The sequence below is a fragment of the Streptomyces sp. NPDC036815 genome, from assembly GCF_055609205.1.
On the sequence record NZ_JBVJPW010000030.1, the window covers coordinates 1 to 56,802 of the forward strand.

Consider the following 56,802-nt stretch of genomic DNA (forward strand, 5'->3'; position numbering starts at 1 on the left):
AGGAGCGAGGCGAGGAGGGCGGGGGCGGCGGAGGAGGGGCGCGGGGTGTCGGCCCGGTTCCGGACGGGGGGAGCGGAGGGAGCTGAGGGAGGGGGGACGGGTCCGGGGCGTGGATGCGGCGGCGGCGCCGGCGCTTGAGGAGGGCCCACGGCCCCCGAGGCCCCGTAGGCATCGCCGCAGTGACCTCCGTACCGCCCTCCGAAGCCGCTTGAGCCGCCGCCCGAGCCACCGGCAGGAACCCCTCGCGCCGCGAGACGTCGGGCCGCTCCTCCTCCGGCCACAGCCCCAGCGCAGCGCACAACGTGGGCAGAACCGCCATCGCCGCCGTCGCATACCCCTCGGCAGAGGGGTGGTACCGGTCGGGACCGAACAGCTCCCGCGGATTCGCCGCGAACTCGGGACCGAGCAGGTCGCCGAGGGACACCGTCCGTCCGCCCTGCTCCACCGCACCGATCGTCTGCGCCGCGGCCAGCTGCCGCGAGACGCGGCGGGCCATCCACCGCAGCGGCTGGTAGACGTTCTCGACCGTGCCCAGGTCGGGGCAGGTGCCGACGACCACCTCCGCCCCGGCCGTACGGAGCCTGCGGACCGCCGCGGAGAGGTGGCGTACGGAGCGGGTGGGCGGCATCCGGTGCGTCACGTCGTTCGCGCCGATCATGATGACGCAGACGTCCGGCACCCAGGACGGGTCCGAGAGGATCAGCGTCACCTGCCGGTCCAGGTCGTCCGACTGGGCGCCGGGCAGCGCCACGTTCCGCAGGTCGACGGGTTGCTCGGCCACCGCGGCGAGACCGGAGGCGAGCAGCGCGGCCGGGGTCTGCCGGGCCCGGTGCACGCCCTGGCCCGCGGCCGTGGAGTCGCCGAGCATCGCGAACCGCACCGCCGAGCAGCCGATGGCGCGGTCGGCGAAGGCCCCGCCGTAGCGGCCGTCGGCGCGCGGTGGATCCGCGTGGCCGCCGTTGCCCACGTTCCGTTTAGCCAGCTGCACCTCGGCGAGCACCACGCCCACCGTGGCGGCCCCGAGCAGCCCGATGCCTCCTCCGCCGTACGCCGCGCCCGCGGCGATCCGCCGTGCCACCCTCGCCCTCGACATGCCCTGCAGCCACCTCCTCGTGCCGTACCGCTGCATACGGCCGTACATCCACTCATTGCCCCGTAAGCACGGTCGGCCAATCGCAAGCAGAGGTGAACGGATGAGTCGGCCCCTTAGGCTGACCGCACCAATTCGTCGCACTACATCGCAGCCCGGAGACAACGGTGCAATTCCACGACTCGATGATCAGCCTCGTCGGCAACACCCCGCTGGTGAGGCTCAACAACGTGACCGCGGGCATCCAGGCGACCGTCCTGGCCAAGGTCGAGTACTTCAACCCCGGCGGTTCCGTGAAGGACCGCATCGCGCTGCGCATGATCGAGGCGGCGGAGCAGAGCGGGGAGCTGAAGCCCGGCGGCACCATCGTCGAGCCCACCTCCGGCAACACCGGGGTCGGCCTCGCCATCGTGGCCCAGCAGAAGGGCTACAAGTGCATCTTCGTCTGCCCCGACAAGGTGTCCCTCGACAAGATCAATGTGCTGCGCGCGTACGGCGCCGACGTGGTGGTCTGCCCGACCGCCGTCGACCCCGAGCACCCGGATTCGTACTACAACGTCTCCGACCGGCTTGTCCGCGAGACGCCCGGCGCCTGGAAGCCCGACCAGTACAGCAACCCCAACAACCCGCTCTCCCACTACCACTCCACGGGCCCCGAGCTCTGGGAGCAGACGGCCGGGAAGATCACCCATTTCGTGGCGGGCATCGGGACCGGCGGCACGATCTCCGGTACGGGCGGATACCTGAAGGAGGTCTCGCAGGGGAAGGTCACCGTCGTCGGTGCCGACCCCGAGGGATCCGTGTACTCCGGCGGGTCCGGGCGGCCCTACCTGGTCGAGGGCGTCGGTGAGGACTTCTGGCCGACCGCGTACGACAGGAACGTGACGGACGAGATCATCGCGGTGTCCGACAAGGACTCCTTCCAGATGACCCGGCGCCTGGCCAAGGAGGAGGGGCTGCTCGTCGGCGGGTCCTGCGGCATGGCCGTCGTGGCGGCGCTGCGGGTCGCCGAGCGGCTCGGCCCCGACGACGTCGTGGTGGTGCTCCTTCCCGACTCCGGGCGCGGCTACATGAGCAAGATCTTCAGCGACGAGTGGATGAACGACTACGGCTTCCTGGAGCAGGCGGGCGACGCGCCGCGCGTCGGCGACGTGCTGAGCCGCAAGGAGGGCGGCGAGCTGCCCTCGCTGGTGCACATGCACCCCGAGGAGACGGTCGGCGAGGCCATCGACGTGCTCCGTGAGTACGGGGTCTCGCAGATGCCGATCGTGAAGCCGGGCGCGGGGCACCCGGACGTGATGGCCGCGGAGGTCATCGGCTCGGTCGTCGAACGCGAGCTCCTCGACGCGCTGTTCACGCAGCGGGCCTCGCTCTCCGATCCGCTGGAGAAGCACATGTCGGACCCGCTGCCGCAGGTCGGCTCCGGGGAGCCGGTGGCGGACCTGATGTCGGTGCTCGGCGGGGCCGACGCCGCGATCGTCCTGGTCGAGGGCAAGCCGACCGGCGTCGTGAGCCGGCAGGACCTGCTGGCGTTCCTGGCGGCTCAGCCGGGGCAGTGAGGCGGGGCCCGGCCGGGTCTTCGCGGAAGTGGTACGCGGGCGTCATGTTCGCGCAGCACGCGCTTAACACGGGCAGGGCACAGTGTTCTGTGTCGGCGTCAGGAACTTCGGAGCGGCTCCCGGAAATCCACGGACGCCTGGACGTGGCCTGGCCCTGACCGAGCGCACGTCCGCCGCGGAGGCCGTCGTCGTCCCGGCCCCTGGGGGTTTCCCCCGGGGGCGCGGCGGTCTCCGCGGCGACCGGCCGAACGGATTCCCTGCGGGCCGGTGGGGGTTTCTCGCGCAGTTCCCCGCGCCCCTTAAGGGTTCCTCCTCGTCGTTTCCCAGTGCGGGCCCGTCGTGGCTGGTCGCGCAGTTCCCCGCGCCCCTGAAAAGACCGCGCAGTTCCCCGCGCCCCTGAGGGCTCCCTCGCCGTTTTCCCGTGCGGCTCCGTCGTGGCTGGTCGCGCAGTTCCCCGCGCCCCTGAAAAGACCGCGCAGTTCCCCGCGCCCCTTGGGCGGGGCCTTCGGGTGGGCGGCGAGGAGGGTTACCCAGGGGCGCGGGGAACTGCGCGACCAGCCCCCACCGGGCCGCAGCCGGGGCGGAACCCAGCCCGCTCAGGGCCCCGCGACCCGAGCCGCCGTCCAACTGCCGAGCAGCGCCAGCCTCTCCGCACTCTCCGATCCCGGCTCCGGCGTATAGACGACCAGAAGCTGCTCGGGATCGCCGGGCAGGGCCAGCGTCTCGTAGGGGAGGACCAGGTCGCCCGCGACGGGGTGGGTCATCCGCTTCACGCCGTGGGTCTTCTCCTTGACCTGGTGGTCCGCCCACAGCCGGCGGAAGTCCTCGCTCTTGACGGACAGCTCGCCGACCAGCGAGCAGAGCGCCGTGTCCGAGGGGTACCGCGCCGCGTCCAGGCGCAGATACGCGACGGTCTCCGCGGCCACCGCCTCCCACTCCGGATAGCACGCCCTGCCGGGGCCGTCGAGGAAGACCTGGCGGGGAATGTTGCGCTCGGCGGGAGTGAGGCGGGAGAAGCCGTTGAGGGCGTCGCCGAGCGCGTTCCAGGCCAGGACGTCCATGCGGCGGCCGAAGACGAACGCGGGCGCCCGGTCGATGGTGTCGAGCAGGAGCTGGAGCCCGGGCCGGACCCGCTGAGCGGCGACGGCGGCGCCCCGGCGGGGCCGGGACCGCGGACGGGCCACCGTACGCAGGTAGGCGTGCTCGGTCTCGTCAAGGCGCAGCACCCGCGCGATCGCGTCGAGCACGGCGTCGGACACCGAGGGCCCGCGGCCCTGTTCGAGGCGGATGTAGTAGTCCACGCTCACGCCCGCCAGCTGGGCGACCTCCTCGCGCCGCAGACCGGGCACGCGGCGGCGGCCGTGCGCGGTGAGGCCCACGTCCGCGGGCTGGATGCGGGCGCGCCGTGAGCGCAGGAAGTCTCCGAGGTCACCGTCCATGCGTTCGATCCTAGGGCGGCGGCCGGAGTTGAGCCTGGTACTGCCGGACCCAGGAAAAGCACAGCCCTGGGTAGCGGCCCGCCCGGTGCGCAGAGTGGTTCTCGCCGCCGGGGACCCCCGGACACGGCAAGGACCGCAAGGGAGTTCAGAGATGTCGTACGAGAAGCTGCAGGACCGTACCGCCCTCGTCACCGGCGCCGCCAGCGGCATCGGCGAGGCCACGGCCCGGCTGCTCGCCGCGCGGGGCGCGCGGGTCGTCCTCCTCGCCCGGCGCACGGAGCGCCTCGACGAGCTGGCCGCGAAGATCGAGGCGGACGGCGGCCGGGCGCTCGCCGTCACCGCCGACATCACCGACCAGGCCTCGGTGGACGCCGCCGCGGAGCGCGTGCACGCGGCGTACGGACGCGTGGACCTGGTGGTGAACTCGGCGGGCGTGATGCTCCCCAACCCGGTCACCGACGCCCGCACCGACGAGTGGCAGCGAATGCTGGACACGAACGTGGCGGGCGCGCTGCGGATCATCGGCGCCTTCACGCCGGACCTGGTCGGGGCGGCCGCCGCGGGCGACGCGGCGGACCTGGTCAACATCTCCTCGATCGGCGCGCACATCGCGTTCACCAACTACGCGGTGTACGGGGCGACGAAGGCGGCGCTGACCTACCTGTCGGAGTCGCTGCGCACCGAACTCGGCCCGCGCGACGTGCGCGTCACCAACATCGAGCCGGGCTTCACGGACACCGAGCTGCGCGGCCACGTCGACAACGACGAGCTCAGCGAGCAGCTGGAAGGCATGTTCGGCGCGGTCGGATCGCTGGCCCCGGACGACGTCGCCGACCTCATCGCGTACGCGACGAGCCGGCCGCGCCACGTCAACCTGCGCCAGCTGATCGTGCTGCCCACGCGCCAGGCGTGAGCCCCCGGCCCGCGGAACGGGCTCAGGCGTCGTCCCACTCCGAGGTGCGCTCGCGGCGCCTGCGCCCGAACTGCGCGCCGCGCACCGAGTGCACCGCGTTCACGCCGAAGATGCCGGCCCAGGACACGAAGAGCCCGGTCAGGCCGGCGTTGACCACGGCGATCGCGGAGAGCGGGATGGCGAGGACCAGCGAGACCACGCCGAATCCGAAGCGCTCGCCCCACGAGTCGACGCCGCTGCCGGGGGAGCGGGCCCCGCGGGCGACGATCATCTGCTGCTCGGCCAGATGGCGCCGCATGCGGCGGTCGACCGTGCCGTCCAGGCGCTGCTCGATCTTCCCCAGGAACGAGTCGACCAAGGCGGAGTCGTACTCTTCGCCGAGCTCTCTGCGGGCGTGCAGAGTGGCGTCGAGTTCCTTCTTGAGTTCGGCGTCTCGGGCTTCCATACCTGGTTACGTTACGGCGCACAGGCCTCGCTCGCGGTGGGGCTAACCCCCCTTTCCGTGCGGGGCCCCTCCCCAGGGACGGGCGGGTTCCGCCTGGCCAGCGCCCAGTACAGCACCGCGGGCACCACGAGCCCCACGATCCACGAGATGTCGGCGCCGCCCAGCGGCTCGACCAGTGGGCCCGTGTAGAAGTGCGTGACGAGGAAGGGCAGCTGGGCGAGGAGCCCGACGCCGTACACCGTGAGTGCGTCCCAGCGCCAGGCGCCGTAACGGCCGTGCGGGTCGAAGAGGGCGGGGATGTCGTACCGCTCGCGCGAGATCAGGTAGTAGTCGACCAGGTTGATGGCCGACCACGGCGTGAAGAAGGTCAGCAGGAACAGCAGGAAGTCCTTGAAGGACGCCAGGAAGCTGTCCTTGCCGAGCAGGGCGACCGCCGTGCCCGCCACCATGATCACCGCGATGTACGCGGCCCGCCCGCGGGGCCCGAGGACGCGGCTGCCGCGGAATCCGCTGATGCTGGTGACCATCGACATGAAACCGCCGTACGTGTTGAGCACGTTGATGGTCAGCTTGCCGAGCGCGATCACGAAGTACAGGAGGGAGGCGACCAGGCCGGTGCCGCCGAGGCCGACGACGTAGCCGACCTGGTCGTCGAGGAAGGCGCCCCCGGCGCTCGCCGCCACCAGGACCCCGAACGTCATCGACCACTGCGAGCCGAGCGCCGAGCCCGACAGCGTCCACCAGAAGGTGGCCTTCGCCGAGGTCGTGCGCGGCAGGTAGCGCGAGTAGTCCGCCACGTAGGGGCCGAAGGCCAGCTGCCAGGAGGCGGAGAGGGAGACGGCGAGCAGGAACATCGGCAGGTCGAAGTGGGCGTCGGAGAGGAGTGAGGACAGGTCCACGCGGTCCAGGAGCCGGATGCCGAGGTAGACGAAGGCGAGCGCGCAGATCACGCTCGCCACCCGGCCGAGCGCGTGGATGACGCGGTAGCCGACCGCCGCCATGACCGCCGTGACCACGGCGAAGATCACGATGCCGGTGGTGTCGTTCGTGTGCGTCAGCTCGGCGGTGGCCTGTCCGGCGAGCACGCTGCCGCTCGCGAAGAACCCGACGTACATGAGGATGACGAGGAGCAGCGGGACGACCGCGCCCTTCACCCCGAACTGGGCCCGGGACTGGATCATCTGCGGCAGCCCCAGCTTCGGTCCCTGCGCCGAGTGCAGGGCCATCACCGCGCCGCCGAGCAGATTGCCGAGGACCAGGCCCGCCAGGGACCACACCACGTCGCCGCCGAACACGACGGCGAGTGCCCCCGTGACGACCGCGGTGATCTGCAGATTGGCGCCGAGCCAGAGCGTGAACTGGCTGAACGCGGTGCCGTGCCGTTCGTCGTCGGGGACGACGTCGATGGAGCGCCGCTCCACGAGATCCTCTGCTGCCATGATCCGCTGAACCCCCTGCTTCTACGGGCGAGTTGGTGCGTGTCTTCGGTGTGCGTTCTCTCGGTGCGCGATCCCTCGGGTGGCTACTTCTTGGCGATGCCGTGCTGCTCCGCCCAGTCCCGCGCGACGTCCTCCGGGTCCTTCTTGTCCTTGTCCACCAGGCGGTTGAGCTCGGTGAGCTGCTCGGTCGTCAGGAGGGCGCCCAGGCGGGCGAGGGCCTTGCGCACGGTCGAGTCGGCCTTGCGGTCGGCGACGAGCGGGACGATGTGCTGGCCGGGGACGAGGTTCTTGGGGTCGGTGAGGACGACCCAGTGCTCGGCGGCGATGTCGGTGTCGGTGGTGAAGAGGTTCGCGACGTCGACGTCGCCCTTGCGCAGGGCGCCCTTGACCAGCGGCCCGGAGGAGTCGAGCGACTTGAACTCCTTGAACTCCACGCCGTACACGTCCTTCAGACCGACCGCGCCGACCGTGCGCTTCTTCACCTCGGGGGCGGCGCCGATGACGAGCCTGCCGTTGTGCTTCGCCAGGTCGGCGAGGGACTTGAGGCCGTACCTCTTCGCGGTCTCGCGGGTGACGACGAACGCGTCGGAGTCCTCGGCCCGCCCGTACGGGAGGATCTGCAGCCCGCGCGGCAGGCGCACGGCCAGGGCGTTCTGCATCTCGCCCTCCTCCGTGGCCTTCGCCCGGGGGTCGAGATAGTGCAGCAGCGCTCCCTGGTACTCGGGCAGCAGGTCGATGTCGCCGCCCTTGAGGGCGGGGATGAGGATCTCGCGGGTGCCGAGGTTGGGGCGGACGTTCGTCTTCACGCCCGCCGCTTCGAGCGCGGCGGCGTAGAGGTGGCCGAGGACCTGGTTCTCGGTGAAGTTGGCGGTGCCGATGGTGACGCCGCCCTTGCTGGATCCGCCGCCCGAGCCGCCGGAGCCGTCGCCGTTCAGCGAGGTGATGCCGCCGCCGCAGGCGGCGAGCGCGGGGACGGAGGCGGTGGCGAGGAGTCCGCCGAGGAGGTTCCTGCGGGACATGGGGGCCATCTGGTGTGCTCCTAGGCCGACTTGGCGGGGCGGTGGCGGAAGAGGGTGCGCTGCACGGCGGCGAGCGCGAGGTCGAGTACGACGGCGACGGCCGCCACGAGCACGGCACCGCCGAGCACCTGGACCAGGTCGCGCTGGGCGAGGCCGTCGAAGACGTACCGGCCGAGCCCGCCGAACGAGACGTACGCGGCGATGGTGGCCGTCGCGACGACCTGGATCAGCGCGAGCCGCAGCCCGGTCATGATCAGCGGCAGCGCGAGCGGCAACTCCACCTGGAACAGGACCTGGTGGGCCCGCATGCCCTGGCCGCGCGCGGCGTCCCGCACCTCGGGGTCGACGGCGGTCATGCCCGCGTACGTGTTGGTGACGATGGCCGGGACCGCGAGGGCGACGAGGGCGATGTAGACGGGCCACATGGAGAGCCCGCTGGCCAGGAAGACGAGGACGACGAGGCCGACCGTGGGCAGCGCGCGCCCGAAACTGGAGAGGTTGATCGCGACGAAGGCGCCGCGCCCGGTGTGCCCGATGAGCAGGCCGAGCGGCAGCGCGACGGCGGCCGCGACGAGGGTGGCGAGCAGCGAGTACTGCAGGTGCTCGGCGAGGCGGTGCGCGATGCCGTCCGGGCCCGTCCACTGCTCGCCGCTGACCAGCCAGGCGCCGAGGTCCTTGAAGAGTTCGAACATGTCAGGCACTCCTGCGGCGGCGGGTCCAGGGCGTCAGGACGTACTGGAGGGTGACGAGCAGGGCGTCCGCGACGAGCGCGAGGAGCAGCGTGAGGACGACGCCGACGATCACCGGGGTGGGGAAGTTGCGCTGGAAGCCGTCGGTGAAGAGCTGTCCGAGTCCGCCGTCGCCGATGTACGTGGCCACGGAGACCAGCGAGATCGACATGACCGTCGCGATCCGTACGCCCGCCATGATCACCGGCAGCGCGAGGGGCAGTTCGACGGTGAGCAGCGTGCGCAGCGGCCGGGTGCCCATGGCCTTCGCGGCTTCCTTGGTCTTCGCCGGGACGGAGTCGAGACCCTCGACGGTGTTCCGCAGGAGCACGACGAGGGTGTAGATCGTCAGGCCGATGACGGTGGTGGTGCGGGTGAGCCCGCTGACCGGCAGGAGCAGTACGAAGACGGCGATGGAGGGGATGGTGAACAGGACGTTGGAGAGCCCGAGGAGGAGCCCGCGCAGCGGCCGGACGCGGTGGGCGACGACGGCGAGCGGGAGGGATATCAGCAGGCCCAGGAGGACGGCGGAGAGGGCGGCGCGCAGGTGGGAGAGGGCGAGGGTGGTGAGGTCGTCGGTGTGGTCGGCTATCCACGACCAGTCGACGGTCATGCGGTGCGCTCGGCGGGGGCGGGGGCGGGGGCCGGGGTGCCGTCGTCCGGGTCGCCGGGGGCCTCCGTGGTCCGCGGTCCCGGCTGCGGCTTGCGGTCCCCTGGCGGGTGCGGGGCGTCCTGGGTTGCTCGCGCAGTTCCCCGCGCCCCTGAGTCGTCCGCCTCGCCCGGCACCGAGTCGGGAACTGCGCGACCAGCCCCCACCGGCCCGCGGGGACCTGTCTGCTCGGCCCCCACCGGCCCGCGGGCCGAACGGCCCCTCTCGTGGGCCGCGCCCGCCCCGTCGTGGATGTCCTCCCGGGACGAGACCCCGGTCAGGGCGCCCGCCGCGTCGACCCGGGCGACCAGACCGGCGGGGGAGGCGACGGACTGGTCGAGCGCCGCCAGCAGCGAGTCCGTGTCGCGCAGCGGGCGTACGGGGACGTCGGCGGCGGCACCGTCCTTGTGCCGCCACGACACCGGTGCCCCCGCCGGGTCCAGGCGGAGCGTCCAGGGTCCGCCCTCCGGTGCCGGTCCCTGCGGGACACCCGCCAGCGTCGTCAAGGACAACAGCTTCAGGCCCCGCTCCGCGCCCAGGAAGTCCGCGACGAAGTCGTCGGCGGGGCGGGCGAGGAGCTCCGCGGGCTCGGCGCACTGCACGAGGTGCCCGCCCGTGCGGAAGACGGCTATCCGGTCCCCGAGCCGCACCGCCTCGTCGATGTCGTGCGTGACGAAGACGATGGTCTTGTTCAACTCGCGCTGGAGCCGCAGGAGTTCGTCCTGGAGCTGGGTGCGGACCACCGGGTCGACCGCGCCGAACGGCTCGTCCATGAGGAGCACCGGCGGGTCGGCGGCGAGCGCGCGGGCCACGCCGACGCGCTGTTGCTGGCCGCCGGAGAGCTGGTGCGGGTAGCGCTTGCCCGCGTCCGGGGCGAGGCCGACCGTCTCCAGGAGCTCCGCGGCCCGTGCCCGCGCCTTCCTGCGGCCCCAGCCGAGCAGCAGCGGCACCGTGGCGACGTTGTCGAGGACCGTGCGGTGCGGGAAGAGACCGGCCTGCTGGATGACGTAGCCGATGGAGCGGCGCAGTTCCGCCGCGTCCTGTTCCAGGATGTCGCGGCCGCCGACCCGGATGGTCCCCGAGGTCGGATCGACCATGCGGTTGATCATGCGGAGGGTCGTCGTCTTGCCGCAACCGGAAGATCCGACGAGGACGGTCACGCCGCCTTCCGGCATGTCCAGGGTGAGGTCGTGGACCGCTGTCGTGCCGTTCGGGAAGCGCTTGTGGACCGTGTCGAACTGGATCAAGTGGAGTCCCTTGCCCGGCTGTATATCGTCATGCAGAGTTCTCGTTGTCTGAATAGGTTGTCAATGCTCCGGCGCAAATCGCTGGCACCAACTGGCCGGTAGGCAAGACAGGACGTCCGATTGGGGAAGGAATGCGAGTGAAGTCGTCTCGTATCGCGGACACGGCGACCGGAGACGGGGAAGCGGTCGTCATCCTCGACGGCCGGGGAATGATGGTCGCAGACGTCGTACGTCTGGCCGAATCCACCGCCCGGCCGGTGCCCGCGACCGACGGCATGAAGCGCGCCGAGGACTCCTGGAACGCCGCCCGCGAGATCGCCGCCCGGGGCCGCGTCTACGGCCGCTCCACCGGCGTCGGCGCCAACCGGAATGAAGACGTACCCACCGGGGCGGCCGCCGACCACGGCCTCCGGCTGCTCCGCTCGCACGCCGGGGCCATCGGCGCCGAACTGCCCGCACGGGAGGTGCGCGCGATGCTCGCCGTCCGCGCCAACCAGCTCCTCGCGGGCGGCGCGGGCCTGCGCCCGAGCGTCGTCACGGCGCTCTGCCGGGCCCTGGAGACCGGCGCCCACCCCACGGTCAACGAGTTCGGCTCCGTCGGCACCGGCGACATCGCCGCCCTCGCCCAGATGGGCCTCGCGCTCGCGGGTGAACACCCCTGGCAGGGCCCCGGCGAGCCGCCCGAGCCGCAGCCCCTCGACAACAACGACGCCCTCGCCCTGATCAGCAGCAACGCCCTCACTCTCGGCCAGTCCGCCCTCGCCCTGCACGAACTGCGCGGCCTCGTCGGCGCCACCCAGGTCGTCGCCGCGCTCTCCCTGATGGCGGTCGACGGCTCGTACGAGGCGTACGCCCTGCCCGTCCACGAGGCGCGCCGCCACCCCGGCTCGTACGCGGTCGCCGAGCTCATGCGGCGCCTCCTCGGCGCCCCCGACCGGCCCACCCCGCCGCTCGGCCGCATCCAGGACCCCTACGGCTTCCGCTGCGTACCGCAGGTCCACGGCCCCGCGCACGACGCGGCCGACGCCCTCGAAGGCGTTCTCGCCGTCGAGATCAACGCCGCCGCCGAGAACCCCCTGATCTGCCCCGAGGACCTCGCCGCCTACCACCACGGCGGTTTCTACCTCGCCCAACTCTCCCTGGCCCTCGACCACTTCAGGCTCGCCGTGACCCAGGCGGCGCGGCTCTCCACCTCCCGCCTCTCCACCCTGAACGAACCGGCCTTCACCCGCCTGCGCCCCTTCCTCGCGGACGGCGAACCGGCCTCGTCGGGCGTCATGATCCTCGAATACGCGGCCGGCGCCGCCCTCGGCGACCTGCGCGCCTTCTCCGCGCCCGCCTCCCTCGGCCACGCCGTGCTCTCCCGCGGCGTCGAGGAACAGGCCAGCTTCGCCTCGCTCGCCGCCCGCCAGACGCTGCGCGCCTGCGCGGCGTACCGCCTGGTGGTCGGGTGTGAACTGGTCGCCGCGACAAGGGCGTTGCGAGAACGCGACCTGCGCCTCGACCCCGGAACACCGATCGCGCGGGCCTTCGCGCTCGCCGACTCCGTGCTGCCCGCGGAGCTCGCCGACCGGCCGCTGACGGATGATGTGACGGCGGCGGCCGCACTGCTCGACCGGTTCACCCGGCTCTGGTCGGAACTCGGCGCCGGAACGACTGCGGGTACGGACATCCTGAGGGGGACGGCATGAGTGACAGCCCTGCCGCGCGACTGCAAGTGCTCTTCGAGGGCCACCGGCTCACACCCACCCAGCGGCGCATCGCGCACTGCATGGTGCGCAGGGCCGCCGACGCGCCCTTCCTCTCCAGCGTGGAGCTCGCCGAACTCGCCGGGGTGAGCCAGCCCTCGGTCACCCGCTTCGCGGTCGCCCTCGGCTTCGACGGCTACCCGGCGCTGCGCAGGCACCTGCGGGACGTGGCCCCGGCCCGCACGTCGGGCGCCGGCACCGCCAACGAGTACCAGCAGGCCGTCGAGGCGGAGATCGCGAACCTCCGGCACCTGGCGGAGGTCCTCGCGGACCCGGCCCCGGTGGAGCGCGCGGGCCGCCTCCTCGCCGCCTCCCGCCCCCTGCCCGTCCTCGGCCTGCGGGCCGCCGCGTCCCAGGCGTACGGCTTCTCCTACTTCGCCGCGAAGGTCCACCCCGACGTGCGCCTCCTCGACGAGGGCGGCACGATGCTCGCCGACCGCGTCGACGCGGCGGTCCGCGCCGGTGCCACGACGCTCCTCTGCTTCGCGCTGCCCCGCCACCCCCGCGAGGTCGTCGACGCGCTCGCCCACGCGCAGGCGGCGGGCCTGACGGTCGTCACCGTCGCCGACTCCGCGTTCGCCCCGGTCGCCGCCCACTCCGACCTGCTGCTCCCCGCGGCGGTCGGCACCGGCCTCGCCTTCGACACGGCCTGCGCCCCGATGCTGCTCGGCCGCGTCCTCCTGGAAGCCATGTGCGACGGCCTCCCGGACGCGCAGGCCCGCCTGGAGGAGTTCGACGTGGGGGCGGCGGCGCGGGGGTTGTTCGTGGAGTAGGCCCCCTGGCGGGAGCCGCAGGGGGGCCCGCAGTGGGACCGTATGGGTGAACGCCCTCGTTCCGTGCCGGGGGCCGCTGCCGCGACGTACGCTCGGACCATGACCGCAGCAGAGGACTACGACCACCTTCGGCACGTGCTCGACGCGCTGCCACCGGCGAAGCTCCGGCACCTCCGCGTCATCGTGGACGCCGACCCGGAGATCGCGCCGTACGTGGAGGACGCCGCGGCGGAGCCCCCGGCCGGGAGCCTCTCCTTCGCCGGGATCGGCGATTCGGGCCGGTCGGATCTCTCGGAGCGCCACCGTGAGCTGGTTCAAGACGGAATCGAGCTCGATCGGTGAAGGAAATCCTGGTCGACACGGGTGTGCTGATCGCGATCGCCGACCGGCGGGACGCCCATCACGCCGAGTGCCGCGCGTTCGCCGAAGGCTTCCAGGGGCGCCTCAAGGTCGTGCCGACGGTGGTCACCGAGACCGCGTGGATGCTGGAGCGGTATCTCTCCCCCGAGGCGAGGCGGGTTTCCTGGACTCGGTGGCCGCCGGCCAGCTGGACCTGATCGCCCTGGAGCAGGGGGACCTGGCCCGTACGGCGGACCTGATCCGCACATACGCCGACTTCCCCCTCGGCACCGTGGACGCCTCCGTCATCGCCGTAGCGGAGCGCCTCCGTCTCGCCGAGGTCGCGACCCTCGACCACCGCCACTTCTCCGCCGTGCGGCCCGAGCACGTGAAGGCCTTCACCCTCCTGCCCTGAGCGCGCCTGTCCCGAGCGCTCCTGCCCTGAGCGCTCCTGCCCCTCTCAGTCCTCGTCCCGGGCCCCCAGGACCACCTTGTTGACCACCCACAGCCCGATGCCGATCGCGATCAGTACGCCCGCCCGGACGTAGACCTCGGCCGGGCGGTCCGCCAGCGGGCTGGCGAGGATCAGGGCGGTGATCGCGCCGAGCACGGGCAGCGCCGTCGGCGTACGGAAGTGCCGGTGGGCGACCGGGTCGCGGCGCAGGACGAGGACCGCCACGTTGACCACCGCGAACACGCACAGGAGCAGGAACGCCGTGGTGTCGCCGAGGCCCTCGATCTCGCCGGTCGAGACCAGACCGACGGCGAGCAGGGAGACGAAGACGATGCCGACGATCGGCGTGCGGCGGCGGGGCAGGACGCGGCCCATCGCGCGCGGCAGGATGCGCTCGTTGGCCATGCCGTAGCAGAGCCGCGAGGCCATCATGATGTTGATCAGCGCCGAGTTGGTGACCGCGAACAGGGCGATCAGCGCGAAGAGTTTGTGCGGGAAGTCGACACCACCCGCCTTGACGACTTCGAGGAGCGGGCCGCTCGACCCCTCCAGGGTCTCGCTGTCGACCAGGAGGGACGAGACCAGCGCCACCAGGACGTAGATCGTGCCGGTCACCGCGACGCCGATGAAGATCGCGCGCGGGAAGGTGCGGACCGGGTCCTTGGTCTCCTCGGCCATGTTCACCGAGTCCTCGAAGCCGACGAAGGCGAAGAAGCCGAGGGCGGTCGCGCCCAACACCCCGGTCATCAGGGCGTATCCGCTGCCGCCCGTCTCGAACTCGGTGAGGCGTGCGGGCTCGCCGTCCCCGGTCAGGACGGCGTAGGCGCCGATCGCGAGGATGATCAGGAGGCCGGTCAGCTCGACGACCGTGAGGACCACGTTGGCCTTCACCGACTCCGCGACGCCCCGCATGTTCAGCGCCGCGAGCAGCACGATGAAGGTGATCGCGATCAGGGTGGGCGGCAGCGAGTCGCCGGTCAGCTCGCCGAGGTAGTCACCGCTGAAGGCGCGGGCCGCCGCGCTCGCGGACGAGAGCCCGGAGCACATCACCATGAAGGCGATGATGAAGGTGAGGAACGGCGTCTTGAACGCCTTCTGGGTGTAGAGGGCGGCACCGGCCGCCTTCGGGTACTTGCCGACCAGTTCGACGTACGAGGCGGCCGTCAGGATCGCCACGACGAACCCGATCGCGAACGGCACCCAGAGCGCGCCGCCGACCTTGCCCGCGACCTTGCCGGTGGTGGCGTAGATGCCGGTGCCGAGAATGTCGCCGATCACGAAGAGGATCAGCAGTTTGGGGCCGATGGCGCGGTGCAGGGCGCCGTCACCTTCGGGCGCCGGTGCGGTGCTGGGTGTGCCGGTTGCCGTCACTTGAGCCTCCCCCGAGACCGGGAACACGTCTGGGGAAAGGATCTGCCCGTGCTGCACGTCACTATGCGCGAGTCGAGCAAGCGCGTTCCCTTGAGGGGGTGCGGGGAACTGCGCGGTCCGTGGAGGCGACGTCAGAGCTGCCGCAAGGCGTCCCGCTCCGCACCCCCGCCCGCCTCTGCCACGATCTCGTCGAGCGTCTGCGGCTCCCGCGCCACCGCGAACCGCACCGCCTCGGCGTCCACGGAGAACCCGTGGACGCCGGGCCGGGCGAGGCTGTTGTACGAGTAGTGGTGCGCGAAGTAGTAGGCGCCGGTGTCCAATGCCGCGATGTAGTCGCCCTGTTCGAGCAGCGGCAGCGGACGGTTCTCGGCGAGCAGGTCACCGGCGAAGCAGGCGGGACCCGCGACGTCCTGCCCGACGGCGGGCCCGCTCTTGGGCTGTCCCTTGGCGTCGTACGCACGGATCCGCAGCGGCCACGACGCGGGCAGGTAGACGGTGCGGGTGGCCACCTGCACCCCCGCGTGCGTCACGGCGATGGGCCTGCCGCCCGCGTGCTTCGCGTACTCCACGCGGGCGAGGACCGTCCCGTGCTTGGCGAGCAGCGAGCGGCCGAACTCGGTGACCAGGCCGTACCGCCCGTCGAGCAGCCCCGGCACCCGTGCCTTGAGGCGGCGTGCGTACTGCGCGTGGGTCGGCGTCTCCTCGTCCGAGCCGAAGTTGACGGGCAGGCCGCCGCCGATGTCGATCGTGTCGACCTGCCGCCGCCCGGCGCGTTCGTTGATCTCCTCGGCCAGTTCGTACGTCGCCGCGACGCCCCGCACCATCATCTCCAGGGGCATGCCCTGCGACCCGGAGTGCGCGTGCAGGCGGGTCAGCCACGGCCGGTCCAGGAAGGCCCCGACCACCCACTCCCTGGCGTCCTCGTCGCGCAGCGGCACCCCGAACTTGGAGGTGGGGGTCGCCGTCGACAGGGCGTCGATCGCGCCGCCGCCGATCTGCGGGTTCACGCGGATGCCGAGCGGGGAGCCGGTCCGCGCCGACCGCGTCATCGTGTCGAGGCGGGCCAGCTCCTGCGGGTTGTCGGCGTTCACGGCGATGCCGAGCGCCAGGGCCTCGCGCAGTTCGGCCGGGGTCTTGGCGGGCGAGTCCAGGACGGTCTCCGTCGGCGGCACTCCGGCGGCCCGCGCCAGGGCCAGCTCGCCGGGGCTCGCCACCTCGGCGCCGACGCCCGCCGAGCGCAGCAGCCGCAGGACCGCGACGAGCGGCGCCGCCTTCACCGCGAAGGCGTGCAGGACGGGGGTGCCCGGCGGGGTGACGGCGTCGAAGGCGGCGTGCAGGGCCGCGGCACTCGCCCGGATCCCGGCGACGTCGAGCAGGCCCGCGACGGGCGCGGCGGGTCCGACGACGCCCTGCTCGACGGCGGCGCGGACGGCCCGCTCGCGGCGCGCTGCCGCCTCGGCGCCCGCGGTGGCGGGGGCGGTGCCCGCGTGGAGGTGCTGTGTCCGGTCGTCGTCGTGGCCCATTGATTCAGCCAATCATCCGTGGCGGGCCACTGCTGGCGTACTCGTGCATTCGTTCGCTATTGACTAGCCCTATTCAGAACCCCAGGATGTGAATAACAAGGTCACAGTAACGAGGTCACAGCCACGAGGAGGCATCGCCATGTCAGGACCCCGCCCCGTACGGGCCCCGCGCGGTACGGAACTGAGTGCCCTGGGATGGCAGCAGGAAGCCGCCCTGCGCATGCTGCAGAACAACCTCGACCCCGAGGTCGCCGAGCACCCCGACAAGCTCGTCGTCTACGGCGGCACCGGCAAGGCGGCCCGCGACTGGCGCTCCTTCGACGCGATGGTGCGCACGCTCAAGACGCTCAAGCAGGACGAGACGATGCTCGTCCAGTCCGGCCGCCCCGTCGGCGTCATGCAGACGCACGAGTGGGCGCCGCGCGTCCTCATCGCCAACTCCAACCTGGTGGGCGACTGGGCGAACTGGGAGGAGTTCCGCCGCCTGGAGCAGCTCGGCCTCACCATGTACGGCCAGATGACGGCCGGTTCGTGGATCTACATCGGCACGCAGGGCATCCTCCAGGGCACGTACGAGACGTTCGCGGCGGTCGCGGCGAAGCGCTTCAACGGCACGCTCGCCGGGACCATCACCCTCACCGCGGGACTCGGCGGCATGGGTGGCGCCCAGCCGCTCGCCGTGACGATGAACGACGGCGTCGCGATCTGCATCGACGTCGACCCGCGCGCCATCGAGCGCCGCATCGAGCACAAGTACCTGGACGTGAAGGCCGACAGCCCGGCCCACGCCCTCCAGCTGGCCACCGAGGCCCGTGACGCCCGGCGCCCGCTCTCCATCGGCCTGCTCGGCAACGCGGCTCAGCTGCTGCCGCAGCTGCTCGCCGAGGGCGCCCCCATCGACATCGTGACCGACCAGACCTCGGCCCACGATCCGCTCTCGTACCTCCCGGTCGGCGTCGCCTTCGACGACATGCAGACGTACGCGTCGAAGGATCCGGCGGGCTTCACCACCCGCGCCCGTGAGTCCATGGCGCGGCACGTCGAGGCGATGGTCGGCTTCATGGACGCGGGCGCCGAGGTCTTCGACTACGGCAACTCGATCCGTGGCGAGGCCCAACTCGCGGGCTACGAGCGCGCGTTCGCGTTCCCCGGCTTCGTCCCGGCCTACATCCGCCCGCTCTTCTGCGAGGGCAAGGGCCCGTTCCGCTGGGCGGCGCTCTCCGGCGAGGCCTCCGACATCCACAAGACGGACAAGGCGCTCCTCGACCTCTTCCCCGAGAACGAGTCCCTGCACCGCTGGATCAAGATGGCGGGCGAGCGCGTCCACTTCCAGGGCCTGCCCGCGCGCATCTGCTGGCTCGGCCAGGGCGAGCGCGACAAGGCGGGCGACATGTTCAACGACATGGTCGGCGACGGCACCCTCGCCGCCCCCCTCGCCATCGGCCGCGACCACCTCGACTGCGGTTCGGTGGCCTCCCCGTACCGCGAGACCGAGGCCATGCTCGACGGCTCCGACGCCATCGCCGACTGGCCGCTCCTGAACGCCATGGTCAACGTCGCCTCGGGCGCCTCCTGGGTCTCCATCCACCACGGCGGCGGCGTCGGCATGGGCCGCTCCCTCCACGCCGGCCAGGTCTCGGTGGCGGACGGCACGGCGCTCGCGGGCGAGAAGATCCGCCGCGTCCTGACGAACGACCCGGGCATGGGTGTCATCCGGCACGTGGACGCGGGGTACGACATCGCGGAGCGGGTCGCCGACGAGCGCGCGGTGCGCGTCCCCATGCGGGAGGGCGAGTGACCCCGTCGTTCCAGGAGATGTGGCGCGACCTCGAGCCCATCGGCAGGGACGCCGGCACCCGCGGCTACCGCCGCTACGCCTGGACAGGCGCCGACGCCGACTGCCGCACCTGGTTCAAGGCGCAGGCGGAGTCCCGCGGCCTCACCTACGAACTGGACCGCAACGGCAACCAGTGGGCCTGGCACGGCGACCCGAGCCAAGGGGACGCCGTCGTCACCGGCTCCCACCTGGACTCCGTGCCCGACGGCGGCGCCTTCGACGGCCCCCTCGGCGTCGTCTCCTCCTTCGCCGCGCTCGACGAACTCCGCGCCAGGGGTGTGGAGTTCACCCGCCCCCTCGCCATCGTCAACTTCGGCGACGAGGAGGGCGCCCGCTTCGGACTGGCCTGCGTCGGCTCCCGGCTCACCGCGGGACAGCTCACCGTCGAGGCCGCGCACCGGCTGCGGGACGGCGACGGCGTGACGCTGCCCCAGGCGATGGAGGCGGCCGGGTACGACCCGTACGGGATCGGCCCCGACCCCGAGCGCCTCGCCCGCATCGGCGCGTTCGTGGAGCTGCACGTCGAGCAGGGCCGGGCCCTGGACCTGACCGGCGACGCGGTGGGCATCGCGTCCGCCATCTGGCCGCACGGGCGCTGGCGCTTCGACTTCCGGGGCGAGGCCAACCACGCGGGCACGACCCGGCTCGTCGACCGCCGCGACCCGATGCTGTCGTACGCGGAGACGGTCCTCGCCGCCCGCCGCGAGGCCGAACTCGCGGGCGCAGTGGCCACGTTCGGCAAGATCTCCGTCGAGCCGAACGGCGTCAACGCGATCCCGTCCCTCGTCCGCGGCTGGCTGGACTCGCGGGCGGCCGACCAGGCCACCCTCGACACGGTCGTGACGGGCATCGAGAAGGCGGCCCGGGAGTACGCCGACCGGCACGGCATCGACCTCGACGTCGTACGGGAGTCCTTCACGCCGGTGGTCGAGTTCGAGGACGCGCTCCGCGACGAGCTGGGCGCGATCCTGGGCGCGGGCACGGACCGGCCGCTCCCCGTCCTCGGCACCGGCGCCGGACACGACGCGGGTATTTTGTCCGGCTCGATCCCCACCGCCATGCTGTTCGTACGGAACCCCACGGGCGTCTCGCACTCCCCGGCCGAATTCGCCGCCGAGGACGACTGCCTGGCCGGGGTGACCGCACTGGCCGACGTACTGGAAGGGCTGGCGTGCAGGTGACGACCGAGCGGACGGACACGTACTGGCTGGAGCACGCCTGGCTCGGCACACATGTCGAGCCGGGCGTGGCGGTGGAGGTCACCGGCGACCGGATCACGGCGGTCCGTGACGGTGTCGGGGCCCCGCCGCCCGGCGCGCGGGTGCTGCGCGGCCTGACGCTCCCCGGCCTCGCCAACGCCCACAGTCACGCCTTCCACCGGGCCCTGCGCGGCACCGTCCAGGTCGGCTCCGGCACGTTCTGGACGTGGCGCGAGGTCATGTACGCGGTGGCCGACCGCCTGACGCCGGAGACGTACCACGCGCTGGCCCGCGCGGTGTACGCGGAGATGGCGCTGGCCGGCATCACGACGGTGGGGGAGTTCCACTACCTCCACCACGGGCCGGGCGGCATCCCGTACGCGGACCCCAACGCGATGGGCGAGGCGCTCATCCAGGCCGCGGCCGACGCGGGCGTGCGCATCACCCTCCTCGACACGGCGTACGTGGCATCCGGCCTGCTGAGCGAGGAGCGCGGCAAGGCGCCCGACCGCCACCAGCTGCGCTTCTCCGACGGCACGACGCAGGCGTGGGCGGAGCGGGCCGCGGCCCTCAAGGAGCGCCCGCACGCCCGGATCGGCGCGGCCATCCACTCCGTACGGGCGGTCCCGGCACGGCAGTTGGGCACGGTGGCGCAGTGGGCGGCGGACCGCCGGGCCCCCCTCCACGTCCACCTCTCCGAGCAGACGGCGGAGAACGACGCGTGCCGCGCGGTGCACGGCCGCACGCCGACGCGCCTGCTCGCCGACCACGGCGTGCTGGGTGAGCGCACGACCGGCGTCCACAACACGCACCTCACGGACGAGGACATCGCGCTGCTCGGCGGCTCCTCCACCGGCACGTGCATGTGCCCCACGACGGAACGCGACCTGGCGGACGGCATCGGCCCCGCGGTCGCCCTCCAGCGCGCGGGCAGCCCGCTCTCCCTGGGCAGCGACAGCCACGCGGTGATCGACATCCTGGAGGAGGCGCGCGCGATGGAGCTGAACGAACGCCTGCGTTCCCACACGCGCGGCCACTGGACGGCGGCGGCGCTGCTGCGCGCGGCGACGACGGACGGACACGCGGCGCTCGGCTGGCCGGACGCGGGCGTCATCGAGCCGGGCGCGCTCGCCGACCTCACCACGGTCGCCCTCGACTCGGTCCGCACGGCGGGCCCCGTGCCCCGCCTCGCCGCCGAGACGGCGGTGTTCGCGGCGACGGCGGCGGATGTCCGGCACACGGTGGTGGGGGGCCGGCATGTCGTACGGGACGGTGCGCACGAGCTGGTCCCCGACGTCCCGTCGGCGCTGACGGAGGCGATCGCGGCGCTGAAGGACTGAACCGTGCCCCGATCCGGCCCCTTCCCGCAAAACCACCAGCCCGTCCGGCGTTCGAGGACGAACTCGGCGGAGCCGGTGACCGACAGTGCGACGTGCTCGGCGGAGCCGAGGTTTCCGGGAAGGGGCGGGATCGGGGAGAGAACCGCCGGAGGCACGACGCCCGCCCCCACCGACCCGCGGAGGACCCCATGACCACCACCCTCATCACCAACATCGCCAGCCTCGTCACCAACGACCCCGCGCAGGGGGACGGCACCCCCATCGGCCTCCTCACGGATGCGGCCGTCGTCCTGGACGGCGAGAAGATCGCCTGGGTGGGCCCGGCCGCCAAGGCCCCCGCCGCGGACGAGACGCACGACGCGCACGGCCGTGCCGCGATCCCCGGCTTCGTGGACTCCCACAGCCACCTCGTCTTCGCGGGCGACCGCACCCAGGAGTTCAACGCCCGCATGTCGGGCCGCGCGTACTCGGCGGGCGGCATCCGTACGACGGTGGCGGCGACCCGCGCGGCCTCCGACGCCGCGCTCGAAGCGAACCTCACCCGCTACCTCGCGGAGGCCCTGCGCCAGGGCACCACCACGTTCGAGACGAAGTCGGGCTACGGCCTCACCACCGAGGACGAGGCGCGCGCCCTGCGCATCGCGGCGAAGCACACCGACGAGGTCACGTTCCTCGGCGCGCACATCGTCTCCCCGGACCACGCGGAGGACCCGGCGGCCTACGTCGACCTGGTCACCGGCGAGATGCTGGACGCCTGCGCGCCCCACGCCCGCTGGATCGACGTCTTCTGCGAGAAGGGCGCGTTCGACGGCGACCAGGCCCGCGCGATCCTGACGGCGGGCAAGGCGAAGGGCCTGCACCCCCGCATCCACGCGAACCAGCTGTCGTACGGTCCCGGAGTCCAACTGGCGGTGGAACTGGACGCGGCATCGGCGGACCACTGCACGCACCTCACGGACGCGGACGTCGACGCCCTCGCGAACAGCTCCACGGTGGCGACGCTCCTGCCCGGCGCGGAATTCTCCACCCGCGCGCAGTGGCCGAACGCCCGCCGCCTCCTGGACGCGGGCGCGACGGTGGCCCTCTCCACGGACTGCAACCCCGGCTCGTCCTTCACGTCGTCCGTCCCCTTCTGCATCGCCCTGGCCGTACGGGACATGGGCATGACCCCCGACGAGGCGATCTGGTCCGCCACGGCGGGCGGCGCGGCGGCCCTGCGCCGCACCGACGTCGGCGTGGTCCGCGAGGGCGCCCGCGCGGACCTGGCCCTCCTCGACGCCCCGAGCCACGTCCACCTGGCGTACCGGCCGGGGGTGCCGTTGGTCGGCGAGGTGTGGCGTGGAGGCGCGCGAGTTACAGCGGATGGGTGATTTCCCGCTGAGGGCCTCTCTCGTTGAGTGATCCGTTGAGCGATTGCCGGAGCGTTCCGCTCCGGCGCGAGAAGAGGAGAACTCTGTGCGTCGAACGAGTACGGTCCTGGCCCTCGCGGTGGCCGCCGGCGGACTCGGCCTGTCGGCCGCGACCGCCCAGGCCGCCCCCGCAGCCCCCCACCAGGGACCCCCCTTCCCCTACGCGTCCTGCCTCAAGGCGACCGCGGACAAGGGCGAGAGCCCGGCCCAGGGCAAGTGGCACTGCGACCAGCTGGTCCGAAAGGGCTGGGTCAAGCCGCCGACGCGCTGACGACCCGCCGCCGCGCTCGACGGCGGGGCGTGACGGCCGCGGGGTGTAGGGGTGCCGCGGTCGGGCAGGGGAATGACTGTGGGGCCCGCCCTTTTCAACAGGCGGGCCCCACGAGGCCGTTCATGCGCAGTGCTCGTACGCGGTGTGGCGCGGCGGCGCCTCACTCCTCGACCGTCAGCCCCTTGCGGAGCTTGACGAGGGTGCGCGAGAGCAGGCGGGAGACGTGCATCTGGGAGATGCCGAGCTCCTCACCGATCTCCGACTGCGTCATGTTGGCGACGAAGCGGAGGGAGAGGATCTTCCGGTCGCGCGGCGGGAGTTCGGCGATCAGCGGCTTCAGCGACTCGACGTACTCGATGCCTTCGAGGCCGTGGTCCTCGTAGCCGATGCGGTCCGCCAGCGCGCCTTCGGAGTCGTCCTCCTCGGGCTGCGCGTCCAGGGAGCTCGCCGTATAGGCGTTGGACGCGGCCATCCCTTCGACGACCTCGTCGTTGGAGATGCCCAGGCGCTCGGCGAGCTCGCCCACCGTGGGGGCGCGATCGAACTGCTGGGCGAGTTCGTCGCCCGCCTTGGCGAGGTCCAGCCGGAGTTCCTGGAGGCGGCGCGGTACGCGCACCGACCAGCTCGTGTCACGGAAGAAGCGCTTGATCTCGCCGACGATCGTCGGCATCGCGAAGGTGGGGAATTCCACACCGCGGCTGAGCTCGAAACGGTCGATCGCCTTGATGAGGCCGATCGTGCCGACCTGGATGATGTCCTCCATCGGCTCGCTGCGGGAGCGGAACCGGGAGGCCGCGAACTTCACCAGGGCGAGGTTGAGTTCGACCAGGGTGTTGCGGACATACGCGTATTCGTGGGTGCCTTCCTCGAGCGACTCGAAGCGCTCGAAGAGGGTCTTGGACAGGGCCCGCGCGTCCAGCGGCCCCACCTCGTCGTACGGCGGGATCTCCGGGAGCTCGGGAAGGGCGTTGAGCTCGTCCACGGGGTCCGAAGCCGGCAGGGGCTCGTGGGCAGGACCCGGGATCGCGGTTGCGGAGTGGTGCGGCGGGAGTGTCGACGACGCCTGGTCAGTATGCGATTCGTCGAGCCGGGGTGACATGGTGTCCTCCATCGTTCTCGGCATATGGCTGCCGATGCCAATACGTGCACTGCGGTGTGCGGCGCCTCCGAAGCCGTCCGTGTCGATTGCTGTCTCTACTACCCCTACCCGCTTCCGCGCGTCAGTCGCAAGTGCGTTCTGCGGCGAAATGTCCGAATTCGGGGGGATGTTCGGGTACCCCGGAGCGCAGGGAGGGCGTAATGTTCAGGGGCGTCATCAACAGCCACGACGGTCGGAAGAGAGTGACGATGGACCGCGGGACGGTCGGCAGCGCGCACAGGGGCCGGCTTCTGGTCGAAGTGCGAAAGACGGGTACGAGTGCCGTGGTCACCCCGGCGGGTGAGTTGGATCACCACACCGCCGATGTGTTGCGCGACCCACTCGAAAAGTGCCTGGAAGAGGGCTACGCACGACTGGTCGTCGACTGCTCGCGCCTGGAGTTCTGTGATTCCACCGGACTCAACGTGCTCCTCGGGGCCCGGCTCAAGGCCGAGGCCGCGGGCGGCGGTGTGCACCTGGCGGGGATGCTTCCGGTGGTGGCCAGGGTCTTCGAGATCACCGGCGCGGAGGCCGTCTTCACCCTCCACGAAACGCTCGCGGAGGCCCTCGGTGAATGAGTCCGTGAAGGCCACACGCGAAAGTTACGCGTCAGTTGTCTCTGCGTGATCAAGGCGTTACCAGCGTCACAGGGACCGGGGCGAACAAGTGGGTGTTCTCACGGTTCGTCCGGGCAGGAGAGACCTGGATCCGTCGACAACGGACCTCAAGTCAACAGTCAGAACGGCAAGCAGCCGATGTCCCCTACTCGCCCCGAGTTCTCTACGTGTCCAGAGTCCTCAGTCCTCTTGTCGGTGAGGTGAAGCGCTGATGAGCACCACCCGGCCTTGCTCGCCGGGCGACCGCGGCCCGGAGTCCGAGGCCGCAGTCGCGGACGCTCCTGCGGACCGGGTCTCCGGAACGCCTGCGGGGCGGCAGGTCCGCAGGCTGAGCCTGAACGGCGCGAGCGGCATCGTCCCGCTCGCCCGGGACTACACCCGCGAGGCGCTCCATGCCTGGGGCTGGCTGCCCGCGGAGGGCGCCGAAGGGCGCGCTGCCGCCGAGGACGTCCTCCTCGTCGTCTCCGAGCTCGTCACCAACGCCTGCCTGCACGCCGAGGGCCCCGACGAGCTCTGGCTCTCCAGCGACGGCAAGGTCCTGCGCATCGAGGTCACCGACCGCGGCACGGGCCAGCCCGCGCCGCGCACGCCGCACCGCGCGGGGCGGCCCGGCGGGCACGGCATGTTCATCGTCCAGCGGCTCTGCCTGGACTGGGGTGTCGTACGGACCCCCGGAGTCACGGGCAAGACGGTGTGGGCGGAGCTGGGCGCGCCCGCCTAGCGCGGAGCGCCACGCCGCTGTTACCCGCGGTTCGCACACGCGCCGGATCACTACGGATCCGGCGCGTCTTTTGTCTTCCCTCGACAAGGTCCCGGGCGTACCTTGAGCGCCCAATCTGATGTGCCGTCAGTAACACAGGTAACTCCGCACCGCGGCACGCCAAGACCGGCATGAGGGGACAACGAGGTGTCGCACACGAAGAAATCGGCCGCGCTCGCGCTTGCCGCCGCCCTGGCCGGCGGTTCAGCGGTGCTGATGGCCGCCCCCGCCGCGCAGGCCACCGTCCAGGACGTCAACTACCAGTGCAAGACGCCCATCGGGAACAAGAGTGCCGTCTCGCCGATCGACATCAAGAGCGTCAAGAGCGGCAGCGCGTACAAGCTGACCATGTCGTTCCAGAAGGGCGTCTCCTCCAGCCCCGTGGAGCTCGGCAAGGGCGCGATGAAGCCAAGTGCGGTGATCAAGGTGGGCGGGGCCGACAGCGGCACCGTGCCGGTATCCGGCGCACCGAACTCCGAGGCGATCCCCGCCAACACCCCCATCAAGATCAGTGACCTGTCGGGAACGTACACGCCCAAGAAGAGCGGCAAGGTCACCTTCACCGCCGGCGTGCTCACGATCAAGGCGCTCGGCACGACCACCACGTGCACGCCGTCCAACAATCCCAAGCCGTCCCTCGAACTGGACGTCAAGGGCTCCGGCGGCGGCTCCGACGCGGGCTCGGGCGGCACGTCGGGCGGCTCGGACGCGACCGGTGGTTCCGGAACCACGGGCGGCGGCTCGGACAGCACCCCGTCCGGCGGCGGGGAACTCCCGCAGACCGGTCCCGCGGACTCCGCCGTCGCGCTCGGCACCCTCGGCGGCACGGTGCTGCTCGCCGGTGCGGCCGGCACGCTCTGGCTGACCCGCAGGAACCAGGCGGCGCGCTCGCGGTAGGCCCGGCAGCACCCGCCGAAGGACCACGGGTTCGCGGTTCCGCGGGAGTACGAGGTCGGGAGTACGAGGTCGCGCGATCACGTGATGCGCGGGTCCGCGAGCCCGGGAGCCCGGGAGCCCGGGAGTCCGCGAGCCCGCGAGTCCGCGATCACGCGAGGAGATCAGGAGCCGCCGATGCCGCCCAAGCCGCCGACGTCCACGCCGCTCACGCAGCCCACGCCGCTCACGCCGCCCACGCGGCCCATGTCGTCCTCGGTGCGGGCCGCAGCCCGGGTCGTGCTGTGCGCCGCCGCCCTCGTGGTGGCGGCCGCGGCCCCCGCGCACGCGGACGGCGGCGGCTCCGGGCGGTGGTCCGTCGCGCCGTCGGCGGGCGGCGGCGCGCGGCCCGCGAAGGACGGGCGGCCCGCCTTCTACGCGGAGGGCGCCCCCGGCGCGGTGCTCCAGGACACCCTGTCCGTCATCAACCCCGGCCCGAAGACCCGCACGGTCTCCCTGCGGGGCGCGGACGCGGACAACACCGGCTCCGGCGCGGTCTCCGTCACCCCGGCCAAGGGCACGCCGAGGGGGACCGGGGCGTGGCTCACCTTCGCGAAGCGGCAGGTGAAGGTCCCGCCGCGGACCCGCGCCGAGGTGCCGTTCACCGTGACCGTGCCCACCGGCGCGCTGCCCGGCGACCACCCGGGCGCGATCGTCGCGAGCAGCGGCGGCCGCACGGTCGGCGTGCGCGTGCAGCTGCGGATCGGCGGGCCGACGCTCTCGGCGCTCACCGTCGAGCGCGTCAAGGTCGACGCCGGTGCGGGCCGCATCACGTACGACCTGGTCAACCGCGGCAACACCGTGCTGACGCCGAAGCTCGCGGTGCACGCGAAGGGCGTCTTCGGCACCCTTCTCGACCGCCCCGCCCGCCGGCTGCCGGTCGAGCTGCTGCCAGGGCGCCGGGTCTCCCTGACCGAACCGTGGCGGGACGCACCCGCGCTCGACGCGGTCGAGGTCGAGCTCACGGCCACGGCGGCGGGGGACGCCCGCGACAGCGCGAAGGCCTCGGCCCGCCTCGTGCCGTGGGGCGCGGTGGCGGGCGGGGGCGCGCTGCTGCTCGCCGCGGTGGGCGGGGCGGTCGCCCTCCTGCGCCTCCGCAGACGGAGACGGCACCCGGAGGAGTCGGAACCGGCGGGTGGGCAGGGGCAGGACGCGTACGACGCAAGGGAGTTGGCCCGAGCGGGGACGGGGGAGGAACGGTGAACGGGAAGAACAGGTCCGGCCCGGCGACGGCGACGGCGACGGCGACCGGTGCGGGGCGCGTGGTGCGGGGTGCGAGGCCCGTACTGGCCGTGCTGCCCGTACGGGTAGGGGATGCCCTGCTCGTACGCGTGCGGCGTGTCCTGCCCGTACGGGTACGGCGTGTCCTGCCCGTACGGGTACGGAGTGCCCTACCCGCGCGGGCCCTGCTTGCCGTCGCGGCCACGCTGTCCGTGCTCGGCTTCGCGCTTCTGTCGAACGTCCCCGCCGCCGCCCATGCCGCCGCCGACGACAAGCCCACCGTCAAGCTCTCGGCGTCCCAGGCGGGCAAGGGCGGATCCGTCACCGTCAAGGGTTCGGGATGGCGGCCCGAGGCCCTCCTGATGATGCTCGTCTGCGGCCGGTCGGAGCCCGGCAAGGGCGTCGTCGGCGGCACCAACTCCTGCGCCAACTCCGACGGCCGGGCCGTCACCACCGGCAAGGGCGGCGCCTTCAGCAGGAAGCTCCCCGTGGCGGAGCCGCCCGTGCCCTGCCCCTGCGTCGTCCACGTCGCCACGGTGACCGGTGAGAAGCAGCAGGTCGACGCGGTGCTCAAGGTCGCGGGCCACCCCGTGAAGGCGCTGCCCGAGCAGGCCGGCGGCGGCCGGCTCACCGTCCTCACGGACACCGGCCTCGAAGGCTCCAGCGGGGTCCTGACCTGGTTCGGCGCCCCGCCGCAGCGCAAGCTGGAATTCACCGTCGGCAACGTCGGCACCGCGCCCGTCAAGGACCCGGTCTTCCAACTCGGCACCTCTCACGGCGTGTTCGCCCCGCAGTGGGAGGAGCAGCAGTGGCGCGGCACGATCGCGCCCGGCAAGAAGGCGCGGATCAGACTGCCGGTGGAGCTCTCGGCGGGCGCGCACGGCGACTACCTGGTCTCGCTGAAGTTCGGCGGGAAGGTCCTGGCCGAGCAGCCGTGGGGCGTGGGCCGTCCCTGGGGCGTGACCGTCTTCTGGATCCTGCTCTGCGTCGTGGTGCCCGCGGCCGTCTTCCGCGTCGGCATGGTGATCGTCGACCGGCTCCGCCCGCACCGGCGCCGGGTCTCGCGCGCCGGGCGCCACCGGACCGGGCGCCTCGCCGAACTCGCGCGGCGCCTGCCCCGGTTGAGGCTCCCGCAGGGGGCGGTGGAGGCGGACCGGCGGGCGCGCGCCCCGCGCGCGTCCCATGCGGCCCCGACGGCGCGTACGAAGCCCCTAGGGGGACCCGGAGCGAGCGGCGGCCCCGGTGCCGTCGGCTCCGGTACGGGCGGTCCCGGCGCGGGGGAGCCGACGACCGCGTTGCCCTGGTTCACCCCCGACACAGACCCCGGCGCACCCGCGGGCCGGCTCTCCGCACCGTCCGACAACAGTCCGACGAAGGGAAACACGTGATCACGCATCGACGGAGAGCGGGCGCGGCCTCGGTCGCGCTCCTGCTGGGCGGAGCAGGCACCCTGCTGGCTGCAGGGCCCGCACGGGCCGCCGAAGTCGCCTACAAGACCGAATGCATCCCCCCGTCGATCTCCGGGCTGCCGCCCGTGCACGGCACGAGCAAGGTGGAGATCACCGCGCCGGCCACGGCGAAGGTCGGCGACGAGGTCGACGTCGTGTGGAAGACGACGCAGGCCGCGTCCAGCAACCCCGACGTCCTCGACCTGGACGCGGACACGGTGAAGCCGACCGGCACGGTCAAGCTGGCCGGTGGCCAGACCGGGGACCTCAAGGTGGAGGGCGAGCGCAAGAACCCGCCCATCAAGAAGAACAGTCCCATGATCCTTTCCGACATGAAGGGCAAGCTGAAACTGACCGCGGCGGGTGAGGTGACGCTCACGCCGGACGCGTACGACATCAACGTCAGCAAGCCGATCTCGACCGACACCAAGTGCAAGCCCGAGGAGCAGGTGAAGGCGGGCGCGACGATCAAGGTGACGGCGGGGGGCGGTAGTTCGGGCGGTACGGGGGGTACGGGGGGCGGCTCGACGGGTGGCTCCTCCGGAGGCTCGACGGCTGGATCTGCGGGTGGCTCTTCCGGCGGTGGCGACGGGCAGACCGACTTCCCCGGCAAGGAGGTCCGGACGCCGTACAAGTGCAAGACGCCGATCGGTGACAAGGACGCGACCTCGCCGGTGCAGATCAACGCCAAGAAGGACGGCGGGAGTTACGGCCTGACCGTGCAGTTCAAGAAGTCCGTGATGGACAGCCCGGCCGACATCCCCGCGGACTCCGTGAAGCCGTCGATGGAGGTCGTGCTGGGGGGCGCGGACAAGGGCACGGTGCATGTCGAGGGGCCGACCAACAAGGGGCCCATCAAGTCCGGTGACCCGATGACGATCCCCGACCTGACCGGGTCCTACAAGCCGGGCGCCGACGGCAAGTCGACGCTCTCGCCGGGGGTCCTCACGGTCAAGGCACTCGGCACGACCACGACGTGCACGCCGACCAAGAGCGACGTCTCCCTCGAACTGGACACGGCCGCGCAGCCCGGCGGAGCGTCCGGTTCCGGCGGCGGGTCGGGGTCGGGGTCGGGGTCGGGTGGCTCCACGTCCGCCGGTGGCTCGGGCTCGGCGTCCGGGGGCGGCCTGGCCGAGACCGGCGCGGAGCACGATGGCGCGCTGCGGGCGCTCGGGCTGGTCGCCGGCACGGTGATTCTCCTCGGGGGCGCGGTATTCACCTTCCTCCCCAGGCACAGAGGGGGCCTCCGCTAGCGGGGGCGTGTGCGGGGTTCGGCTGGTTGGCCGCTGCGGGGTGTGTGTGGCTGGTCGCGCCGTTCCTCGCGCCCCTTGGGGGGTGGGCGTGGTGTGCCCCGTTAGGGGCGCGGGGAACTGCGCGCGCAACCGAAGGCGGTCTGCACCCGTCGACGGGCTGTCGGGGCAGTTGGGTGTGCGGGGTTCGGCTGGTTGGCCGCTTTCAGGCCGTGTGTGGCTGGTCGCGCCGTTCCTCGCGCCCCTGGTGGGGGTGGGCGTGGTGTGCCCCGTTAGGGGCGCGGGGAACTGCGCGCGCAACCGAAGGTGGCCTGCGCTCGCCGTCGGGCCGTTGGGGCGGTTGGGTCTGCGGGGTTCGGCTGGTTGGCCGCTTCAGGCCGTGTGTGGCTGGTCGCGCCGTTCCTCGCGCCCCCTGCGCGGGCGGGTCGGAACCGCCCGCGCCCGGCGACGGGCCGCTCACCCGTGGGCGCGCAGCCACCGGAGGACGGAGCGGGACGTGCCCGGCGCCCTGAGGAGGGGGCCTCCGTGCGCGGAGCCGGGTTCCGTGTGGAGCGTGACGTCCGTGAGGCCCGCCCCCCGCTCCGCGCCCGCGAGCTCGACCGAGTGGGCCCGCGGCACGAAGTCCCGGGCCGAGTGGATGAGCAGCAGCGGCGCGTCGTCCGGGCCGGAGGCGTGGGACGTGACGCCCAGGTCGTCCCACCGGTGCAGGCACCCGCGCGCCCGCCCCGGCACGCACCCCGCAAGCCGCTCGGCGGCCCGCCGCAGCTCCCGCCGCTCGGCGGAGGCCCCCCGCTTCGCGCCGTCCTTCCAGGCGCGGTACGGGGACACCACGGGGGACAGCGCGACGACCCCCCGTACCCGCGCCCGCCCCGCCCCGTACGCCCCCGCCTGCAGGGCGAGGTGCCCGCCCGCCGACGACCCGAGCACCAGCGGCAGCGTGCCGCCCCGGCGCCGCACCCAGCTCAGCGCCGCCAGGACGTCGTCGCGCTGGGCGGGCCAGACCGCGTCCGACGTCAGCCGGTAGTCGGTGTCGTACACGGTGAAGCCGCGCGCCGCGAACCACCGGGCCCAGCCGCTCCAGTCGGTGTCCCTGGACCAGTAGCCGCCGTGCAGGACGACCAGCGAGGGGCCCGTGTCGCCGTACACGGTGATGTTCTGACGGGGGTGGCCCCCGTACCGGTACACCGTCCCGGAGGGCGGCTCGGGGGCCGCCTCGGCCGCGGCACTGGACGAGAGCAGCGCCCCGCAGAGGGCCAGGATGAGCAACGTACGGCGCATGGCCAGATGCTCCACGGCCGGGCGCCCCCGCATCCGCAGAAACGCTCGGCACCACCGCCGCGAGTGGTCAAACGTTCCTCTGTTCGCATGATCCGAGTAGTACGCAAAGGGCCGCCGGCTCCACAGGGAGCCGGCGGCCCTTTACCGCGCCGGGAAGGGAAAGGTCAGTTGACCGAACCCATCAGCGTCTTGACCTTCTTGCGGGACGTCCAGATTCCGAAGCCCGCGATGACCGCGAGGATCGCCTCGACGGCGACGGCGCCGGAATTGTTCAGGTCGACGCCGAGCTGCGGCGAGGTCAGCAGACCCGTCACGGAGTCGCCCGCGGTGACCGCGAGGAACCAGACACCCATCATCTGCGCGCTGTACTTCTCCGGGGCCATCTTCGTGGTGAGCGAGAGGCCGACCGGGGAGAGGCAGAGCTCGCCGACGGTCTGGATGAAGTAGATCGCGACCAGCCACATCGGGCTGACCCGGCCGCCGTTGTTGGCGGTGTCGATCAGCGGGATGAGGAAGACGGCGAAGGAGATGCCGATCAGCGTCAGGCTGGAGGCGAACTTGACGGCCGTGCTCGGCTCCTTGCCCCGCTTGTTCAGCCACAGCCACGCCGAGGCGACCACGGGGGCGAGCGCCATGATGAAGATCGGGTTCAGCGACTGGTACCAGGAGGTCGGGAAGTCGAACCCGAGCAGGTTGTTCGTCGTCGAGCCCTTGCCGAAGATCGACAGGGTCGAGCCGTTCTGGTCGTAGATCATCCAGAAGACGGCGGCGACCACGAAGAACCAGATGTAGCCCGACAGCTTGGACTGCTCCAGCTGCGAGAGGTCCTTGTCGCGCTTCATGCGGGCCAGGACGGCGATCGGGATGATCAGCCCGGCGATGATCAGCGGCATCAGCGCCCAGTCGGCGAAGTTGCCGGTGACGCCCATCAGCGTGTAGAGCGCGGCGGCGACGATCAGCCAGATCAGGCCGGTGCGCAGCGCGGAGCGGCGCTGCTCGGGCGTCGCGGGCTGCGAGACGACGCTGCTCTGCTCGCTCAGGTGGCGCGAGCCGAGCATGAACTGGGCGAGGCCCAGGGCCATGCCGACCGCGGCGAGCGCGAAGCCGAAGTGCCAGTTCACGTTCTCGCCGACCGTGCCGATGGACAGCGGGGCGAGGAAGGCGCCGAGGTTGATGCCGATGTAGAAGAGCGTGAAGCCACCGTCACGGCGCGGGTCCTGCGGACCGTTGTAGAGGTGGCCGACCATCACGGAGATGTTCGCCTTCAGCAGGCCGGAACCGAGCGCGACGAGCGCGAGGCCGACGAAGAAGGAGGCCGAGCTCGGCAGCGCGAGCGTGATGTGGCCGAGGATGACGACGGAGGCACCGATGATGACCGTCTTGCGCGGTCCCCAGAAGCGGTCGGCCATCCAGCCGCCGGGCATGGCGAGCAGGTAGACCATCGACATGTAGACGGAGTAGATCGCCGTCGCCGTCGTGGCGCTCATGTTCATGCCGCCGGGGGCGATCAGGTACAGCGGGAGCAGTGCCTTCATGCCGTAGAAGCTGTAGCGCTCCCACATTTCGGTCATGAAGAGTGTGGCCAGTCCGCGGGGGTGGCCGAAGAAGGTCTTCTCGGTGCCAGGGGTACTGGCGGAGTCCTTCGTCAGGCTGGACGCCATGGTCGATCCTCGTGGGTTCGGGACGCGCTGGCAGGAGCGTGTGCGCGCCCGGTGGGGGGCGGTCGGCACCGTTGTCGCGGCGTCCAACCCCACGCCCAGGGGAGATTCGCCCCCGTGAGAAGGGGGCGAGGGACGGCGACTCCGGGATCCACACCCTGGCGCATCCTCGCGCTCAGGGCCCGACCACAGGTCATTCCTTTCAAGGCTGGCCGGAGCCGGCCCGCACATAAAAGAGACCTAAGGCGCGCACAGCGGGCCAAAGGTCCTTGAGTAGTGCATCAGGCGTTGGGTCACCATACGACACCGCAGGGAGGCATATGGAAGGACTTGAGACATGGATCACAGGTGTCGCTGCAACCAACAGCACACATTCAAAGGTGTTTCACAGAATTGCGCCCCACAGGCGCAGGCACGGCTCTCCACTGTGCGATCGCCTCACGACCGTTGTCCAGTGCGGACTACCATCACTCCATGACCCGTGTACTGCTCGCCGAGGACGACGCGTCCATCTCGGAGCCGCTGGCCCGCGCCCTGCGCAGGGAGGGTTACGAGGTCGAAGTGCGTGAGGACGGCCCGACCGCTCTCGACGCCGGGCTGCAGGGTGGTGTCGATCTTGTCGTGCTCGATCTGGGGCTGCCCGGCATGGACGGCCTGGAGGTGGCCCGCCGACTGCGGGCCGACGGGCTCACGGTGCCGATCCTCATCCTGACCGCGCGCGCCGACGAGGTGGACACCGTCGTCGGCCTGGACGCGGGCGCCGACGACTACGTGACCAAGCCCTTCCGCCTCGCCGAGCTGCTCGCCCGGGTGCGGGCGCTGCTTCGGCGCGGCTCCACCGAGCCGAAGGAGGCGCCCGCGACGCACGGCGTACGGATCGACGTGGAGTCGCACCGGGCGTGGATGGGCGACGAGGAGCTGCAGCTCACCGCGAAGGAGTTCGACCTGCTGCGGGTCCTGGTCCGGGACGCGGGGCGGGTGGTCACCCGTGACCAGCTGATGCGGGAGGTCTGGGACACGACGTGGTGGTCGTCGACCAAGACCCTCGACATGCACATTTCCTGGCTGCGCAAGAAGCTGGGCGATGACGCGGCGAATCCTCGGTACATCGCGACGGTACGGGGTGTGGGTTTCCGCTTCGAAAAAAGCTGAGGCCCTCCCGGGGTGGGGCGGGGTCTCTGCGGGCCCGCACTCGCTGTCCTTGCCGCCGCAGGCAGTCGCGTCTGCGTGTGCGGGTGCGGGGGTCTTTGCGGGCCCGGTGGGGGCTGGTCGCGCCGTTCCTCGCGCCCCTTGGGCGGCGCCGCGGCCGGGCCCCGTAAGGGGCGCGGGGAACTGCGCGAGCAACCAAAAACCGACCCGCACTCGCCGTCCTTGCCGCCGCAGGCAGTCGCGTCTGCGTGTGGGGGTGTGGGGGTTTCTGCGGGCCGGTGGGGGCTGGTCGCGCCGTTCCTCGCGCCCCTTGGGCGGCGCCGCGGCCGGGCCCCGTCAGGGGCGCGGGGAACTGCGCGAGCGGCCCAAAGCAACCCGCACTCGACGCCCAAGCCGCCGCAGGCCCACCCCCCACCCGCCCCGCTACGCGGGACACTGTCCGCATGCGTCGCAGACTGATCAACAGCACCCTCGCCGTCGTCCTCGTGGTGATCGCCGTCTTCGGCGTCAGCCTCGTCATCGTCGAGACGAGGACGATCAGCAGCAGCGCCCAGGAGCGCGTCGACTCCGAGGCCCTGCGCCTCGCCAGCATCGTCGACAGCCGGCTGATCAGCGAGGAGAAGATCAGCGGCGAGATCCTGCGCGACCAGGTCGCCACCGACCGGTACGCCCGCATCGAGATCCCCGGCCGCGAGTCCATCGAGATCGGCACCCGCCCCTCCGGTGACGTCATCAGCGCGACCCGCCCCGGTGAACAGGGCGAGAAGGTCACCGTCCAGGAGCCGAAGGCCGCCGTCACCCGCGAGGTCGGCCGCACGCTGCTGATCATCGCCGCCGTCGCGCTGCTCGCCATCGTCGCCGCCGTGCTCCTCGCCGTACGCCAGGCCAACCGTCTCGCCTCCCCGCTCACCGACCTCGCCGAGACCGCGGAGCGCCTCGGCTCGGGCGACCCCCGCCCCCGCCACAAGCGCTACTCCGTGCCGGAGCTCGACCGGGTCGCCGACGTCCTCGACTCCTCGGCCGAGCGCATCGGACGGATGCTGACGGCCGAGCGCCGGCTGGCCGCCGACGCCTCGCACCAGCTGCGTACGCCGCTCACCGCGCTCTCCATGCGCCTGGAGGAGATCACGGTGACCGAGGACCTGGACACGGTGAAGGAGGAGGCGACGATCGCGCTGGCCCAGGTCGAGCGGCTGACCGACGTCGTGGAGCGGCTGCTCACCAACTCCCGTGACCCGCGCACCGGTTCGGCCGTCGCCTTCGATCTGGACGAGGTGATCAAGCAGCAACTGGAGGAGTGGCGCCCGGCCTACCGCAGCGCGGGCCGCGCCATCGTCAGTTCGGGCAAGCGGCACCTGGAGGCGGTGGGCACGCCGGGCGCGGTGGCGCAGGTGCTCGCCGCGCTGATCGAGAACTCCCTCATGCACGGTGGCGGCACGGTCGCACTGCGTACCCGCGTCACCGGCAACCAGGCGGTCATCGAGGTCACGGACGAGGGGCCCGGAGTCCCCGCGGACCTCGGCGCGCGGATCTTCGAGCGGACCATCAGCGGCCGCAACTCGACGGGCATCGGCCTCGCGGTGGCCCGGGATCTGGCCGAGGCGGACGGCGGCCGCCTCGAAATGCTGCAGACGAAGCCGCCCGTCTTCGGACTCTTCCTGTCGCGCACGCCGCTCGCGCGGGGCACGGACCCGGAAGCGGAGGACAAGCCGGTCCGCTAGCGGACCGGGGGGACGCGAGGTCAGCCCGCGCGCCGCACGACCGGCGGCTCGTCGCTCTCCGTCTCCTCCAGGAACGATTCCGCATGCGCGACGGTCGCGCGGGCGGGCAGCGCCTTGAACACCCAGGAGCGGTAGGACCAGAAGCGGAAGAGGGTCGCGATGCCCATGCCGAGGAACTTGAAGAAGTTCGCCTGCAGCTTGCCGTCCCAGCCGAACCAGTACGTCGCCGCGTAGAGCACGCCGTTCTCGATCACCAGGCCGACCACGCTGAACAGCAGGAACAGCGTGAGCTCCTTGGTGCGGCCGGTCTTGTCACGGTCCTTGTACGTGAAGTAACGGAACCCCACGTAGTTGAAGACGATCGCGACGACCGTGGCGATCACGCTCGCGCGCACCACGTGCAGGTCGGTCATGTGCCGCACGAGGTTGAAGACACCGAAGTTCACCAGAGTTCCGACCGCCCCCACGGCTCCGAACTTGGCCACCTCGCGCGCGAGGGTGTCCAGCCGCACCCGCAGTGCGCCCCGTTCCGTCATGGTGGTCGCCCCAGCCCCCGTCGATTCGTACCGGTGAGTTCGTCCCGGTTTCTACGTGCCGACGGATTGGTGATTCGGTCGTGTCGACCAAGCCATGCTAACCAGCGGCCATTCCCGGCGCGCGCGGGCGCCCGGACACCGTGGCCACGCTGTGACAGGAGGGGCCCCGAAGGCGCCGGTATCCGGCCGTTCCCGGGTGGCCGATACCGGCCGATACCCTGGGGGTGTGACGTTCCCGGTAGTCGGCATGGTCGGCGGCGGTCAGCTCGCCCGCATGACCCACGAGGCGGGCATCCCCCTCGGCCTGAAATTCAAGCTCCTCAGTGACACCCCGCAGGATTCCGCGGCCCAGGTCGTCGGCGAAGTCGTCATCGGCGACTATCGCGACCTGGACACGCTGCGTGACTTCGCGCGGGGCTGCGACGTGATCACTTTCGATCACGAACACGTACCCACCGAGCATCTACGGGCCCTGGAGGCGGACGGCATCCCCGTGCGCCCGGGGCCCGACGCGCTGGTGCACGCCCAGGACAAGGGCGTGATGCGCGAGAAGCTCACGGAGATCGGCGTGCCCTGCCCGCGCCATCGGATCGTGAAGGACCCGGCCGACGCGGCCGCCTTCGCGGCCGAGGGCGCCGCGGACGGCGGCGACGGCTTTCCCGTGATCCTCAAGACGGTGCGGGGCGGCTATGACGGGAAGGGGGTGTGGTTCGTACGTTCCGTCGAGGACGCCGAAGAGCCCTTCAGGGCCGGTGTGCCCGTGCTCGCCGAGGAGAAGGTCGACTTCGTGCGCGAACTGGCGGCGAACGTCGTCCGCTCGCCGCACGGCCAGGCCGTCGCCTATCCCGTCGTCGAGTCCCAGCAGGTCGACGGCGTCTGCGACACGGTGATCGCGCCCGCCCCCGGCCTCTCCGAGGAACTGGCGGGCGAGGCACAGGAGTTGGCGCTGCGCGTGGCCAAGGAGCTCGGCGTGGTCGGCCACCTGGCGGTCGAGCTCTTCGAGACGCCCGACGGCCGCATCCTCGTCAACGAACTGGCGATGCGCCCGCACAACTCCGGCCACTGGACGCAGGACGGCGCGATCACCTCGCAGTTCGCCAACCACGTCCGCGCCGTGCTCGACCTGCCGCTCGGCGACCCGCGCCCGCGCGCCAAGTGGACCGTGATGGCCAACGTGCTCGGCGGGGACTACCCCGACATGTACACCGCGTACCTGCACTGCATGGCCCGCGACCCGCAGCTCAAGATCCACATGTACGGCAAGGACGTGAAGCCCGGCCGCAAGGTCGGTCACGTGAACACCTACGGCGACGATCTGGACGAGGTCCTCGACCGCGCCCGCCACGCAGCCGGCTACCTCAGAGGAACGATCACCGAATGACCTCCCCCGTTATTGGCATCGTCATGGGGTCCGACTCGGACTGGCCCGTCATGGAGGCGGCCGCGCAGGCACTCGCCGAGTTCGAGATCCCCTTCGAGGTCGACGTCGTCTCCGCGCACCGCATGCCGCACGAGATGATCGCGTACGGCGAGCAGGCGGCGGACCGCGGCCTCAAGGCGATCATCGCGGGCGCGGGCGGCGCGGCCCACCTGCCCGGCATGCTGGCGTCGGTGACCCCGCTGCCGGTGATCGGCGTGCCCGTCCCGCTGAAGTACCTGGACGGCATGGACAGCCTGCTGTCCATCGTGCAGATGCCGGCGGGCGTCCCGGTGGCGACGGTCTCGGTCGGCGGCGCGCGCAACGCGGGGCTGCTCGCGGCCCGCATGCTCGCGGCTCACGACGGCGAACTCCTCGCCCGCATGCGGGAGTTCCAGCAGGAGCTGAACGACCAGGCGACGGAGAAGGGCAAGCGGCTGCGGGCCAAGGTCGAGAACGCGGGGTCCGGCTTCGGCTTCCGCCCGGGCTCCGGTTCCGCTCCCGGCTCAGGTCCGGGAAAGTGATCGCATGACTTCCAGTGATCGCACAGCGTCAGAGCCGTCTCTCGACCGGGCGCGCGCCCTCCTCGCCGACTTCCCGGTCGTCGACGGGCACAACGACCTGCCGTGGGCCCTCCGGGAGAAGGCGGGCTACGACCTGGGCAAGCTCGACATCGCGACGGACCAGCGCGGCAGTCTGCACACGGACATCGCCCGGCCGCGCGCGGGCGGCGTCGGCGCGCAGTTCTGGTCGGTGTACGTACGCACCGACCTGACCGGCGACGCGGCGGTCAGCGCCACGCTCGAACAGATCGACTGCGTCGAGCAGTTGCTCACCCGCTACCCCGCCGACCTGGCCCGCGCGCGGACCGCCGCGGAGATGGAGAAGGCCCGCGCCGAGGGGCGCATCGCCTCCCTGATGGGCGCCGAGGGCGGCCACTCCATCAACAACTCCCTGGCCACGCTGCGGGCGTTGCACACGCTCGGCGTCCGCTACATGACGCTCACGCACAACGACAACATCGCGTGGGCGGACTCGGCGACGGACGAGCCGGGCGTCGGCGGCCTCTCGGCCTTCGGCCACGAGGTCGTCCGCGAGATGAACCGCGTCGGCATGCTGGTCGACCTCTCCCACGTGGCGGCGACGACGATGCGGGCGGCCCTGGACACCTCGGTGGCCCCGGTGATCTTCTCGCACTCCTCGTCGCGGGCGGTCTGCGACCACCCGCGCAACATCCCGGACGACGTCCTGGAGCGGCTGCCCGCCAACGGCGGCGTGGCGATGGTGACCTTCGTACCGAAGTTCGTGCTCCAGGCGGCGGTCGACTGGACGGCGGCCGCCGACGAGAACATGCGGGCCAACGGCTTCCACCACCTCGACACCTCCGTGGCGGGCATGAAGGTCCACGCTGCCTTCGAGGAGTCGACGCCCCGCCCGGTCGCCACCGCCGCGACGGTCGCCGACCACCTCGACCACATGCGCGAGGTGGCGGGCGTCGACCACATCGGCATCGGCGGCGACTACGACGGCACGGCGTTCACGCCGGACGGCCTGGACGACGTGGCGGGCTACCCGAACCTGATCGCGGAGCTCCTCGACCGAGGCTGGTCCAAGCCCGACCTCGCGAAGCTGACGTGGCAGAACGCGGTACGGGTGCTCGGCGCGGCGGAGGACGTGGCGCGGGACGAACAGTCCCGCAGGGGCCCGTCGATCGCGACGCTGGAGCAGCTGGACGGCTGAGGCGGGGGCGCCCCGTAAGGGGCGCGGGGAACCGCGCGCTCAGCCACGAACCACCCGCGGGTGCGGCTGCCTCCGAAACGGTGCCCTCCCCCTGAAGCCAGGGAGAGGGCACCGTCACCGCTGAAGCGCCGCAGGCTACGGCAGGTTCCGCGCCATCACGATGCGCTGGACCTGGTTCGTGCCCTCGTAGATCTGCGTGATCTTCGCGTCGCGCATCATCCGCTCGACGGGGTAGTCACGGGTGTAGCCGTAGCCGCCGAGGAGCTGCACCGCGTCCGTGGTGACCTCCATCGCCACGTCCGAGGCGAAGCACTTGGCGGCGGCGCCCTGGAAGGTGAGGTCCTTGTCGCCGCGCTCGGACTTGGCCGCGGCGGCGTACGTCAGCTGGCGCGCGGCCTCGATCTTCATGGCCATGTCGGCGAGCATGAACTGGATGCCCTGGAAGTCGGCGATCGGCTTGCCGAACTGCTTGCGCTCCTTGACGTACCCCTTGGCGTAGTCGAGGGCGCCCTGCGCGATGCCGAGGGCCTGCGCCGCGATGGTGATGCGGGTGTGGTCCAGGGTCTGCATGGCGGTCGCGAAGCCCGTGCCCTCCTCGCCGATCATGCGGTCGGCGGGGATGCGGACGTTGTCGAGGTAGACCTCGCGGGTGGGGGAGCCCTTGATGCCGAGCTTGCGCTCCGGGGCGCCGAAGGAGACGCCCTCGTCGCCCTTCTCGACGACGAAGGCACTGATGCCCTTCGAGCGCTTCTCCGGGTCCGTCACGGCCATCACCGTGTAGTACTCCGAGACGCCCGCGTTGGTGATCCAGCGCTTGACGCCGTTGAGCACCCAGAAGTCGCCGTCGCGCACGGCCCTGGTCTTCATGCCCGCCGCGTCCGAACCGGCGTCCGGCTCGGAGAGGCAGTACGAGAACATGCCCTCGCCGCCCGCGAGCGGCGTCATGTACTTCTTCTTCAGCTCCTCGGAGCCGGAGAGGATGACGGGCAGCGAGCCGAGCTTGTTGACCGCGGGGATCAGCGAGGAGCTGGCGCAGACGCGCGCCACCTCCTCGATGACGATGACCGTGGCGAGGGCGTCGGCACCGGCGCCGCCGAAGGCCTCCGGAACGTGCACGGCGTGCACGTCGTTCGCGACCAGCGCGTCGTGGGCCTCCTGCGGGAAGCGGGCCTCCTCGTCCACCGCGGCGGCGAACGGGGCGATCTTCGCCTCGGCCAGCGAGCGGATCGCGTCACGGAGCATGTCGTGCTCCTCGGACGGGCGGTACAGGTCGAAATCAGCCGATCCGGCCAAGGTCTCTCACGCTCCAAGGACGCTAATTACCGTTAAGTAACCCAAATTTTAGTGGCGTCGCCGCCCGAGGGATACGTGAGCTTGCCGACAGCGGACACGTGACCTCGCCGACCGTGCGAAACGTGCCCCGTGAGCGGCCCCCGAGCGCCCGACTATGCTCGGTCGCGCACCGAAGCCCGCATACCTCTGGAGCACCGCATGGCCCTCAAGATCACCGTGATCGGCACCGGCTATCTCGGCGCCACGCACGCCGCGGCCATGGCCGAGCTCGGCTTCGAGGTCCTCGGGCTCGACGTCGTGCCCGAGAAGATCGAGATGCTCCAGCGGGGCGAGGTCCCCATGTACGAGCCCGGTCTCGAGGAGCTGCTCCGCAAGCACGTCGCGGGCATCGAGGGCTCCAGCGGACGGCTGCGCTTCACCATGGACTGGGCCGAGGTCGCGGACTTCGGCGACGTGCACTTCCTCTGCGTGAACACCCCGCAGAAGCACGGGGAGTACGCGTGCGACATGTCGTACGTCGACACCGCCCTCGAATCGCTCGCCAAGCACCTGAACAAGGCGTGCCTGGTCGTCGGCAAGTCCACCGTCCCGGTCGGCAGCGCGGACCGGCTCGCGGCCCGCCTCCTGGAGCTGGCCCCGGCGGGCGGCGAGGCCGAACTGGCCTGGAACCCGGAGTTCCTGCGCGAGGGCTTCGCCGTGCAGGACACGCTGCGCCCCGACCGGATCGTGGTCGGCGTCCGCAGCGAGCGCGCCGAGAAACTGCTGCGCGAGGTGTACGCGACGCCGCTCACGGAGGGCTCGCCGTTCGTCGTCACCGACTTCCCGACGGCGGAGCTGGTGAAGACCTCCGCCAACTCCTTCCTCGCCACGAAGATCTCCTTCATCAACGCCATGGCCGAGGTGTGCGAGGCGGCGGGCGGCGACGTCGTGAAGCTGGCGGAGGCCCTCGGCCACGACGACCGCATCGGCAGGAAGTTCCTGCGGGCCGGCATCGGCTTCGGCGGCGGCTGTCTGCCGAAGGACATCCGCGCGTTCATGGCGCGCGCCGGTGAACTCGGCGCCGACCAGGCCCTGACCTTCCTGCGCGAGATCGACTCGATCAACATGCGGCGGCGCGGGCAGATGGTCGAGATGGCGCGCGAGGCGCTGGGCGGCGGCTCGTTCCTCGGCAAGCGGGTCGCGGTCCTCGGGGCGACCTTCAAGCCGGACTCGGACGACGTGCGCGACTCCCCGGCGCTCAACGTCGCAGGCCAGATCCACCTCCAGGGCGGCCAGGTCACGGTGTACGACCCCAAGGGCATGGCGAACGCCCGCAAGCTCTTCCCCACCCTCGGCTACGCGGACACGGCGCTCGACGCGGTCCGGGGCGCGGACGTGGTGCTGCACCTCACCGAGTGGCGCGAGTTCCGCGACCTGGACCCGGCGGAGCTGGCCGCCGCCGCGGCGTCCCCCGTCATCCTGGACGGCCGCAACGCCCTGGACCCGGCCGCGTGGCGCGCCGCCGGCTGGACCTACCGGGCCATGGGCCGCCCGACCGCATAACTCTTCCGGAGGAGCCGCGGGAATCAACCGGCACCCGCCGGAGTTCCCCCAGTTCGGTCGTCCCTCCTGGAGGAAGCATGTCGCTCGCCCGGCTCCGCGCCGTCGTCCTGGACTGCCCCGATCCGCTCGCCCTGGCGGAGTTCTACGCGCGACTTGTCGGCGGCACCCCCGTCCCCGGCGACAACGGCTGGGTGGACCTGCGGGGCGACGGCGGCACGTTCCTCGCCTTCCAGCGGGCCCTGGGCCACCGGCCCCCGCGGTGGCCCGGTCCTGACGGGTCGCAGCAGATCCACCTGGACGTCACAGTGGAGGACATGGACGCCGCGGAGAAGGAGATCCTCGCGCTCGGCGCCACGGTGCTCGACAACGCCGACCGCGACCGTCCGTGGCGGGTTTACGCGGACCCTGCCGGGCACCCGTTCTGCCTCTGTGTCTGACGAGAAGGAGCGAGACATGGCTGACGCCCGTAACCCCACCGCCCCCCTGGCGAAGCTGCGCAACGTCGTCCTCGACTGCCCCGACCCCGTCGCCCTGGCGGAGTTCTACGCGCAGATCATCGGAGGCACCGTCGAGGAGGACGACGGCGACTGGGTGGACCTCGTGCTCCCCGGCCGCGTCAAAGTGTCCTTCCAGCGGGTGAGCGACCTGCGCCCGCCGGAGTGGCCGCGCTCCGACGTACACGGCCAGCAGCTCCACCTGGACCTCGACGCGGGCCGCACGACGGAGGAGATCGACGCGGCCGAGAAGAAGGTGATCGCCCTCGGCGCGCGTCCGCTGGACGTGGACGACGACGACGGCAAGCGCGACTTCCGCGTGTACGCGGACCCCGCGGGGCACCCCTTCTGTCTCTGCAAGATCCCCTGAGCGAGCGGGAGTCGGCCGCTCCCCGGGCCGGGGAGCGGCCGCTCAGCCGTCCAGACGCTCTATCCGCGCCGTCGACGCGGCCCGCCGGCCCCGCGCCGCCCGCGCCGCGAAGTCCGCGTCGCGCAGGGCGCGTTGGGCGTTGCCCCAGGTGAGCAGCGCCAAGTCGGCCTCGGGCCAGCCGCGTTCGACGAGCTCGGTGACCAGCCGCGGATAGCTCGCCGTGTCGGCCAGGCCCGCGGGATGCGTCTCGGCGGTGTCGTACGTGCCCGAGAGGCCGACGCACTCCGGCCCGGCGACCCGGCGTACGTGATCGAGGTGGTCGGCCACCTCGCGCACCGAGGCCCCCGTCCGGTCGGCGGCGAGCGGCACCAGGCAGAGCCCCTTGGCGGCGCCCACCTCGGCGAGCAGCGCGTCGTCGAGGTTCGCCGGATGGTCGCGCAGGGCGCGCGCCCCGGAGCGGGTGAAGATCACCGGGGCCTTGGAGACCGCGAGGACCCGCCGCGCCGTCGCCTCGGACGCGCCGGAGAGGTCCGCGAGGACCCCGAGCCGGTTCATCTCCCTGACGACCTCCTCGCCGAACGGGGTCAGCCCGCCCGGGCCCGCCCACGACGTCCCGGAGAGGGTGACCGCGCACAGGCCCAGGCTGTGCAGCGCGCGCAGCGTGCCGAGGGAGTCGCCGAGCGCCGCGCCGCAGGCGGGGCCGATCAGGGTGGCGACGCGGCCGCAGTTGCGCGCGTCGGCGGCCTCCGAGGCGTTGCGGGCGAGCCGCAGGGCCTCGGGGTGGGCGGCGACGACGTGCTGCACGAAGTCGATCTGTTCGAGCGTCGCGCCGACGGGCCGGTCGGCCTGCGGCCCCTCGGGCACGTGCACGGACCAGAACTGTGCGCCGACCCGGCCCCGGCGCAGCCGCGGCACGTCGCACTCCAGGCCGTTGTCGCCCGTCTCGAAGTCGTACCAGGGCAGTTCGCGCAGCGCCCAGGGCAACCCGCTGTAGCCGTCGGCCACGGGGTGCGCGGCGAGCAGCGCACGGGCGCGCTCGGCGGGGTCGACGGTCCGCACCGGTTCGCTCTCGCCCCGGCTCTCGCTCTCGCTCCCGTGCTCGTGCGCGGGCAGCGGGGCGGGCGCGGGGGCGGGTTCGGGCGGGGCGGGGGGCCGGTCGAGCTCCCCCGCCTCGGCGGTCGTGGGGAGGTCCTCCTGCAGGTCTGCCATGGCGGGTGCTCCGGACGTCGGCGGGCGGCAGTTCCCCTCACCGTGGCACGGAGCGGCCGCGGCTTCGCGGCGGGCGGAGCGTTCGGGGTACGGGGCGGTGCGGCGGGACGGACGAGGGCCCCGCCGACCAGGTCGGCGGGGCCCTCTCGCGTTCGGCGGGGGAGCGCTCAGTTGCTGCCTTCGACGGTGACCTTCTCGTCGTTGTTCAGCTGCTCGACCAGCTGCTTGACCTTGGCCTTGTCCCAGAGGAGGTTGCCGCCCGTCTGGCCCGCGATCGGCATGTTCATGGACTTGCCGTCGCCGCCGGTGATGCCCTTCATCGCCCAGAACATGGAGGCCACGTCGAAGAGGCCCATGTCCTTGTCGACGATCAGGGTGTCCAGGCCCGCGCCCATCGTGGGGTAGAGCTTGAAGGGGTTCATGACGGTGCCGGGCGTGGCCACCTGGTGGGCCAGGGCCGCGAGGAACTTCTGCTGGTTCTTCGTGCGGTCCAGGTCGCTGGAGAAGGCGTGCCGGGTGCGGACGAAGGCCAGCGCCTCCTGGCCGTCGAGCGTCTGCTTGCCCGCCTCGAAGTCGGCGCCCGACCACTTGTCCTTGAAGGCCTTGGGGATGTCCATCTCGACGCCGCCGACCGAGTCCACGATCTTGGCGAAGCCGCCGAAGCCGATCTCGGCGTAGTGGTCGATCTTGAGCCCGGTGTTGTACTCGACGGTGCGGACGAGCAGCTCGGGGCCGTCCTCCGCGTACGCGGCGTTCAGCTTCGTCTGGCGGCCCTGGTTCGGGTAGAGCTTGCCGGACTCGGCGCCCTTGAAGGAGGGGATCGTGACGTTCGAGTCGCGGGGCAGCGAGATCATCGTGTTCCCGCCGTCGTCGGCGACGTGCAGGATCATCATCGAGTCGGTGCGCTTGCCCTCGGCCGAGCCCGTGTGGAGCTTCTTCTTGTCCTCGGCGGTCATGCCCTCGCGGCTGTCGGAGCCGACGATCAGGTAGTTCGTGCCCGCGCCGCCCTCGGGCCGCTCGATGACCTTGGAGAGGTCGACCTCGCGCTTGAGCTTGGAGTCGGCCCAGAAGTACGTGATGACGGACGTCACCAGGAGCACGCTCACGAGCGTGATCGCACCCCACTTGATCCGCTTGCGCCAGTTCGGCGCGGGGCGCGCGGTGCGCGGCGGGCGTCCGGCGCCGCCCTGGCCGCCGTTGCCGCCGTTCGGCTGGCCGTAGACCTGGCCGGTGTTGTAGCCGCTGTCGTACGCGTTGCCGTGGTTCTGGCCGTACGGGTCCTGGCGCGGGGTCCGCGGCTCGAAGACGTCGTCGCGGGCGTCGCCGTACGGTCGGCCGTCCCCGTACCGCTCGTCGTACCCGTCGTCGTACGAGGGCTGCGGCGGGACCCCACCCGGCGGCGGACCGGCCGGACGGGAGGGCTGGCCGCGCTGGATGTGCCGCATCACGCGGGCTCCGTCGGGCTGGGAGTCACCGCGGCCGCCGCCGTAACCCCGGCCGCCGCCCTGATCGTCAGGCCAATCGCTCATGTGGCCCAGTGTGCCGCGTGGAGGCGTGCGCCTTACAGGGCGGTCGGTGATTCGGGTCAGGGCTGTTGCAGAGCTGATGCAAAGCGGCCGGGGAGGGGGCGGGCGGACGTCCGGCATAGGGTGGAGGGCATGACAGACCAGGCTCCCCGTCCGGAATCGGAGATTCCGGGCAAGCCGACTTCGGCGTCCCGCACCACACTCAGCCACATCATGACCCACAACGACACCAACCTTCTCGGCACGGTGCACGGTGGCGTGATCATGAAACTGGTGGACGACGCGGCGGGGGCCGTCGCCGGACGCCACTCCGGCGGGCCGGCGGTCACGGCCTCCATGGACGAGATGGTCTTCCTCGAGCCGGTCCGCGTGGGCGACCTGGTCCATGTCAAAGCCCAGGTCAACTGGACCGGGCGCAGCTCCATGGAGGTCGGGGTCCGGGTCCTCGCCGAGCGCTGGAACGAGTCGACGCCCGCGCAGCAGGTGGGGTCGGCGTATCTCGTCTTCGCGGCGGTCGACGCGGACGGGAAGCCGCGGACGGTGCCCCCGGTCGTCCCCGAGACCGACCGGGACCGTCGCCGCTACCAGGAGGCGCAGATCCGCCGCACGCACCGGTTGGCTCGGCGCCGGGCGATCAAGGAGTTGCGGGAGGCGCGGGTGGCGGAGGGGTTCGAGGACTGAGCCCCCGTGGGTGCGGGGCAGTTATCCGCGCAGCTGGGCTGGCGCGACCCGACTCCCACCCCGCGTTCCCCTCGCGGCCACTCGCGCAGTTCCCCGCGCCCCTGGGGGGCGGTGCCGTCGGTTGTTGGCCTGGCTGCGGGCGCGTGCTGGCTCGTCGCGCAGTTCCCCGCGCCCCTGAGGGGGTTTCTGCGGGTTCCACGTCTGCGGTTGCGTGGTGGTTGCTCGCGCAGTTCCTCGCGCCCCTTGGGGTGGTGGCGACGGTTGCCTGGCTGTGGGTGCGTCGTGGCTTGTCGCGCAGTTCCCCGCGCCCCTGACCCCCGGGGCCCCGCCACCCGCCACCCCAGGCCCCCCCGCAGACAAAGAGCCGACCGGCACCACCCCCCAGGGGCGCGAGGAACTGCGCGAACAACCGCGACGCACCCGCAACGAAAGAGCCGACCAGCACCACCCCCCCAAGGGGCGCGGGGAACTGCGCGAGCAACCACGGCCTACCCGCAGGCATAGAGCCGACCGGTACCACCACCCCCTAGGGGCGCGGGGAACTGCGCGGCAAGTCACGACGCACCCGCACAGGGAGAGAGAGTCTGACCGCCCCCCAGGGCGGGGTCAGGAGCAGACCACCTCGTCGCCCGTTACCGCGCCGAACTCACCCTGATGAACATCCTCCGCCCGAACCGCCCGCACCGCCCGGTAATCCGTCCCCGCAATCACCTTCAACGTCGCCCCCTGCCCCGGCACCGGCCGCAACTCCGCCCCCGGAAGCGCCGTGGCGAGCGCCTTCGCCGAGCGGTCCCAGCGCGGGTCGAACGCGACCACCGTCCGCACCGCCGGCCGCGCCGCCGCACCCGGCACGTCCGTCGGCGTGCGGGTCGTCTGGAACCCCGTCGCCGCCAGCGCCGCGTCGACCCGCTTCCCGAGCCCCGGCGTCCCCGTGCCGTTGTCCACCTGGACCCGGACCTGCTGCGGCGAGACGCCGACCAGCGTGCCCTTGGGCCGGGCGCGGTGGGCCGCGAGCGGCCGGTCCTCGCGGAGCGTCTCGAACAGCTTGCCGGACCTCACCGGGTCCCACTTCAGCGTCGAACCGATGCCCGGCACGATCTGCCCCTGCGGACTCAGCGGCACGGTGGTGAACTCCGACGACGAGGGGGAGAAGCCCCGCATCGCCCGCCCGAGATCCAGCATGTCGCCCGTGCCGAAGCCCTTGTCCGCCCGGACCGAGCCGAGCAGCGTCCGCGTCACGTCACGGAACTTGACCGGGTTGAGGAGCACCCCGCTGCCGGTGGCCTTCGCGATGAGCGCCGCCAGGAAACGCTGCTGACGCTGCATGCGCCCCAGGTCGGAGGCCCCGTCGATGTACCGCGAGCGGACGTACTGCAGCGCCGCGCCACCGTTCAACTGGTGCGTGCCCTCCGCCAGGTCGAGCCCGGTGTGGGAGTCCCGCAGCGGCCGCGCCGTGCAGATCTCCACCCCGCCGAGCACGTCGACGGTCTTCATGAAGCTGAGGAAGTCGACCTCCAGATAGTGGTCGATCTTGACCTTCGTCATGTGCTCGACGGTGCGCACCGTGAGGTTCGGCCCGCCCTCCGCGTACGCCGCGTTGATCTTGTTGGGATGCTCGCGGTGCTCCTTGAGCGTGTTCCGGTCGGTGTGCGCGGGCAGATCCGCGTAACTGTCCCGCGGCAGGCTGACGACGCTGGCGCGGTCCCGGTCCTCCGAGATGTGCACGATCATGATCGTGTCCGTGCAGTGGCAGGGTGCGCCGCCGAGGCGGTACTTCGCCTTCTCCTCCGGCGTGATCTTGTCGCGGCCGTCGGTGCCGACGAGCAGCACGTTCATGCCGTGGCCCGACTCGGGCCTGTTCTTCATGTCCTTGAAGGCGTCCACGCGCTTGATGCCCGTGTCGAGGCTGGTCACCACGGAGTGCCCGATGCCCGCCGCGGCCAGCACCGTCACGGAGAAGGTGGTGGCCACCCGCATCGCCCACCGAGGCCGCTTTCCCCGCCTGCCGGCCTTCCGTGGCGACGTTCGGGCCGGTGGGCGGGGGCGGCGCGGCGTGGGGGCGGGGGAGCGGGGCGGTGTGGGCACGTGCGGAACACCTCCGCGGAGAGCGGGCGGCCGGGGGCGGGGACGAGCCGGGAACCCGAGAAATGTAATGCCATACGAAATGCGGCCCGGGGTAGCGACCCGGACGGCGCGCGCCCGTGTCCCCCATTCGCGGTAACGTGACGCGTGATGAACGCGAAGTCCGAGGTGCAGCCTCCAGCCGTTTCCGTGATCATGCCCGTCCTCAACGAGGAGCGGCATCTGCGCGAGTCCGTGCACGCGATCCTGCAGCAGGAGTACGCGGGCGAGATGGAGGTCGTCGTCGCGCTCGGCCCCTCCACCGACCGCACGGACGAGATCGCCGCCGAGCTGGTCCGCGAGGATCCCCGGGTCCACACGGTGCCCAATCCCACGGGGCGCACGCCCGCGGCGCTGAACGCCGCGATCAAGGCGTCCCGTCACCCGATCGTGGTGCGCGTGGACGGCCACGGCATGCTCTCCCCGAACTACATCGCGACCGCGGTCCGCCTCCTCGGCGAGACCGGTGCGATGAACGTCGGCGGCATCATGCACGCCGAGGGCGAGAACGACTGGGAGCACGCGGTCGCCGCCGCCATGACGTCGAAGATCGGCGTGGGCAACGCCGCCTTCCACACCGGCGGCGAGGCCCAGCAGGCCGAGACGGTCTACCTCGGCGTCTTCCGCCGCGAGGCCCTGGAGCGGCAGGGCGGCTACAACGAGGAGTTCATCCGCGCCCAGGACTGGGAGCTGAACTTCCGCATCCGCGAGGCCGGCGGCCTGATCTGGTTCTCGCCCGAGCTGAAGGTCTCGTACCGCCCCCGCCCGAACGTGAAGGCGCTGGCCAAGCAGTACAAGGACTACGGGCGCTGGCGCCACGTCGTCGCGCGCTACCACGAGGGCTCCATCAACCTGCGCTACCTCGCGCCGCCGACCGCGGTCTGCGCGATCGCCGCGGGCATCGTCGTGGGCGCGGCGCTCACGCCGTGGGGCTTCGTCATCCCCGGCGGTTACCTCGCGGCCATAGCCGCCGGGTCCGTCCCCGCGGGCAAGGGTCTGCCCCTGAAGGCACGCCTGCAGATCCCGGTGGCACTCGCGACCATGCACATGTCGTGGGGCTGGGGCTTCCTCACCAGCCCGCGCTCGCTGGCCAGGAAGGTCATCGCCTCGCGTCGCCCGGCCGTGCTGGGGGAGACCGAGGCGCAGCAGGCCTGACGGCCCCGCCCCGTACGAACGACAGCGGCCCGGCCCCACCTCTCACCGGTGGGACCGGGCCGCTCTCGTACCCCTGGGCTACCAGCTGAAGCCCGGGTCCACCTTCATGCACGCCTTGTCGTCGGAGCCGCTGAGCGCGTCCGCGGAATCCGGCGTCCTGTCGTCCTTCTTCTTCGGCTTGGGCGGTGCGTCGCCCTCGCGCCAGTCGGCGCCCACGACCAGCGTCACCCCGGAGACGTCCGTCGACTTCTTCGCCGAGCTGAACGGCAGCCCCAGGGACTTGGCGACCCGCTGGGCGTCGCCCTCCAGGTCCTTGCTGGGATAGCGGATCACGGTCGTGGCCTCGGTGAGCGCGGCCGCCGTGTCCGGTGTCGCCTTCTTGAAGCCCTTGCCCGCGAGGAGCTGCGCCACCGTGCTCGCCCGGCCGCTGACCGGCGGCTCCATGTCGGTCCGCGTGCCGTTCTGGACCTGCACCGCGATCTCGCCGTCCGGGGCGGCCGGGTCGTCGGACTTCTTCTCCTTGGCCGGCTTCTTGTGCCCCTTGCCGTCCAGCGGGATGTCGTCGCGGACCAGGCGGAAGAGCTGCTCGGCGTCCCCGGGCTTGGGGACGACGCGCTCACCGGCGTACTCGAACGGCATGGTCGTCATCGTCGTGCGCGACGGCGAGACCTTCTTCAGCTCGTTGCCGAGGTCGTACAGCTTCATGAGGTCGCCGAGACCGTCGTCCACCTTCAGTGCCCTCGTCGCCTTGTCGGCGAGCTTGCGCAGCTGGTTCGGGCTGGTCAGGCCGGTGTTCTCGCGGAGCTTGCGGACCAGCGCGTTCATGTACATGTGCTGGGCCTTGGCGCGGCTGATGTCGGTGCCGCCCTCGAAGCCGTAGCGGGTGCGCAGCCACTGCAGGGCCTGCTTGCCCTTGACCTCGGTGGTGCCCTTCTTCAGCTTCAGGCCCGAGCCGTGCCCCTGGCTGTCGCGCGAGTGGATGTTCCTGTCCACGCAGACCGGTACGCCGCCGATGGCATCGGCCATGGAGACCACGCCCGAGAAGTCGACCATCATGAAGTGGTCGATGTGGATGTTGGTGAGCTTCTCCCAGGTGGCGACCGTGCAGCCGGGTCCGCCCCGGCCGAGCGACTCGTTCGTCATCATCTTCGGGCCGGTCTGCTGATAGACCTTGCCGTCGTCCGGGTCCGTGCACTTGGGGATCTGCAGCAGGGTGTCGCGCGGCATGCTCACGACCGACATGTTGGAGCGGTCGGCCGAGAGGTGCAGCAGCATCTGCACGTCGGCGAGGGGCGGCGAGCCGAACGTGTTCTTGGCGCCGCCGAGCTTCTGGTTCGCCTTGGAGTCGCGTGCGTCCGAGCCGATGAGGAGGATGTTCAGCGGGGTCTGTCCCGCGGCGTTGGGCGTGGGCTCGGGGGCCCGGTGCTCGCCGAGGTTCAGGTCGTCCGTCTGGATGTTGCCGTTGAGATGCCGGTAGTAGAGGTACCCGGCGCCGGCGGTGCCGAGTATCAGCACCGAGAGGATCGTCGCCGACCAGCGCAGGACGCGCCGCTTGCGCCGTGGCGGGCGTCCGCCGCCGCTCGCGCCGCGCCGGTGCCGGGCGTCGCCCTTCGGGGCGCCGTCGGTGCGCGGAGGGTCCTCGGGGCGTGCCTCGCCGTGTGCGCCGTTGTCCCAGCCGTGATCACTGGCGTGCGGAGCGCGTCGTCGCGCCCCCTCCTTACGCACGCTGTTCTGCCTCATCCCCAGCCCCTCCCCGCCCCTGTTCCTGAACTGCGGTCGCCCTGCGGCGCCTTGGCGCATTGTTAGATGCAGAACGACCGCTTCAGGTCACTCCGCACACATAACCTTGTCCGCTTCGACCTTCTTGATGTCCTTCGGTGCCTTCGACGAGGCATCAATGGGCACCCCCGCGCCCTTGAAGTCACCGCCGATCGTCAGCTTCATGGCCGGGAGGCCCTGCGCGTTCTTCTCGCTCTTGCCCGGCTTCATGGCGGAACCGGACAGGCCCATGAGGTCGGCGAGCCGACGGGCCTGGTCCGCCTGGTCGGGCGCGTACTCGAGCGTCGTCTTCTTGCTGACCGACGGCGCGTTGCCCAGTTGGCTGGACTTGAGCACGCCCGCATCGTTCTGCAGCCAGGTGAGAGTCGTCTGAGCGGCGCCGGTCTTGCCGCTGCCGTTGTAGATGTCGACGCGGACGTCGGAGGCGTCGGCCTTCGGCCCCTTGAGGCGGGCGGCCACCGCGGCCTTCTCCTTCTTCTGCTTCTTCTTCACCTCGGTCAGCGACTCGTCGGCGCGCATCATCGCGAAGAGCTGCTCCGCCTTGGTCGGGTCGGGCACGACCGTGATCGGCACCTTCTCGGCGGGGTTGTCGATCACCGGCACCGTGGCGAAGCTCAGGTTCTTCATGTCGAGCTTGCCGAGCTCCATGCCGAGGTCCTTGAGCTTCATTATGTCGGCGATCTTGGAGTCGACCGTGAGCGCCTCGGTGCCCGCCTCCGCGAGCTTGATCATCTTCTGCGGACTGGTGAGCGTGTCGCTGGACTTCAGCTTCCGCATCAGGGAGCTGAGGAACTGCTGCTGCAGTTCGATCCGGCTCAAGTCGCCGCCGTTGCCCACGGAGTGGCGGGTGCGAACGAAGGCCAGCGCGTCCTCGCCCTCGATCGTGTGCTTGCCCTTGGGCAGCTTCAGATGCGACTTGGGGTCGTCGATGTCCTTGGCGAGACAGACCTCCACGCCGCCGACCGCGCTGGAGAGCGTCTTGACCGCGTTGAAGTCGGCCACCATGAAGTGGTCGGGCGTGATGCCGGTGATGGCCTTGACCGTACGCATCGTGCAGCTCGGCGTGCGGTCGTACTGGCCGAGGCTCTCGTTGAAGCGGGCCTTCTGAGAGCTCTGGATGTCCTTGACGCTGCCGTCCTTCTGCTTGGTCGGGCAGGTGGGAATGTCGACGATCATGTCGCGCGGGATGCTCAACGCGGTCGCGTTCGTCCGGTCCTTGGAGACGTGCAGGAGGATCGTCGTGTCGGCGTGACCGACGCTGCCCTCGTCGCCGTACCCCTTGTTGCCGTCACCGCTGCGCTTGTCGGTGCCCATCACCAGGATGTTGATGGCCCGGTCCTTGCTGAAGCCGCCGGTGCCCGCGCCGTCATCGTCTATCGACGTGATGTTGTCGTTGAGGTGCTGGTAGTAGAGGTAGCCGCCGGTGCAGCCCGCCACGAGCAGGAAGGCGAGCGTGCCGCCCGTCCAGACCATGACCTTCTTGCCCTTGGTGCTGCCCTTGGCCTTGCGCGGCTTCTGCTTGCGCCGGCCCCCGGAGCCGGGCTCCGGCTCCTTGACGCGCCGCCGCCGCTGCCCCGGCACCTCGCGGCGCTCGTCGCGTTCCCCCTGCCGGGGGGGACCCTCGCGGTCCGGCGCGGTGCGGCCGCGGCTGCCCCTGCGCGGTGAGGAGCCACGGGGGCCGGGCACCGTCGACTGCTCTGCGGAGGGGCTCAGTCGCAGTTCGTAATCACCGGTGTCCGGGTTGAGTACCCATTGGTCTGCGGGGTCGATGTTCTCCGCCCGCCCACGGCCTTGCGCGTCCACGGTTGTTTGCGTCCTCCGTCGGGGCCACGCGGCGCCTTTCCCCCCTCTAAGAAGGCGCTCGGTCACTCGGTCCAGCGGTGCGCGGCCGACAAGGCCCTGCGCACCGGATCGCTCACACTATCCGCCCAGTTCAGCGTCGGACGACGCCGGTGACAAATTCCACTCCCCTACAACTGGGCAATCCGCCCTATTTCTTTGTGGGGCGCACCGTTCCCTTGGGGATCGCTTTACTCGCAGGTGGAGCCCGCCGCCGTGTTTCCCCGGAATGTGGGCGCGGGGGAGGGCGTCGGAGAAGGGTCGTCCGGCTTCTCGTCGCTCCACTCGCCGGAGTCCTCGTACTCCTCGTCGCCCGATCCGTCGTACCGCTTCTCCGGCTGTTGCTCCGACTGATTCCCGGACTGCTCCTCGGCGGTGGGGTCCTCCGGCTTTCCGGACGCGGAATCCCCGCCCGCCTGTTCCTCGCCGGGCCCGGACTGCTCGGAGCGGCGCGGGTCCACCGCGACCGGACTGTCCGTCCGCAGCCGGTCGAAGAGGCGGTCCGCCGCGGGCTCGACGAGCTCGTCGCGGTTGGCGTCGTACGTGTACGACTGCCGGGGGACGGTCAGGAACTGCACCCCTTCCGTGGGGATGTTGCGCATGCCGCGCACGAGTTCGTACAGACCGCGCAGACTCGCGAGTCCGGGGTCGGTCGTGAGCGAGGAAGTCGCCGCGTCGAGGACGGGATAGAGCTTCGCCGGATTCAGCAGGACGTCATTGCTCTGCACCTTGTTGACGAGCGCGCCGAGGAACTCCTGCTGGCGGTCCATCCGGTCGGTGTCGCTGCCGTCGCCGAGGCTCTTGCGGGCCCGGACGAAACCCAGCGCCTGCTCGCCGTTGAGGCTCCGCATGCCCGGGGCGAGCTTCACCTGGGCGTCGCTGTCGTCGATCGGGGTCTTGATGCAGACCTGCACGCCGTCGACCGCGTCGACCATGTCCTTGAACCCGGCGAAGTCCACGACCATGTGGTGGTCGACGCGGATGCGCGTGAGCGTCTCCACCGTACGGATCGTGCAGGCCGTCCCGCCGAACTCGAACGCCCAGTTGAACTGGGCGAATTGCGGCTCGGTCCGGGAGCCGTCCGGCCTGCGGCAGCCGGGGATCTGCACCATCAGGTCGCGCGGGATCGACACGGCCGTCGCGCTCTGCCGGTCGGCCGCCAGGTGCAGCAGGATCGTGGTGTCCGAGCGCTGGGTGCCGGGGTCCTTGCCGTACTTGCGGTTGCCCGGCCCCGCACGCGTGTCGGAGCCGAGCAGCAGGATGTTCTGGGCGCCGGCCACCAGCGCCGTCGGGCGCTCCTTCTCGTAGCGCGCGAGCTCGTCGGCGGCGTCGGTGTCCGTCGTGATGTTCCCGTTGAGCTTCCGGTACGCCGCCCACCCCACGCCGCCCACGCCGAGCACCAGGACGGCGGCGCCGAGCGCGGTCCAGCGCAGCCAGCGGTGCTTGCGGCGGGCGACGCCCACGCCGGTGGGGCTCGCACCCGTGCCGGGTCCGTACGTGGCCTTCGGCTCAGGCGAGGTGCCGTCCGGGGGCGGGGGTCCGTCCTGTCCGGAAGGCGTGCCTGCGGTCTCGGTCACGTGTGCGTCCACCCCTCATGGCTGCGTCGGTGCGTTCGTCCGTACCTACGACCATGGACCGCCCGGGCGCCGGGGGCCTCTGGGCCAGGGGTGGGAGTGCGCCGAACGAGGGAAGCGCACCCGCTGCCGGGGGTGCGGGACGGGCTCTCAGCGCGCGGTGACGGTCACCCGTTCGTCGGTCACCCGCTTCCGCAGGCCCTCCTCGGCCAGCTGGTCGAGATGGCGGCAGAGCACCACGGAGCCGCCCGCGGCCAGCGCCGCGTACAGACCGGCGCTCAGCCCGTCCCAGGTGTCGTACGGGAGGCCGGACAGGATGCGCGAGCCGGGCCGCACGCCGAGCCGCGCGGCGTCGTCGAGGGCGCGCTCCACGAGTCCGGCACCGGTCAGCTCCTCGCCGCCCACGGCAAGGGCGGGCCCGTCGGGGTCCACGGGCGCGAAGGGGGCGAACCGGTCGCCCTGGCTCGGCACCTCCACCGCGTAGTCGGCGAAGCCGCCCGGAGCCTGCGGGAAGCGTCCGCCGAGCGGCCGCAGCGCGAGCGCCACCCGCTCCCCGGAGCAGCCGCGCGCGGCCTCCAGGGAGTCCGGTCCGCTGACGACGAGATCGGCCGACGCGGGATCGCCGCCCACGTCGGCGACGACGCCCACCGACGAACACGCGAGCAGCCACACGGCCGTCTGCCAGTGCGCGGGCAGCAGCAGGACGGCCCGGTCGCCGGGTTCGGCGGCGAGATCGCCCTGGAGCAGATTGGCGGTCTTGGCCACCCAATTGGCGAAGGTGGCCACGGACAATTCCACGCGCTCGCCGGTGGCGTCGTCGTAGAAGGTGAGCAGGGGGCGGCCCGGGTCCGAGGCGAGCGCGGATCGCAGCAGGTCGGCAGGGGTGTGGTCGTTGGCGTTCACGGGCGCAAGGGTACGCGGGGGCCGACCGCCGCCTCCGGCACGGCGGGGGAGCGCGGACGGCCGGACGCCCATTCGAGGCCGACGGCCCGTCAGTTACCGATGGACAGATATGTACCTATGTGCCAACTATCAGCTGTATGCGTGGATTCCTTGCTTCCTCGATCGGCGTCACGTGCGCGGCCGCTCTGGCCCTGCCCCTCACCCTGTCGTCGTCCGGCGCCCGGGCCTCGGCGCCCGACGTACCGCCGGCCGCCGGGCCCGCCACCGAGGCGGTTCCCGGCAGCACCCAGTCCCTCCCGCTCGTCCCCCTCGCCTCCGACCGCTCCCTCGGCCCGGCCGGGGCGAGCGAACAGGGCCTGAACCAGCGAGATGTGCGCCCCTTCTCCCTGGTGGGCGTCGTCTGGAACGACCCCGGAGCCGACCTGCACGGCACCGTCCAGGTCCGCACCCGCGCGACCGGCGCCGCCACCTGGTCGGGCTGGCAAGAGGTCGATACGCACAATCACGAACACGCCCCCGACGCCGACGACCCCGACCGCGCAGCGGGCACCGTCCGCGGCTCCACCGCACCGCTGTGGGTCGGCGCCTCGGACGGCGTCGAGATCCGGGTCAGGCCGGAGCGGGCCGCGGGCGCGGACCGGTCCGCCGGTCCCGCACT

At 71.8% G+C, this 56,802-nt stretch carries 50 protein-coding genes and 1 pseudogene (1 of these 51 only partly in view); 29 read left to right on the plus strand and 22 right to left on the minus strand.

Features of this window, described 5'->3' with window-relative positions; all coding sequences use genetic code 11:
* The coding region (locus tag ACZ69I_RS36220) for an SGNH/GDSL hydrolase family protein (RefSeq protein WP_470836751.1) at positions 1-1,093 on the minus strand (1,093 nt) is incomplete at its 3' end.
* A 164-nt stretch (positions 1,094-1,257) separates the two neighbouring features.
* On the opposite strand from ACZ69I_RS36220, the gene ACZ69I_RS36225 reads away from it, so the two are divergent.
* The gene (locus ACZ69I_RS36225) at positions 1,258-2,649 is read left to right on the plus strand and encodes a cystathionine beta-synthase (protein WP_467672180.1); all 1,392 of its coding nucleotides are present in this window, start codon (positions 1,258-1,260) and stop codon (positions 2,647-2,649) included.
* A gap of 596 nt (positions 2,650-3,245) precedes the next feature.
* On the opposite strand, the gene ACZ69I_RS36230 is transcribed toward ACZ69I_RS36225, so the two are convergent.
* The gene (locus tag ACZ69I_RS36230) at positions 3,246-4,088 is read right to left on the minus strand and encodes a helix-turn-helix transcriptional regulator (protein WP_470836752.1); all 843 of its coding nucleotides are present in this window, start codon (positions 4,086-4,088) and stop codon (positions 3,246-3,248) included.
* Between the two features lie 151 nt (positions 4,089-4,239).
* On the opposite strand from ACZ69I_RS36230, the gene ACZ69I_RS36235 reads away from it, so the two are divergent.
* The gene (locus tag ACZ69I_RS36235; protein ID WP_470836753.1) at positions 4,240-5,001 is read left to right on the plus strand and encodes an SDR family oxidoreductase; all 762 of its coding nucleotides are present in this window, start codon (positions 4,240-4,242) and stop codon (positions 4,999-5,001) included.
* A gap of 22 nt (positions 5,002-5,023) precedes the next feature.
* On the opposite strand, the gene ACZ69I_RS36240 is transcribed toward ACZ69I_RS36235, so the two are convergent.
* The 6 genes and pseudogenes from ACZ69I_RS36240 to ACZ69I_RS36265 all read right to left on the minus strand — a co-directional run.
* A complete protein-coding gene (locus ACZ69I_RS36240) occupies positions 5,024-5,446 on the minus strand; it encodes a hypothetical protein (protein ID WP_467672174.1) in 423 nt (140 codons plus the stop codon).
* A gap of 11 nt (positions 5,447-5,457) precedes the next feature.
* The gene (locus ACZ69I_RS36245) at positions 5,458-6,885 is read right to left on the minus strand and encodes a purine-cytosine permease family protein (RefSeq protein ID WP_467672172.1); all 1,428 of its coding nucleotides are present in this window, start codon (positions 6,883-6,885) and stop codon (positions 5,458-5,460) included.
* An 83-nt stretch (positions 6,886-6,968) separates the two neighbouring features.
* Positions 6,969-7,904 carry an ABC transporter substrate-binding protein gene (locus tag ACZ69I_RS36250; protein WP_470836812.1) on the minus strand — a complete coding sequence of 312 codons (936 nt, stop codon included), beginning with the start codon at positions 7,902-7,904 and terminating at the stop codon, positions 6,969-6,971.
* 20 nt (positions 7,905-7,924) lie between these two features.
* Complete coding sequence (locus ACZ69I_RS36255) at positions 7,925-8,596, minus strand: ABC transporter permease (protein WP_470836755.1); 672 nt, start codon at positions 8,594-8,596, stop codon at positions 7,925-7,927.
* Between the two features lies 1 nt (position 8,597).
* Positions 8,598-9,245, minus strand: a complete 648-nt coding sequence (locus tag ACZ69I_RS36260) for an ABC transporter permease (protein WP_470836756.1) — start codon at positions 9,243-9,245, stop codon at positions 8,598-8,600.
* A 245-nt stretch (positions 9,246-9,490) separates the two neighbouring features.
* A pseudogene (locus tag ACZ69I_RS36265) lies at positions 9,491-10,528 on the minus strand (ABC transporter ATP-binding protein); the annotation flags it as partial.
* A 131-nt stretch (positions 10,529-10,659) separates the two neighbouring features.
* Between ACZ69I_RS36265 and ACZ69I_RS36270 the strand changes: the two are divergent.
* The 5 genes from ACZ69I_RS36270 (at position 10,660) to ACZ69I_RS36290 (ending at position 13,803) form a co-directional block, all read left to right on the plus strand.
* Positions 10,660-12,219 carry an aromatic amino acid ammonia-lyase gene (locus ACZ69I_RS36270; protein WP_470836757.1) on the plus strand — a complete coding sequence of 520 codons (1,560 nt, stop codon included), beginning with the start codon at positions 10,660-10,662 and terminating at the stop codon, positions 12,217-12,219.
* Positions 12,216-13,049, plus strand: coding sequence for a MurR/RpiR family transcriptional regulator (locus ACZ69I_RS36275; RefSeq protein WP_467672164.1), 834 nt, complete (start codon positions 12,216-12,218; stop codon positions 13,047-13,049). Before ACZ69I_RS36270 ends, ACZ69I_RS36275 begins: the two co-directional genes overlap by 4 nt.
* A 99-nt stretch (positions 13,050-13,148) precedes the next feature.
* The gene (locus ACZ69I_RS36280; RefSeq protein WP_470836758.1) at positions 13,149-13,391 is read left to right on the plus strand and encodes a hypothetical protein; all 243 of its coding nucleotides are present in this window, start codon (positions 13,149-13,151) and stop codon (positions 13,389-13,391) included.
* On the plus strand, positions 13,388-13,606 hold the full coding sequence (locus ACZ69I_RS36285) for a PIN domain-containing protein (protein ID WP_470836760.1): 219 nt from the start codon (positions 13,388-13,390) through the stop codon (positions 13,604-13,606). Before ACZ69I_RS36280 ends, ACZ69I_RS36285 begins: the two co-directional genes overlap by 4 nt.
* Positions 13,582-13,803 (plus strand): hypothetical protein, encoded by a 222-nt coding sequence (locus tag ACZ69I_RS36290; RefSeq protein WP_470836761.1) that lies wholly within the window; start codon positions 13,582-13,584, stop codon positions 13,801-13,803. Before ACZ69I_RS36285 ends, ACZ69I_RS36290 begins: the two co-directional genes overlap by 25 nt.
* Before the next feature lie 45 nt (positions 13,804-13,848).
* Here ACZ69I_RS36290 and ACZ69I_RS36295 read toward each other — a convergent pair whose 3' ends face one another.
* Positions 13,849-15,213, minus strand: coding sequence for an APC family permease (locus tag ACZ69I_RS36295; protein WP_470836762.1), 1,365 nt, complete (start codon positions 15,211-15,213; stop codon positions 13,849-13,851).
* A gap of 131 nt (positions 15,214-15,344) precedes the next feature.
* The gene (locus ACZ69I_RS36300; RefSeq protein ID WP_470836763.1) at positions 15,345-16,736 is read right to left on the minus strand and encodes a type III PLP-dependent enzyme domain-containing protein; all 1,392 of its coding nucleotides are present in this window, start codon (positions 16,734-16,736) and stop codon (positions 15,345-15,347) included.
* Between the two features lie 139 nt (positions 16,737-16,875).
* Between ACZ69I_RS36300 and hutU the strand changes: the two genes are divergently transcribed.
* From hutU to ACZ69I_RS36325, 5 genes are all read left to right on the plus strand, one after another.
* A complete protein-coding gene (hutU, locus tag ACZ69I_RS36305) occupies positions 16,876-18,534 on the plus strand; it encodes a urocanate hydratase (RefSeq protein ID WP_467672154.1) in 1,659 nt (552 codons plus the stop codon).
* Between the two features lie 17 nt (positions 18,535-18,551).
* Complete coding sequence (locus ACZ69I_RS36310) at positions 18,552-19,754, plus strand: allantoate amidohydrolase (protein ID WP_470836813.1); 1,203 nt, start codon at positions 18,552-18,554, stop codon at positions 19,752-19,754.
* Positions 19,745-21,112, plus strand: coding sequence for a formimidoylglutamate deiminase (locus ACZ69I_RS36315; protein WP_470836764.1), 1,368 nt, complete (start codon positions 19,745-19,747; stop codon positions 21,110-21,112). The genes ACZ69I_RS36310 and ACZ69I_RS36315 overlap by 10 nt, the downstream gene beginning before the upstream one ends.
* Positions 21,113-21,300: 188 nt before the next feature.
* Positions 21,301-22,482, plus strand: coding sequence for an imidazolonepropionase (gene hutI / locus ACZ69I_RS36320; RefSeq protein WP_467672150.1), 1,182 nt, complete (start codon positions 21,301-21,303; stop codon positions 22,480-22,482).
* Between the two features lie 85 nt (positions 22,483-22,567).
* Positions 22,568-22,792 carry a hypothetical protein gene (locus ACZ69I_RS36325; protein WP_467672148.1) on the plus strand — a complete coding sequence of 75 codons (225 nt, stop codon included), beginning with the start codon at positions 22,568-22,570 and terminating at the stop codon, positions 22,790-22,792.
* A gap of 160 nt (positions 22,793-22,952) precedes the next feature.
* Here ACZ69I_RS36325 and ACZ69I_RS36330 read toward each other — a convergent pair whose 3' ends face one another.
* A complete protein-coding gene (locus ACZ69I_RS36330; protein WP_470836765.1) occupies positions 22,953-23,903 on the minus strand; it encodes an RNA polymerase sigma factor SigF in 951 nt (316 codons plus the stop codon).
* Positions 23,904-24,139: 236 nt separating this feature from the next.
* On the opposite strand from ACZ69I_RS36330, the gene ACZ69I_RS36335 reads away from it, so the two are divergent.
* The 6 genes from ACZ69I_RS36335 (at position 24,140) to ACZ69I_RS36360 (ending at position 30,162) form a co-directional block, all read left to right on the plus strand.
* Positions 24,140-24,508, plus strand: a complete 369-nt coding sequence (locus tag ACZ69I_RS36335) for an STAS domain-containing protein (RefSeq protein ID WP_467672144.1) — start codon at positions 24,140-24,142, stop codon at positions 24,506-24,508.
* 250 nt (positions 24,509-24,758) lie between these two features.
* Entirely contained in the window at positions 24,759-25,268 is a 510-nt protein-coding gene (locus tag ACZ69I_RS36340) for an ATP-binding protein (RefSeq protein WP_467672142.1), read from the plus strand.
* Positions 25,269-25,454: 186 nt separating this feature from the next.
* Entirely contained in the window at positions 25,455-26,204 is a 750-nt protein-coding gene (locus tag ACZ69I_RS36345) for an LPXTG cell wall anchor domain-containing protein (RefSeq protein WP_470836766.1), read from the plus strand.
* 174 nt (positions 26,205-26,378) lie between these two features.
* Positions 26,379-27,443 (plus strand): COG1470 family protein, encoded by a 1,065-nt coding sequence (locus ACZ69I_RS36350; protein WP_470836767.1) that lies wholly within the window; start codon positions 26,379-26,381, stop codon positions 27,441-27,443.
* 164 nt (positions 27,444-27,607) lie between these two features.
* Positions 27,608-28,849 (plus strand): hypothetical protein, encoded by a 1,242-nt coding sequence (locus tag ACZ69I_RS36355; RefSeq protein ID WP_470836814.1) that lies wholly within the window; start codon positions 27,608-27,610, stop codon positions 28,847-28,849.
* Complete coding sequence (locus ACZ69I_RS36360) at positions 28,849-30,162, plus strand: hypothetical protein (RefSeq protein ID WP_470836815.1); 1,314 nt, start codon at positions 28,849-28,851, stop codon at positions 30,160-30,162. Before ACZ69I_RS36355 ends, ACZ69I_RS36360 begins: the two co-directional genes overlap by 1 nt.
* Positions 30,163-30,615: 453 nt before the next feature.
* Here the strand turns inward: ACZ69I_RS36360 and ACZ69I_RS36365 are convergent, their stop codons facing one another.
* Both ACZ69I_RS36365 and ACZ69I_RS36370 read right to left on the minus strand, forming a co-directional pair.
* A complete protein-coding gene (locus tag ACZ69I_RS36365; RefSeq protein ID WP_470836769.1) occupies positions 30,616-31,437 on the minus strand; it encodes an alpha/beta hydrolase in 822 nt (273 codons plus the stop codon).
* Between the two features lie 164 nt (positions 31,438-31,601).
* Positions 31,602-33,098, minus strand: coding sequence for a peptide MFS transporter (locus ACZ69I_RS36370; protein WP_467672134.1), 1,497 nt, complete (start codon positions 33,096-33,098; stop codon positions 31,602-31,604).
* A 471-nt stretch (positions 33,099-33,569) separates the two neighbouring features.
* Between ACZ69I_RS36370 and ACZ69I_RS36375 the strand changes: the two genes are divergently transcribed.
* Positions 33,570-34,247 (plus strand): response regulator transcription factor, encoded by a 678-nt coding sequence (locus ACZ69I_RS36375; RefSeq protein ID WP_384263922.1) that lies wholly within the window; start codon positions 33,570-33,572, stop codon positions 34,245-34,247.
* A gap of 440 nt (positions 34,248-34,687) precedes the next feature.
* Positions 34,688-35,965, plus strand: a complete 1,278-nt coding sequence (locus ACZ69I_RS36380; protein ID WP_470836771.1) for an ATP-binding protein — start codon at positions 34,688-34,690, stop codon at positions 35,963-35,965.
* Positions 35,966-35,985: 20 nt separating this feature from the next.
* On the opposite strand, the gene ACZ69I_RS36385 is transcribed toward ACZ69I_RS36380, so the two are convergent.
* A complete protein-coding gene (locus tag ACZ69I_RS36385) occupies positions 35,986-36,501 on the minus strand; it encodes a GtrA family protein (RefSeq protein WP_470836772.1) in 516 nt (171 codons plus the stop codon).
* 247 nt (positions 36,502-36,748) lie between these two features.
* Between ACZ69I_RS36385 and ACZ69I_RS36390 the strand changes: the two genes are divergently transcribed.
* Genes ACZ69I_RS36390 through ACZ69I_RS36400 form a run of 3 tightly spaced genes read left to right on the plus strand, consistent with a single transcriptional unit; the run spans position 36,749 to position 39,658 of the window.
* Entirely contained in the window at positions 36,749-37,882 is a 1,134-nt protein-coding gene (locus ACZ69I_RS36390; protein ID WP_470836816.1) for a 5-(carboxyamino)imidazole ribonucleotide synthase, read from the plus strand.
* Positions 37,879-38,442, plus strand: a complete 564-nt coding sequence (gene purE, locus ACZ69I_RS36395; protein ID WP_467672125.1) for a 5-(carboxyamino)imidazole ribonucleotide mutase — start codon at positions 37,879-37,881, stop codon at positions 38,440-38,442. Before ACZ69I_RS36390 ends, purE begins: the two co-directional genes overlap by 4 nt.
* A gap of 4 nt (positions 38,443-38,446) precedes the next feature.
* Positions 38,447-39,658 (plus strand): dipeptidase, encoded by a 1,212-nt coding sequence (locus ACZ69I_RS36400; protein WP_470836773.1) that lies wholly within the window; start codon positions 38,447-38,449, stop codon positions 39,656-39,658.
* Positions 39,659-39,793: 135 nt separating this feature from the next.
* On the opposite strand, the gene ACZ69I_RS36405 is transcribed toward ACZ69I_RS36400, so the two are convergent.
* Positions 39,794-40,951 (minus strand): acyl-CoA dehydrogenase, encoded by a 1,158-nt coding sequence (locus ACZ69I_RS36405; RefSeq protein WP_470836775.1) that lies wholly within the window; start codon positions 40,949-40,951, stop codon positions 39,794-39,796.
* A 198-nt stretch (positions 40,952-41,149) separates the two neighbouring features.
* On the opposite strand from ACZ69I_RS36405, the gene ACZ69I_RS36410 reads away from it, so the two are divergent.
* The 3 genes from ACZ69I_RS36410 (at position 41,150) to ACZ69I_RS36420 (ending at position 43,357) form a co-directional block, all read left to right on the plus strand.
* Complete coding sequence (locus ACZ69I_RS36410; protein WP_470836776.1) at positions 41,150-42,493, plus strand: UDP-glucose dehydrogenase family protein; 1,344 nt, start codon at positions 41,150-41,152, stop codon at positions 42,491-42,493.
* Between the two features lie 77 nt (positions 42,494-42,570).
* The gene (locus ACZ69I_RS36415; RefSeq protein WP_467672117.1) at positions 42,571-42,930 is read left to right on the plus strand and encodes a VOC family protein; all 360 of its coding nucleotides are present in this window, start codon (positions 42,571-42,573) and stop codon (positions 42,928-42,930) included.
* A 16-nt stretch (positions 42,931-42,946) separates the two neighbouring features.
* Positions 42,947-43,357 (plus strand): VOC family protein, encoded by a 411-nt coding sequence (locus ACZ69I_RS36420; RefSeq protein ID WP_470836778.1) that lies wholly within the window; start codon positions 42,947-42,949, stop codon positions 43,355-43,357.
* 42 nt (positions 43,358-43,399) lie between these two features.
* On the opposite strand, the gene ACZ69I_RS36425 is transcribed toward ACZ69I_RS36420, so the two are convergent.
* Both ACZ69I_RS36425 and ACZ69I_RS36430 read right to left on the minus strand, forming a co-directional pair.
* Positions 43,400-44,566, minus strand: coding sequence for a dipeptidase (locus ACZ69I_RS36425; protein ID WP_470836779.1), 1,167 nt, complete (start codon positions 44,564-44,566; stop codon positions 43,400-43,402).
* A gap of 167 nt (positions 44,567-44,733) precedes the next feature.
* Positions 44,734-46,095, minus strand: coding sequence for an LCP family protein (locus ACZ69I_RS36430; protein WP_470836780.1), 1,362 nt, complete (start codon positions 46,093-46,095; stop codon positions 44,734-44,736).
* Between the two features lie 129 nt (positions 46,096-46,224).
* Here ACZ69I_RS36430 and ACZ69I_RS36435 point away from each other — a divergent pair, with 129 nt between their 5' ends.
* Positions 46,225-46,773 (plus strand): acyl-CoA thioesterase, encoded by a 549-nt coding sequence (locus ACZ69I_RS36435; RefSeq protein WP_467672109.1) that lies wholly within the window; start codon positions 46,225-46,227, stop codon positions 46,771-46,773.
* A 606-nt stretch (positions 46,774-47,379) separates the two neighbouring features.
* Here ACZ69I_RS36435 and ACZ69I_RS36440 read toward each other — a convergent pair.
* The gene (locus ACZ69I_RS36440; RefSeq protein WP_470836782.1) at positions 47,380-48,858 is read right to left on the minus strand and encodes an LCP family protein; all 1,479 of its coding nucleotides are present in this window, start codon (positions 48,856-48,858) and stop codon (positions 47,380-47,382) included.
* A gap of 147 nt (positions 48,859-49,005) precedes the next feature.
* On the opposite strand from ACZ69I_RS36440, the gene ACZ69I_RS36445 reads away from it, so the two are divergent.
* Positions 49,006-50,049 (plus strand): glycosyltransferase family 2 protein, encoded by a 1,044-nt coding sequence (locus tag ACZ69I_RS36445; protein WP_470836783.1) that lies wholly within the window; start codon positions 49,006-49,008, stop codon positions 50,047-50,049.
* A 78-nt stretch (positions 50,050-50,127) separates the two neighbouring features.
* Here ACZ69I_RS36445 and ACZ69I_RS36450 read toward each other — a convergent pair whose 3' ends face one another.
* The 4 genes from ACZ69I_RS36450 to ACZ69I_RS36465 form a co-directional block, all read right to left on the minus strand.
* Complete coding sequence (locus ACZ69I_RS36450) at positions 50,128-51,789, minus strand: LCP family protein (RefSeq protein ID WP_470836784.1); 1,662 nt, start codon at positions 51,787-51,789, stop codon at positions 50,128-50,130.
* 87 nt (positions 51,790-51,876) lie between these two features.
* Positions 51,877-53,631 (minus strand): LCP family protein, encoded by a 1,755-nt coding sequence (locus ACZ69I_RS36455; protein ID WP_470836785.1) that lies wholly within the window; start codon positions 53,629-53,631, stop codon positions 51,877-51,879.
* Between the two features lie 227 nt (positions 53,632-53,858).
* Positions 53,859-55,244 (minus strand): LCP family protein, encoded by a 1,386-nt coding sequence (locus ACZ69I_RS36460; RefSeq protein ID WP_470836786.1) that lies wholly within the window; start codon positions 55,242-55,244, stop codon positions 53,859-53,861.
* A 147-nt stretch (positions 55,245-55,391) separates the two neighbouring features.
* A complete protein-coding gene (locus ACZ69I_RS36465) occupies positions 55,392-56,144 on the minus strand; it encodes a TIGR03089 family protein (RefSeq protein WP_470836788.1) in 753 nt (250 codons plus the stop codon).
* A gap of 137 nt (positions 56,145-56,281) precedes the next feature.
* Between ACZ69I_RS36465 and ACZ69I_RS36470 the strand changes: the two genes are divergently transcribed.
* Positions 56,282-56,802, plus strand: the start of a protein-coding gene (locus ACZ69I_RS36470; protein ID WP_470836789.1) for a peptidoglycan recognition protein family protein. It continues 844 nt past the right edge of the window; only the first 521 of its 1,365 coding nucleotides appear in the window; the start codon lies at positions 56,282-56,284; its stop codon lies beyond the right edge, outside the window.

Excerpts from the sequence above, each read along its gene's own strand:
- ACZ69I_RS36230 (WP_470836752.1), bottom strand. The coding sequence starts at position 4,088 with ATGGACGGTGACCTCGGAGACTTCCTGCGCTCACGGCGCGCCCGCATC.
- ACZ69I_RS36270 (WP_470836757.1), top strand. The coding sequence starts at position 10,660 with ATGCGAGTGAAGTCGTCTCGTATCGCGGACACGGCGACCGGAGACGGG.
- purE (WP_467672125.1), top strand. The coding sequence starts at position 37,879 with ATGACCTCCCCCGTTATTGGCATCGTCATGGGGTCCGACTCGGACTGG.
- ACZ69I_RS36240 (WP_467672174.1), bottom strand. The coding sequence starts at position 5,446 with ATGGAAGCCCGAGACGCCGAACTCAAGAAGGAACTCGACGCCACTCTG.
- hutI (WP_467672150.1), top strand. The coding sequence starts at position 21,301 with ATGACCACCACCCTCATCACCAACATCGCCAGCCTCGTCACCAACGAC.
- ACZ69I_RS36380 (WP_470836771.1), top strand. The coding sequence starts at position 34,688 with ATGCGTCGCAGACTGATCAACAGCACCCTCGCCGTCGTCCTCGTGGTG.
- ACZ69I_RS36375 (WP_384263922.1), top strand. The coding sequence starts at position 33,570 with ATGACCCGTGTACTGCTCGCCGAGGACGACGCGTCCATCTCGGAGCCG.
- ACZ69I_RS36255 (WP_470836755.1), bottom strand. The coding sequence starts at position 8,596 with ATGTTCGAACTCTTCAAGGACCTCGGCGCCTGGCTGGTCAGCGGCGAG.
- ACZ69I_RS36425 (WP_470836779.1), bottom strand. The coding sequence starts at position 44,566 with ATGGCAGACCTGCAGGAGGACCTCCCCACGACCGCCGAGGCGGGGGAG.
- ACZ69I_RS36365 (WP_470836769.1), bottom strand. The coding sequence starts at position 31,437 with ATGCGCCGTACGTTGCTCATCCTGGCCCTCTGCGGGGCGCTGCTCTCG.
- hutU (WP_467672154.1), top strand. The coding sequence starts at position 16,876 with ATGTCAGGACCCCGCCCCGTACGGGCCCCGCGCGGTACGGAACTGAGT.
- ACZ69I_RS36370 (WP_467672134.1), bottom strand. The coding sequence starts at position 33,098 with ATGGCGTCCAGCCTGACGAAGGACTCCGCCAGTACCCCTGGCACCGAG.
- ACZ69I_RS36280 (WP_470836758.1), top strand. The coding sequence starts at position 13,149 with ATGACCGCAGCAGAGGACTACGACCACCTTCGGCACGTGCTCGACGCG.
- ACZ69I_RS36390 (WP_470836816.1), top strand. The coding sequence starts at position 36,749 with ATGGTCGGCGGCGGTCAGCTCGCCCGCATGACCCACGAGGCGGGCATC.
- ACZ69I_RS36335 (WP_467672144.1), top strand. The coding sequence starts at position 24,140 with ATGGACCGCGGGACGGTCGGCAGCGCGCACAGGGGCCGGCTTCTGGTC.
- ACZ69I_RS36275 (WP_467672164.1), top strand. The coding sequence starts at position 12,216 with ATGAGTGACAGCCCTGCCGCGCGACTGCAAGTGCTCTTCGAGGGCCAC.
- ACZ69I_RS36250 (WP_470836812.1), bottom strand. The coding sequence starts at position 7,904 with ATGTCCCGCAGGAACCTCCTCGGCGGACTCCTCGCCACCGCCTCCGTC.
- ACZ69I_RS36330 (WP_470836765.1), bottom strand. The coding sequence starts at position 23,903 with ATGGAGGACACCATGTCACCCCGGCTCGACGAATCGCATACTGACCAG.
- ACZ69I_RS36235 (WP_470836753.1), top strand. The coding sequence starts at position 4,240 with ATGTCGTACGAGAAGCTGCAGGACCGTACCGCCCTCGTCACCGGCGCC.
- ACZ69I_RS36400 (WP_470836773.1), top strand. The coding sequence starts at position 38,447 with ATGACTTCCAGTGATCGCACAGCGTCAGAGCCGTCTCTCGACCGGGCG.
- ACZ69I_RS36385 (WP_470836772.1), bottom strand. The coding sequence starts at position 36,501 with ATGACGGAACGGGGCGCACTGCGGGTGCGGCTGGACACCCTCGCGCGC.
- ACZ69I_RS36445 (WP_470836783.1), top strand. The coding sequence starts at position 49,006 with ATGAACGCGAAGTCCGAGGTGCAGCCTCCAGCCGTTTCCGTGATCATG.
- ACZ69I_RS36450 (WP_470836784.1), bottom strand. The coding sequence starts at position 51,789 with ATGAGGCAGAACAGCGTGCGTAAGGAGGGGGCGCGACGACGCGCTCCG.
- ACZ69I_RS36260 (WP_470836756.1), bottom strand. The coding sequence starts at position 9,245 with ATGACCGTCGACTGGTCGTGGATAGCCGACCACACCGACGACCTCACC.
- ACZ69I_RS36435 (WP_467672109.1), top strand. The coding sequence starts at position 46,225 with ATGACAGACCAGGCTCCCCGTCCGGAATCGGAGATTCCGGGCAAGCCG.
- ACZ69I_RS36245 (WP_467672172.1), bottom strand. The coding sequence starts at position 6,885 with ATGGCAGCAGAGGATCTCGTGGAGCGGCGCTCCATCGACGTCGTCCCC.
- ACZ69I_RS36415 (WP_467672117.1), top strand. The coding sequence starts at position 42,571 with ATGTCGCTCGCCCGGCTCCGCGCCGTCGTCCTGGACTGCCCCGATCCG.
- ACZ69I_RS36410 (WP_470836776.1), top strand. The coding sequence starts at position 41,150 with ATGGCCCTCAAGATCACCGTGATCGGCACCGGCTATCTCGGCGCCACG.
- ACZ69I_RS36310 (WP_470836813.1), top strand. The coding sequence starts at position 18,552 with ATGTGGCGCGACCTCGAGCCCATCGGCAGGGACGCCGGCACCCGCGGC.
- ACZ69I_RS36420 (WP_470836778.1), top strand. The coding sequence starts at position 42,947 with ATGGCTGACGCCCGTAACCCCACCGCCCCCCTGGCGAAGCTGCGCAAC.
- ACZ69I_RS36340 (WP_467672142.1), top strand. The coding sequence starts at position 24,759 with ATGAGCACCACCCGGCCTTGCTCGCCGGGCGACCGCGGCCCGGAGTCC.
- ACZ69I_RS36300 (WP_470836763.1), bottom strand. The coding sequence starts at position 16,736 with ATGGGCCACGACGACGACCGGACACAGCACCTCCACGCGGGCACCGCC.
- ACZ69I_RS36430 (WP_470836780.1), bottom strand. The coding sequence starts at position 46,095 with ATGAGCGATTGGCCTGACGATCAGGGCGGCGGCCGGGGTTACGGCGGC.
- ACZ69I_RS36350 (WP_470836767.1), top strand. The coding sequence starts at position 26,379 with ATGCCGCCCAAGCCGCCGACGTCCACGCCGCTCACGCAGCCCACGCCG.